This is a genomic window from Hyalangium gracile, from assembly GCF_020103725.1.
GTDB classification, from domain to species: Bacteria; Myxococcota; Myxococcia; order Myxococcales; family Myxococcaceae; genus Hyalangium; species Hyalangium gracile.
Genome location: NZ_JAHXBG010000042.1, coordinates 1 through 57,671, shown reverse-complemented (window position 1 = coordinate 57,671; position 57,671 = coordinate 1). Strand labels below are relative to the sequence as shown.

43 protein-coding genes (1 of these 43 running past the window's edge) are annotated in these 57,671 nt (G+C 69.7%); 24 read left to right on the top strand and 19 right to left on the bottom strand.

What is annotated here, in order from left to right:
• The 6 genes from KY572_RS44945 to KY572_RS44920 all read right to left on the bottom strand — a co-directional run.
• On the bottom strand, positions 1 to 176 hold the beginning of the coding sequence (locus tag KY572_RS44945) for a hypothetical protein (RefSeq protein ID WP_224249958.1). The gene continues 841 nt to the left of window position 1, outside the view; 176 of the gene's 1,017 nt are visible here — the first part of the coding sequence; the start codon lies at positions 174 to 176; its stop codon lies beyond the left edge, outside the window.
• A 13-nt stretch (positions 177 to 189) separates the two neighbouring features.
• Entirely contained in the window at positions 190 to 885 is a 696-nt protein-coding gene (locus tag KY572_RS44940) for a type 1 glutamine amidotransferase (RefSeq protein WP_224249957.1), read from the bottom strand.
• A 117-nt stretch (positions 886 to 1,002) separates the two neighbouring features.
• On the bottom strand, positions 1,003 to 1,560 hold the full coding sequence (locus KY572_RS44935) for a peroxiredoxin family protein (protein WP_224249956.1): 558 nt from the start codon (positions 1,558 to 1,560) through the stop codon (positions 1,003 to 1,005).
• Positions 1,560 to 2,030 carry a glutathione peroxidase gene (locus tag KY572_RS44930; protein WP_224249955.1) on the bottom strand — a complete coding sequence of 157 codons (471 nt, stop codon included), beginning with the start codon at positions 2,028 to 2,030 and terminating at the stop codon, positions 1,560 to 1,562. The genes KY572_RS44935 and KY572_RS44930 overlap by 1 nt, the downstream gene beginning before the upstream one ends.
• Before the next feature lie 114 nt (positions 2,031 to 2,144).
• Complete coding sequence (locus KY572_RS44925) at positions 2,145 to 3,146, bottom strand: isocitrate dehydrogenase (NAD(+)) (RefSeq protein ID WP_224249954.1); 1,002 nt, start codon at positions 3,144 to 3,146, stop codon at positions 2,145 to 2,147.
• A gap of 139 nt (positions 3,147 to 3,285) precedes the next feature.
• Positions 3,286 to 4,077, bottom strand: a complete 792-nt coding sequence (locus tag KY572_RS44920) for a DUF2270 domain-containing protein (RefSeq protein ID WP_224249953.1) — start codon at positions 4,075 to 4,077, stop codon at positions 3,286 to 3,288.
• Between the two features lie 123 nt (positions 4,078 to 4,200).
• Between KY572_RS44920 and KY572_RS44915 the strand changes: the two genes are divergently transcribed.
• The 3 genes from KY572_RS44915 to KY572_RS44905 all read left to right on the top strand — a co-directional run bounded on the left by KY572_RS44915 (position 4,201) and on the right by KY572_RS44905 (position 8,565).
• On the top strand, positions 4,201 to 6,252 hold the full coding sequence (locus tag KY572_RS44915; RefSeq protein ID WP_224249952.1) for a hybrid sensor histidine kinase/response regulator: 2,052 nt from the start codon (positions 4,201 to 4,203) through the stop codon (positions 6,250 to 6,252).
• A 9-nt stretch (positions 6,253 to 6,261) separates the two neighbouring features.
• A complete protein-coding gene (locus KY572_RS44910) occupies positions 6,262 to 7,509 on the top strand; it encodes a tetratricopeptide repeat protein (RefSeq protein ID WP_224249951.1) in 1,248 nt (415 codons plus the stop codon).
• A 132-nt stretch (positions 7,510 to 7,641) separates the two neighbouring features.
• Positions 7,642 to 8,565 (top strand): Rpn family recombination-promoting nuclease/putative transposase, encoded by a 924-nt coding sequence (locus KY572_RS44905; protein ID WP_224249950.1) that lies wholly within the window; start codon positions 7,642 to 7,644, stop codon positions 8,563 to 8,565.
• Positions 8,566 to 8,576: 11 nt separating this feature from the next.
• Here KY572_RS44905 and KY572_RS44900 read toward each other — a convergent pair whose 3' ends face one another.
• On the bottom strand, positions 8,577 to 9,191 hold the full coding sequence (locus KY572_RS44900) for a DUF4230 domain-containing protein (RefSeq protein ID WP_224249949.1): 615 nt from the start codon (positions 9,189 to 9,191) through the stop codon (positions 8,577 to 8,579).
• Between the two features lie 60 nt (positions 9,192 to 9,251).
• On the opposite strand from KY572_RS44900, the gene KY572_RS44895 reads away from it, so the two are divergent.
• Together KY572_RS44895 and KY572_RS44890 are read left to right on the top strand one after the other, a co-directional pair.
• Entirely contained in the window at positions 9,252 to 9,851 is a 600-nt protein-coding gene (locus KY572_RS44895; protein WP_224249948.1) for a 2OG-Fe(II) oxygenase, read from the top strand.
• Positions 9,852 to 9,888: 37 nt separating this feature from the next.
• Positions 9,889 to 10,743, top strand: a complete 855-nt coding sequence (locus tag KY572_RS44890) for an ATP adenylyltransferase family protein (protein ID WP_224249947.1) — start codon at positions 9,889 to 9,891, stop codon at positions 10,741 to 10,743.
• A gap of 1 nt (position 10,744) precedes the next feature.
• Here the strand turns inward: KY572_RS44890 and KY572_RS44885 are convergent, their stop codons facing one another.
• Positions 10,745 to 11,308 carry a helix-turn-helix domain-containing protein gene (locus KY572_RS44885; RefSeq protein WP_224249946.1) on the bottom strand — a complete coding sequence of 188 codons (564 nt, stop codon included), beginning with the start codon at positions 11,306 to 11,308 and terminating at the stop codon, positions 10,745 to 10,747.
• A gap of 117 nt (positions 11,309 to 11,425) precedes the next feature.
• On the opposite strand from KY572_RS44885, the gene KY572_RS44880 reads away from it, so the two are divergent.
• A complete protein-coding gene (locus KY572_RS44880) occupies positions 11,426 to 12,991 on the top strand; it encodes an AHH domain-containing protein (protein WP_224249945.1) in 1,566 nt (521 codons plus the stop codon).
• A gap of 1 nt (position 12,992) precedes the next feature.
• Here the strand turns inward: KY572_RS44880 and KY572_RS44875 are convergent, their stop codons facing one another.
• The gene (locus KY572_RS44875) at positions 12,993 to 14,552 is read right to left on the bottom strand and encodes a TlpA disulfide reductase family protein (protein WP_224249944.1); all 1,560 of its coding nucleotides are present in this window, start codon (positions 14,550 to 14,552) and stop codon (positions 12,993 to 12,995) included.
• Between the two features lie 178 nt (positions 14,553 to 14,730).
• Between KY572_RS44875 and KY572_RS44870 the strand changes: the two genes are divergently transcribed.
• The 3 genes from KY572_RS44870 (at position 14,731) to KY572_RS44860 (ending at position 20,091) form a co-directional block, all read left to right on the top strand.
• Entirely contained in the window at positions 14,731 to 15,456 is a 726-nt protein-coding gene (locus KY572_RS44870; protein WP_224249943.1) for an SDR family NAD(P)-dependent oxidoreductase, read from the top strand.
• On the top strand, positions 15,453 to 16,478 hold the full coding sequence (locus tag KY572_RS44865) for an S-adenosylmethionine:tRNA ribosyltransferase-isomerase (protein WP_224249942.1): 1,026 nt from the start codon (positions 15,453 to 15,455) through the stop codon (positions 16,476 to 16,478). The genes KY572_RS44870 and KY572_RS44865 overlap by 4 nt, the downstream gene beginning before the upstream one ends.
• A 241-nt stretch (positions 16,479 to 16,719) precedes the next feature.
• A complete protein-coding gene (locus tag KY572_RS44860) occupies positions 16,720 to 20,091 on the top strand; it encodes a DUF5011 domain-containing protein (RefSeq protein WP_224249941.1) in 3,372 nt (1,123 codons plus the stop codon).
• Positions 20,092 to 20,253: 162 nt separating this feature from the next.
• Here KY572_RS44860 and KY572_RS44855 read toward each other — a convergent pair whose 3' ends face one another.
• Positions 20,254 to 21,474: a zinc-dependent alcohol dehydrogenase gene (locus tag KY572_RS44855; RefSeq protein ID WP_224249940.1), complete on the bottom strand. Its 1,221-nt coding sequence runs from the start codon at positions 21,472 to 21,474 to the stop codon at positions 20,254 to 20,256.
• Positions 21,475 to 21,620: 146 nt separating this feature from the next.
• Positions 21,621 to 23,123, bottom strand: coding sequence for a Ppx/GppA phosphatase family protein (locus KY572_RS44850; protein WP_224249939.1), 1,503 nt, complete (start codon positions 23,121 to 23,123; stop codon positions 21,621 to 21,623).
• Between the two features lie 101 nt (positions 23,124 to 23,224).
• Between KY572_RS44850 and ppk1 the strand changes: the two genes are divergently transcribed.
• The gene (gene ppk1, locus KY572_RS44845; RefSeq protein WP_224249938.1) at positions 23,225 to 25,417 is read left to right on the top strand and encodes a polyphosphate kinase 1; all 2,193 of its coding nucleotides are present in this window, start codon (positions 23,225 to 23,227) and stop codon (positions 25,415 to 25,417) included.
• Positions 25,418 to 25,616: 199 nt separating this feature from the next.
• Positions 25,617 to 26,669, top strand: coding sequence for an NAD(P)-dependent alcohol dehydrogenase (locus KY572_RS44840; RefSeq protein ID WP_224249937.1), 1,053 nt, complete (start codon positions 25,617 to 25,619; stop codon positions 26,667 to 26,669).
• Positions 26,670 to 26,690: 21 nt separating this feature from the next.
• Here KY572_RS44840 and KY572_RS44835 read toward each other — a convergent pair whose 3' ends face one another.
• The gene (locus KY572_RS44835; protein ID WP_224249936.1) at positions 26,691 to 27,458 is read right to left on the bottom strand and encodes a TetR/AcrR family transcriptional regulator; all 768 of its coding nucleotides are present in this window, start codon (positions 27,456 to 27,458) and stop codon (positions 26,691 to 26,693) included.
• Between the two features lie 110 nt (positions 27,459 to 27,568).
• Between KY572_RS44835 and KY572_RS44830 the strand changes: the two genes are divergently transcribed.
• From KY572_RS44830 to KY572_RS44805, 6 genes are all read left to right on the top strand, one after another.
• A complete protein-coding gene (locus tag KY572_RS44830; protein WP_224249935.1) occupies positions 27,569 to 28,336 on the top strand; it encodes an SDR family NAD(P)-dependent oxidoreductase in 768 nt (255 codons plus the stop codon).
• Between the two features lie 10 nt (positions 28,337 to 28,346).
• Entirely contained in the window at positions 28,347 to 29,549 is a 1,203-nt protein-coding gene (locus KY572_RS44825; RefSeq protein ID WP_224249934.1) for an acyl-CoA dehydrogenase family protein, read from the top strand.
• Positions 29,549 to 30,568: a phosphotransferase family protein gene (locus tag KY572_RS44820; RefSeq protein WP_224249968.1), complete on the top strand. Its 1,020-nt coding sequence runs from the start codon at positions 29,549 to 29,551 to the stop codon at positions 30,566 to 30,568. The genes KY572_RS44825 and KY572_RS44820 overlap by 1 nt, the downstream gene beginning before the upstream one ends.
• Complete coding sequence (locus KY572_RS44815) at positions 30,561 to 30,935, top strand: DUF6285 domain-containing protein (RefSeq protein ID WP_224249933.1); 375 nt, start codon at positions 30,561 to 30,563, stop codon at positions 30,933 to 30,935. Before KY572_RS44820 ends, KY572_RS44815 begins: the two co-directional genes overlap by 8 nt.
• A 194-nt stretch (positions 30,936 to 31,129) precedes the next feature.
• Positions 31,130 to 32,764 carry an OmpA family protein gene (locus KY572_RS44810; RefSeq protein WP_224249932.1) on the top strand — a complete coding sequence of 545 codons (1,635 nt, stop codon included), beginning with the start codon at positions 31,130 to 31,132 and terminating at the stop codon, positions 32,762 to 32,764.
• 256 nt (positions 32,765 to 33,020) lie between these two features.
• The gene (locus KY572_RS44805; RefSeq protein WP_224249931.1) at positions 33,021 to 38,336 is read left to right on the top strand and encodes a trifunctional serine/threonine-protein kinase/ATP-binding protein/sensor histidine kinase; all 5,316 of its coding nucleotides are present in this window, start codon (positions 33,021 to 33,023) and stop codon (positions 38,334 to 38,336) included.
• A gap of 34 nt (positions 38,337 to 38,370) precedes the next feature.
• Here KY572_RS44805 and KY572_RS44800 read toward each other — a convergent pair whose 3' ends face one another.
• Together KY572_RS44800 and KY572_RS44795 are read right to left on the bottom strand one after the other, a co-directional pair.
• The gene (locus KY572_RS44800; RefSeq protein ID WP_224249930.1) at positions 38,371 to 43,179 is read right to left on the bottom strand and encodes an Ig-like domain-containing protein; all 4,809 of its coding nucleotides are present in this window, start codon (positions 43,177 to 43,179) and stop codon (positions 38,371 to 38,373) included.
• A 307-nt stretch (positions 43,180 to 43,486) separates the two neighbouring features.
• The gene (locus tag KY572_RS44795) at positions 43,487 to 44,119 is read right to left on the bottom strand and encodes an acetyltransferase (RefSeq protein WP_224249929.1); all 633 of its coding nucleotides are present in this window, start codon (positions 44,117 to 44,119) and stop codon (positions 43,487 to 43,489) included.
• Between the two features lie 869 nt (positions 44,120 to 44,988).
• Here KY572_RS44795 and KY572_RS44790 point away from each other — a divergent pair.
• The 4 genes from KY572_RS44790 (at position 44,989) to KY572_RS44775 (ending at position 49,597) form a co-directional block, all read left to right on the top strand.
• Positions 44,989 to 45,534 carry a hypothetical protein gene (locus tag KY572_RS44790; RefSeq protein WP_224249928.1) on the top strand — a complete coding sequence of 182 codons (546 nt, stop codon included), beginning with the start codon at positions 44,989 to 44,991 and terminating at the stop codon, positions 45,532 to 45,534.
• Between the two features lie 146 nt (positions 45,535 to 45,680).
• Positions 45,681 to 47,366: a hypothetical protein gene (locus KY572_RS44785; protein ID WP_224249927.1), complete on the top strand. Its 1,686-nt coding sequence runs from the start codon at positions 45,681 to 45,683 to the stop codon at positions 47,364 to 47,366.
• Between the two features lie 122 nt (positions 47,367 to 47,488).
• Entirely contained in the window at positions 47,489 to 48,976 is a 1,488-nt protein-coding gene (gene sitA5, locus KY572_RS44780; RefSeq protein WP_224249926.1) for a SitA5 family polymorphic toxin, read from the top strand.
• 21 nt (positions 48,977 to 48,997) lie between these two features.
• A complete protein-coding gene (locus KY572_RS44775; protein ID WP_224249925.1) occupies positions 48,998 to 49,597 on the top strand; it encodes a hypothetical protein in 600 nt (199 codons plus the stop codon).
• On the opposite strand, the gene KY572_RS47630 is transcribed toward KY572_RS44775, so the two are convergent.
• Together KY572_RS47630 and KY572_RS44755 are read right to left on the bottom strand one after the other, a co-directional pair.
• The gene (locus tag KY572_RS47630) at positions 49,598 to 50,722 is read right to left on the bottom strand and encodes a phospholipase D-like domain-containing protein (protein WP_317987984.1); all 1,125 of its coding nucleotides are present in this window, start codon (positions 50,720 to 50,722) and stop codon (positions 49,598 to 49,600) included.
• Between the two features lie 48 nt (positions 50,723 to 50,770).
• Positions 50,771 to 50,962 (bottom strand): hypothetical protein, encoded by a 192-nt coding sequence (locus tag KY572_RS44755; RefSeq protein ID WP_224249924.1) that lies wholly within the window; start codon positions 50,960 to 50,962, stop codon positions 50,771 to 50,773.
• 205 nt (positions 50,963 to 51,167) lie between these two features.
• On the opposite strand from KY572_RS44755, the gene KY572_RS44750 reads away from it, so the two are divergent.
• Positions 51,168 to 52,235 carry a serine/threonine-protein kinase gene (locus KY572_RS44750; protein ID WP_407660119.1) on the top strand — a complete coding sequence of 356 codons (1,068 nt, stop codon included), beginning with the start codon at positions 51,168 to 51,170 and terminating at the stop codon, positions 52,233 to 52,235.
• Positions 52,236 to 52,251: 16 nt separating this feature from the next.
• A complete protein-coding gene (gene truB, locus KY572_RS44745; RefSeq protein ID WP_224249966.1) occupies positions 52,252 to 53,145 on the top strand; it encodes a tRNA pseudouridine(55) synthase TruB in 894 nt (297 codons plus the stop codon).
• A gap of 102 nt (positions 53,146 to 53,247) precedes the next feature.
• On the opposite strand, the gene queF is transcribed toward truB, so the two are convergent.
• Complete coding sequence (gene queF, locus KY572_RS44740) at positions 53,248 to 53,610, bottom strand: preQ(1) synthase (protein WP_224249922.1); 363 nt, start codon at positions 53,608 to 53,610, stop codon at positions 53,248 to 53,250.
• Between the two features lie 206 nt (positions 53,611 to 53,816).
• On the opposite strand from queF, the gene KY572_RS44735 reads away from it, so the two are divergent.
• Positions 53,817 to 55,712 carry a hybrid sensor histidine kinase/response regulator gene (locus KY572_RS44735; protein WP_224249921.1) on the top strand — a complete coding sequence of 632 codons (1,896 nt, stop codon included), beginning with the start codon at positions 53,817 to 53,819 and terminating at the stop codon, positions 55,710 to 55,712.
• Here the strand turns inward: KY572_RS44735 and KY572_RS44730 are convergent.
• Together KY572_RS44730 and KY572_RS44725 are read right to left on the bottom strand one after the other, a co-directional pair.
• Positions 55,696 to 56,442 (bottom strand): carbohydrate deacetylase, encoded by a 747-nt coding sequence (locus tag KY572_RS44730; RefSeq protein WP_224249920.1) that lies wholly within the window; start codon positions 56,440 to 56,442, stop codon positions 55,696 to 55,698. The genes KY572_RS44735 and KY572_RS44730 overlap by 17 nt on opposite strands.
• A 9-nt stretch (positions 56,443 to 56,451) precedes the next feature.
• On the bottom strand, positions 56,452 to 57,471 hold the full coding sequence (locus KY572_RS44725) for an extracellular catalytic domain type 1 short-chain-length polyhydroxyalkanoate depolymerase (RefSeq protein WP_224249919.1): 1,020 nt from the start codon (positions 57,469 to 57,471) through the stop codon (positions 56,452 to 56,454).
• Positions 57,472 to 57,671: the final 200 nt, after the last annotated feature.

The following is a 57,671-nucleotide window of genomic DNA, read 5'->3' as shown; positions in this document are numbered from 1 at the left end:
AGCTTCTCCTCCATGTGGAGCAGGGAGACGCTGCCTTCCATCCGCTCCTCCTCCGGGAGGGTGATGCAGGCCCCGCGCAGGGTGCAGACCGCCTTCGGGAGCTGGATGCTCGGCGGAGTGGCCGCCGTCACCAACGTGAGCCCCATGCCGAGTGCTCCCAGCCAGCCTGTCACCATGTTGCAGCTCCTTTCAGCGCACCGCCTTGGCGAAGTGGTTCGCGAGGCGGTGCTGCAGCTCGATGATCTCCGCCTCGGCGGCCTTCAGCTTGGGAAGCTGCGTGCGCAGTTCCTGGACATTCTTGACGCGCTGGGTGAGCGAGTCGTTCCCCGTGGTGAGCCAGCGCTCCAGGTCCGCGGCGCCCAGCTCCATGTGGAACTGGAAGCCGTAGGACTTGCCGAGCCGGAAGGCCTGCTGCGTGTACCGGTCCGTGGAGGCCAGGAGCGTGGCGCCCGGTACGGGCTTGTAGGAGTCCTGGTGCCAGTGGGCCACCACCGTCTTGGGCTTGACGCCGGCAATCACGGGGTCCTTCAGTCCGTCCTGGGTCCACCGGACGGGCAGGGCGCCCACCTCGAAGCCGTTCTTGCCCAAAAACACCTCCGAGCCGGCCGCCGCCGCGAGCATCTGGGCGCCCAGGCAGATGCCCAGGCAGGGCCGCTCGTTGGCGAGCCGCTCGGAGAGCAGGGCGATCTCCTCGCGCAGGAAGGGGTGCTGGTCGGCCTCGTAGACGCCCATGTGGCCGCCCATCACCACCACCAGCTCGGCGTCCACGTCCTCGCGGCGCGTCGTCCGGAAGCGCTTCACGAGGGTGAAACCCGCCTGCTGCAACACCGGTCCGAGCAGGGCTACGCCCGCATCCTCATCGTGCTCGAAGACCACCGCGCGCATCGTCCATCACCTCTGGGGTTCGACTGCTCGTGGGAGGAAAGCACGATCGCGATCTCCAACGCACGAGACAAACGCCCGCGTGTTGGCCCGTCCGTCATGGGCTGGCGGGCCGGCTGCTCAGGAGGCGCGCCACAGCCGCCACAGCAGCCCCAGCCGCGTGGTGTAGCCCACGGTCGCCTGCTCGATGCGGCCGTCCGGAGAGAGGATGAAGGTGGTGGGGAAGCGGTCCACGCGGAACGAGCGCGACAGGCCGGACTCGCCGAGCAGCACCGGGTAGTCCGCGCCCTGCTCCTGGACGAAGCGCCGCACGTCGGCCTCGTCCTCGTAGGCCACGGCCACGGTGAGCACATGGGCCCGGTCCCCCACCGTGCGCCGCACCGCGGACAGCGTGGAGGACTCCACCTTGCACACCCCGCACCAGGGCGCCCAGAAGGCGAGCAGCACCGGCTTGCCGCGCAGGTCCGACAGGCGGACCTGCTCACCGGCCAGGGTGCGCAGCTGGAAGTCGGGCGCGAGCGTGCCGGCGCCGGGCAGGTTGCGCGTCTGCCAGGCCATCACCGCCATGAAGAGGAGGGCCGCCACGGCCAGGTCCACGCCCCAGCGAATCCACCACCGCTGGCGGGCCCGGTACCAGGCGTCCCTCGCCCTCGCGAGCCGCTCGCGCAGCCCTGCCATCACTCCGCCAGGGCGCTGTCGAGGGCCTTCTTCAGCTCGGGGCTCTCGGGCTCGACGGAGCTGGGGAAGGCGGCCTTCACCTGGCCATCCTTGCCCACCACGTACTTGTGGAAGTTCCACTTGGGCGCGCCGTGCTTGCGCGCGAGGAACTCGTACACGGGGGACTGGCCCTCGCCCTTGGTCTTCACCTTCTCGAACATGGGGAAGGAGACCTTGAAGCGCAGCTCGCAGAACCTGGCGATCTCCTGCGAGGAGCCCGGCTCCTGCCCGCCAAAGTCATTGGAGGGGAAGCCGAGCACCACCACGCCCTTGTCCTTGTAGGAGCCCCAGAGCTTCTCCAGCCCGGCGTACTGGGGCGTGTAGCCGCACTCGGAGGCGGTGTTCACCACCAGGAGCACCTTGCCCTTGTAGTCCGCGAGGTTCTCCGACTTGCCGTTGAGGCGGTTCGTCTTCAGCTCAAAGAAGGACATGACAGGCTCCGCGAGGGCGGCGGTTCCGAGGGTGACCGCCGCGAGGGTGAACAGCACAGTGAGCTTTTGCATGCCCCTGGAGACGTCCGAGCCGGCGCCGCGTTTCCGCGGGAATTAAAGCGCGGCGATGATGGCGTCGGTGAACTCGCGCGTGTTGGCGCTGCCGCCCAGGTCGCCGGTGCGCACCTTGCCCTCGGTGTAGACCTTCTGGATGGCGTTCTCCATGCGCTTGGACTCGTCGCGCAGGCCCAGCCAGTCCAGCATCATTACCGCAGACATCATCAGCGCCGTGGGGTTGGCGATGCCCTTGCCGGCGATGTCGGGGGCCGTGCCGTGCACCGCCTCGAACACCGCGGTGCGCTCGCCGATGTTGGCGCCCGGTACCACGCCCAGGCCGCCCACCAGGCCGGCGCACAAGTCACTGACGATGTCGCCGTAGAGGTTCTCCAGCACCAGCACGTCGAAGCGCGTCGGATCCTTCACCAGCTGCATGCAGAGGTTGTCGATGATGACCTCCTCGTACTGGATCTCCGGGAACTCGCGGCCCACCTTGCGGGTGCAGTCCAGGAAGAGGCCGTCCGACAGCTTCATGATGTTGGCCTTGTGGACGGAGGTCACCTTCTTGCGGCCGTTCTTCTTGGCGTACTCGAAGGCGAAGCGGGCGATGCGGGTGGAGGCCTTCTCGGTGATGATCTTCAGCGACTCGACGACGCCCGGGACGATGATGTGCTCCAGGCCGGCGTAGAGGCTCTCGGTGTTCTCGCGCACCACGATGAGGTCCACGTTCTCGTAGCGCGTCTTCACGCTGGGCACGCTCTTGACGGGGCGCAGCGAGGAGTACAGGTCCAGCCGCTTGCGCAGGCCCACGTTGGCCGACGGCATGCCGCCGCCCACCACGGTGCCGGTGGGGCCCTTGAGGGCCACGCCGCTGCGCAGCACCGCCTCCACCGTCTCGTGCGGGAGGTTGGTGCCGTACTTGGCGATGACTTCCGTTCCCGCGTCCTTGTACTCGTAGTCGAGCGGGAGCTTGAGGGCCTCGAGGACCCGGATGGTGGCCGCCATCACTTCGGGGCCGATGCCGTCGCCATTGATGATCGTGACAGTGCGGTTCGCCATGGGCGTGGATTCAAGCCACAAAAGTCCGGGCCCCGGAAGGAGGAAACGCCTGTCCTCGCGCTCGGACTGATGGGAGCCACAAGGTGCCCTCGTCCCGGCGAGCCCAGGGGCGGCTCCGCCGGCTGGGTACCCGTCGACCTCAGTGGGGCGGGGGGATGATCGGCGGCGTGCTGTCCGGCGGGCGGGAGGCCTGGGGCGTCCGGCTGCGGCGCGGCCGGCGCACCGCGTAGGGCCGGTAGAACGACTCCAGCAGCGCCGAGCGGCGGGAGCGGTGGCGGGGCCGCAACTCGCCCAGTGGCGCGCGGACGAAGTATGAGGAGATGAACAGATAGGCCGCCAGCAGGGACAGCACGGCCACGATGCCCATCACGACGCCACCGCTCACCGGGCCCACGTGGGCCCGCTCCACGAACTCGCCGAAGGAGTCCGGGGGCTGCGGGTGGCTGTACACCTTCACGAACCAGCTGAGCAGCAGGACGATGAGGATGGGCCCGTAGGCGCGGTTGAGGCGCGTGGAGATGGCCGAGAACAGGGAGAGGTGGATCTGCGGCCGGGACATCTCCGCGGCCAGCTCGCGCAGGGCGTCCGGGTCCACCGGCTCGTGGCGGAGGATGGGGGCCCAGTACCCGTCCTCGAGCAGGCGCACCCGCCGGTTCCACAAGTCGTAGTACCGGTAGCGGCGCGCCTCGATGAGCAGGAACGAGATGACCATCCAGATGCCCACCAGGAACGTCACGTGGGGGCTGCTCTGGTTGGCGAAGCCGAAGGAGATGACGGCGGCCGTGGTCGTCAGCGCCCAGTTGGTCGTCGTGTCCAGGCGGGTGCGCCACTTGTCCGAGCGGCCCAGCTCGCCACGGTAGAGCTGGGCCATGGCCGTGTCGGAGAGCGTGAGCGTCTCGAGCCCGTTCTTGTCCCGGTTGTTGACTCGCATCCCTGACGCTCAACGTTAAGGAGCCCCTGGAGCCTTGCGGAGGCCAGGGGTTCCAGGCAGCTCGCCTGCCTGCCTGCCCGGACTGGTCATGGCTGCCTGCCGTGTCCACCTTGCTGCCTTGACGTGAAGCCCGACGAGACCATCGAAGCCCTGGCCGGCCTGGTCCAGGAGGAGCGCGAGCGCATCGCGCGCCTGTGGGCCAAGCGCCTCCGGGAGGAATTGTACGAGCTGGACCTGCCTGGCAGGGACCTGCGCGCACCGCTGCGCCGGCTGCTGGATGAGCTGGCTCGCCTGCTCAGCGATCGGCCCGACGACGTGCTGCGGCTCTGGCCGGAGGTGGTCAGGCCCCATGGGGCCTTCCGGTACGATCAGCGCTTCGAGCCCGAGGATCTCGTGCGCGAGTTCAAGGCGCTCGAGGAGGTGCTGCTCCGCGTCTATACCCGTCGGCATGGGGGAGAGCTGGAGCCGGAGGTGGCGGAGTTCGTCACCGAGCTGGTGGGGGAGGCGAACGCGTCGGCCCAGGCCTCGTATGCGCGCGTGCTGAGGACGGAGGAGGTGCGCTTCCGCGAGGCCGCGGTGATGGAGTCCATCCTCTACCACATGGATGTGGGCATCCTGCTGGCGGAGGAGGACGGGAGCGTCTCCTTCGCCACGCCGCCGGTCAGCCGCCTCATGGGGGTGCCCATGCGCTCGGTGGTGGGGGCCCGCGCCCTGAACTCGCTGGCGCCGGTGCTGGCCCAGGTGCATGCGCGCCACCCGTCGGGAGAGGCCTTCCGCGTGACGGACATGCCGTTCATGCGCGCCATCAAGGAGCGCGGGCCGGTGCGCGGGGTGATGATGGTGGTGGAGCGCCCTGGCGGTGGCGAGGCCTCGCTGGAGATGAGCGCCACGCCCATCTGGGAGGAGGGCGGCGAGCTGGCCGGCGTCATCCAGACGCTGACGGATCGGACCGAGGCGGCCACGAAGACGAAGGAGCTGATGAACGCCCACGACGAGCTGCGGCGGCTGCAGGGGCGGCTGTTGCAGCGCACGCGGGCGCAGGCGCTGGGGCAGCTGGCCAGTGGGGCGGCGCACGCGCTCAACAACTTCCTCAACGTGCTGCGCCTGCGCATCACCCTGCTGCGGCGCGAGTTCAAGCCCGAGCACCTGGACGCGCTGGACAAGACGGTGGGGCAGATTGGCGACCTGGTGGGCCGGCTGCAGGAGTTCAACGTGCAGCGCACCGAGGAGGTGCTCACGGACGTGTCGCTGGACACGGTGGTGCGCGAGGCGATGGAGCTGGCGCGCGGCGAGCTGGAGCGGGGAGCGCGCCCGGTGGGGGTGGAGCTGCACCTGGGGAACCCGGGAGCGGTGCGGGCCGATGCCGGGTTCCTGCGCGAGCTGGTGGTGAGCCTGCTGCTGTCGGCGAGGGACCGCATGGAGCAGGGCGGGCGGCTGGAGCTGACCACCCAGGCCGAGGGGACGGACCGGCTGGCGCTGCGCATCCAGGATCAGGGCCCGACGTACGCTATGGAGGAGCTGTCGCGGATGTTCGATCCGCTCAACCGGGATGCTGGGGCGCCTCAGGCGGCGCTGCAGCTGGCGGTGGTGCGGGCCCAGGTGCAGCGCTGGGGCGGCGAGCTGACGGTGGAGAACGCGCAGGGCGGCAAGGGTGGCGCCTTCGTGGTGCGGCTGCCGCGTGCGCGAGAGGTCCATGAGGCGGAGGCGCGCGCCGAGGTGAGCCCGACCGGCCCGCGCCGCTTCCAGCAGACGCGCCGGGTGCTGGTGGTGGACGACGACATCGACAACGCGCGGATGCTGGCGGAGGTGCTGGGGGACGAGGGCTATGACGTGCAGATGGCCCAGAGCGCGGAGGTGGCGCTGCAGCTGTGGGAGCGTCGGCGCTACGACGCGGCCCTGCTGGACGCGCTGATGCCGGACATCTCCGGCTGGGAGCTGGCGCGCGAGCTGCGCAAGCGCACGCCCGAGGCGCTGCTGGCCATCGTCACGGGCATGGACGTGCGCGGGCAGAACCGCGCCAACCTGGCGCTGGTGGACGCCGTGTTCCGCAAGCCCATCGACGTGGGGGCGCTGGATGAGTTCCTCAGCCAGTCCGAGACGCCCACGGCCGAGCCCACGCCTGCCGAGTCTCCATCGGATGGGGAGAAGGTTGGGGCGGACGGGCTGACCCACTAGAGTCGCGGTGTGAGCGCCAACCTGGAGAGCCTCCGTCGCAAGGTGGAGGCGGGCGAGGTCCTGAGTGACTCGGAGCTGTCCGCGCTGCGTGAGGCCGCGGCGGGGAGCGCGGGGCCCACGCTGTGGCTGACGGTGGCGCATGCGCTCGTCAACGCGGGAGCGGAGCGCGAGGCGCTGCCGCTGATGGAGCGGCTGCGGAGGGACTTTCCGAAGGAGCTGCAGGTCCGACTGGGACTGGCGCGTGCGCTGCTGGGGCTGGAGCGGCACGGGGACGCGGAGGAGGTGCTGCGCGAGGCGCTGGTGCTCAGCCCGGGAGACCCCGAGGCGGTCAAGGTGCTGGCGGTGCTGGCGCTGCGCCGGGGCGAGAAGGGGCGGGCGCAGCAGTACGTGCGGGACGTGCTCGAGAGGGATCCGTTCGACGCGGAGGCGCGGCTCCTGAAGGAGGAGCTGGAGGCGGTGGAGCTCCCGGCGGAGGCGCTGGCGGAGGAGCAGGTGCTGCGCCCGGAGTTCAACGCGGCGCTGGCGGCGGCGCTGCGGCGAGCGGGGGTGAAGTTCCGCCTGCAGGGGCGAGACGTGCTGGTGAAGCTGGCTGGAGGCGAGGTGGCGAGGGTGAACGTGGGCTCGCTCTACGGCGCCTATCGCGGCGGCAAGCGGGGGCTGGCGGCCCATGTGGAGAAGCTGGCCGCGCAGCTCGGTGGGATGAGGGCGGGGCTGGGCGAGGACGTGACGGCGTTGGAGCGTGGGGTGCGCCCAGTGCTGCGGCCAGCGGGCTTCGAGGCGCAGGCGGTGGGGGCGGTGCACCGCTCGGGCCCGGCGGGGCTCGAGGTGTTCTACGTGCTGGAGGACGCGGAGTACGTGCGCTACCTGCCCGAGTCGGCGCTGGCGGCCACGGGGCTGACGGTGGACACGGTGGACAGGGCGGCCTGGCGCAACCTGGAGGCGAAGCCGGCGCCGGTGCGTCCGGTGGTGGTGGACCGAGGCGTGGTGCGGCTGGCGGAGACGTTCAGCGGGCTCTGGGCGGTGGCAGAGGGGGACGGACACGACGGGGCGCGGCTGCTCACGGCCGAGCAGCGGCGGCGGCTGGCGCTCCAGGCGGGAGAGGGGCCGCTGCGGGTGAGCCTGGGCTGGCGCGAGTTCGCGCTCGTGTGCCGTGAGTCGGACGCGGCGGAGTGCGAGACGCTGGCGAAGCTGGGACATGCACCGGATGGAATCCCGGGCCTGTTCCGCCTCACCGCCGAGGGACTGACCCTGCTCTGAGTCAGGGGCTGCGTCTCAGCGCCAGGGGAGGTGTCTCCCGGATGAGACGGTAGTCGCGCGCAGTGGACGCGGAGGCCGGGGTGTTCCCTGCGAGGAGTCGCTGGCCCGCTTTGTGCTCTGGCGCTGCGAGCCATGTCCGGTCCGCACGACCTCTTCATTCGCTTCACCTTCGAGCACCCCGAGCGGGCCGCTGCTGAGCTCCGCGCGGCCTTGCCTTTACATGTGGTGGCTCAGGTGGACTGGTCGAGCTTGCGGAGAGAGTCGGGCTCGGTCGTCGACCCGGAGCTGCGGGAGACCGAGACCGATCTGCTCTTTTCAGCCCGTTCGTCCGGGGGACGGCCGGTGTTGCTCTACTTGCTGCTGGAGCACCAGTCCTCGGTGGATCGATGGATGGCGCTGCGCCACGGGCCGGGTGGCGCCTGGAGCGCTCCCCGTCGGGTGGAAGAACTCTTCGATGTGCCGGTTGAGGGCGAGCAGGTGGAACTGTGGAGGACGCTCGCGCCGCGATTCGAGTATTTGTTGGATGACCTGACAACCGAGCGCGCGGAGGCGCTCATGGCGCGACCGGGTCCTCCGCAGGCCCGGTTGGCGCTGCTGGCGCTGCGCTATGGACGTTCCGAAGAACTCGCCGAGCAGCTCCCGGGCTGGAGGGAGCTGTTCATCCAGGTGCAGGCCACATCCAATGGCATCGAGGAATTGAGTGTGGTCTTCCACTATTTGTTGCTTGTGGGGCACGAGGGCGCACGAGACGCCACAGTGGGAATGCTAAAATCCATCGTGGGTACTCAGCGAATGGAGGAGCTGATGCTGGGCTGGGGTGAAGAGCACTTCGAGAGAGGACGGCAGAAGGGCCAGGCTGAAGGGAGAGCGGAGGGGAGAGCGGAGGGGAGAGCGGAGGACGTGCTCCGGATTCTCGCGGCGCGGGGCGTACAGGTCGACGTGGAGTCCCGGAAGCTCATCCTGTCCTGCACGGACCTCACTACCCTCGATCGGTGGTTCGATCTGGCCCTCAAGGCCACGCAACTCTCGGATGTCCTGGGGCCCACGGCTCAGTAGCTCGGCCCGCTTCAGCCCGCCGAGGCCTTCGGCAGCTGGTCCACGAAGCGCACCTCGTTGAAACCCAGCGACAGGAACAGGCCTCGCAACGAGCGCTCGGCGGACTGACGCGCGCGCTCCTTCAGCCGCTGGTCATTGCTCGCCTCGCGCTCGAAGGCGAGACGGGCCTTCTCCAGCAGATGCGCGGTCTGCTCGCTGTTCAGGTTCGAGTCGATGATCTCCGTCTCCCCCGGACGCAGCTCCACCTTCACCTCCAGCGGCGGAAGCACGACATCCACCCGCGAGCCCGTCACCCGGAGATTCGAGGTGTCGATGCGCTGGAAGTCATAGCCCAGGTGCACGTCCGCGAAGACGATGGCCCGGCCCCGGGGCGTGTGGATGGAGTACGCCGCCCAGTTGATGACGTCCTTCCAGAGCGCGTCCGAGGCCACCGGCTCCGGGCTGAACGTCACCTTCTTGTAGAGGGAGACATCGAGCGTCTCCAGCCGCGTCACCTCGCGCATCTGGAGCACGAGCGCCGGCGGGTCGGGCAAGGGCCGCGCCTGGGGCCGCAGGACGATGAACGCGCCGAGCGCACCGAGCGCCACGGCTCCAATGAAGACCAGGATGCGCAGGACGTTCCCCATGGACCCATTCTACCCTGGCTGACAGCGCCCTCGCTCTGAGGCACGGTGCGGGGTGAACACATGGAGCTTCGGGACGACGAGATCGCGGCGCTGGGCACGAAGGGCTTCTTCGTTCGGGACACCTTCCTGGGAAGGGAGCGGGCGAGCTCCGTCCACGCCGAGGCCCGGCAGCGCGCGCAGACAGGAGGCCTCAAGCCCGCGGGCATCCGCCGCGGCGCGGACCGGACCGAGGACACCACCGTGCGCGGAGACTTCATCACCTGGGTCGTGCCCGGGCCGGACACCGCCCTGGGCTCGCTCTGGCAGTCCTTCGCCGAGCTGGGCGAGGCCCTCTCCACCGGGGCCTACCTGGGGCTCGGCCGCTTCGACCTGCAGCTCGCCCACTATCCGGGCGGCGGAGCGCGCTACGTGCGCCACCGCGACGCCTTCCCCGGACAGTCGAACCGCCGCGTGACGGCCATCTACTACGCCAACCCGGACTGGCAGCCGGAGCACGGAGGGCTTCTCCGGCTCTACCTGGACGACGGGACGCTGGAGGTGGCCCCCATTCTGGATCGCGTGGTGGTGTTCCTCAGTGAGAGGCTGGAGCACGAGGTCCTCCCCGCGTACGCGCCACGGCTCGCGCTGACGGCCTGGTACTATGGCAGGGACGCCGCTTGACGCTCTCGGTGCTCCTCTGGAATGGAGCGGGACTACGATGAGACTCATGGTCGAGCGCTCTCCCAACTTCGAGAGAGGAACCCTCTGGCGCACCGTCGTCGAGCGTACGGCGCGGGCGCTCGCCAGTGGCGCGCTGGTGCCCATCCACACCGAGGTGGAGGTCATCCAGGACGAGGGCGTCCCCTTCCTCGTCCGGGTCGTGTCCAACCTGGAGCGCAAGGCCCGGGCCGTGCAGCCCCCCTCCGACGGGAAGCCGCCCAAGAACCCGTTCATCCCTCCCTATGAGGAGGACCTGTTCGTCTCCCTCGTGCCCCCCGCGCACGCGTGCCTGCTGAACAAGTTCAACGTCTTCGACCACCACGCCCTGCTCGTCACCCAGGCCTACGAAGAGCAGGACTCGCTCCTCACCCTCGCCGACTTCGAGGCCCTGCTCGCCTGCATGGCCGAGTTCGACTCGCTCGCCTTCTATAATGGTGGGCGCCTCGCGGGTGCGAGCCAGCCCCACAAGCACCTTCAGCTCGTCCCCGTCCCGCTGGCCGCCGCGGGCCTGCGCACGCCCATGGATGAGGCCATCGCCCGAGGCCGGCTGCCCTTCCGCCATGCGCTGGGGCCTGCGCCCCAGGACGCGGACCAGGCGCACGCCACCTATCTGCGCCTGCTGCGCGAGGTGGGCTGCGAGCAGGCCGGGACGCCGTACAACCTGCTGGCCACGCGCGAGTGGACCCTGGTGGTGCCTCGCACCCAGGAGACGTTCGACTCCATCTCGCTCAATGCGCTCGCCTTCGCCGGCTCGCTGCTGGTCAAGAACCGCGAGCAGCTCGAGCGCGTTCGCGCCGTGGGGCCCATGGCGCTGCTGCGCGCCGTGACGGGCACCTCGGGCGGCCAGCCCTGACTTACCGCAGCGGAGGCGCCAGCAGCACCACCGAGTAGCCCACCGCGGTCCTGTCTCCGGGGTTCTCGTACGAGTGCTTCTGGTCCCCACGGAACACGACCACGTCCCCGGCCTGGAGCTCGAAGCGCTCGCCGCTGGCCACCAGCGCGAGCTGCCCCACCTCGCACGCCAGGTACTCCCGCGTGCCTGGGGTGTGCGGCACGCCCGCGATGCGCACGCGCGGGGGCAGCTCCAGCCGATCGAACTCCATCCCCGGCAGCGGATCCGGCAGCAGCTTGCGCAGCATGCCCGCGCCCCGCTGCCGCACCGGCAGGCTCTCGCGGGGATAGTGCCGGGCGCTGGCCCGGGGGCGGGCCACCAGCTCCTCCATGGACACCTGGAGCGCATTGGCCACCCGGTGGAGCACGGCCAGGGTCGGATTGCTGGCTCCGGACTCCAGGTGCGCCCAGGTCGCCCGAGGAATCCCCGCCAGCTTCGCCAGCTGCGCCTGCGTGGCCCCGCGCGCCTCCCGCAGCCCCTTGATGTTGCGGGCCAGCCAGCCCGCCAGCTCTTCGTCCCCACTCATGGAGGACCACTCTGCCAATGGCTCGACACACCCGCCAATTCGCGTCCCTCCGCGCCACCCCCTCCCTGGGAAAGCGCGGCGGGATGGAGCATGCTCGGGACAGAGGCGTGAGGCTCCATGGTCAGCAACATCGTGGCAGGCGTGCTGGGAGTCTGGGTGCTCGGCGGCGCGGGTGTCGAGCCCGGCTACAACTTCCTGGTGCTGGGCGGCGGCGGCGAGCCGGCGCACAACGAGATCGCCCTGGAGAAGAACGCGCTCTACTTCCAGCGAACGCTGCGGCTGTTCGGGGGAGATCCGGCCACCGCCACCCTCTACTTCGCCAACGGCCACGACGGGCAGGAGACCGTCCGGTACCTGGGTGAGGACGGGAAGGTGCGGTTCAAGGCGCCCGAGATTCCCCACCTCCAGGGGCCCTCCACGCGCACCAGCTTCCAGGAGTGGTGGCGCCGGACCCTCCAGGAGAAGCCCCAGCGGCCCATCTTCCTCTACTTCACGGGGCACGGCGGCCTGAACCCCGAGAACTCGAACAACAACTACCTGGTGCTGTGGGGAGAGCGCTCCTTGAGCGTGCGCGCCCTGTCCCGGGCCCTGGATCAGCTCTCGCCCGACACGCCCGTGGTGGCGGTGATGTCCCAGTGCTACGCGGGCTCCTTCGCCAACTTCATCTATCAGGGCGGAGATTCGCGGGGACCCGTGGCCGCGCAGGCCCGCTGCGGCTTCTTCGCGACGGTGAAGGAGCGCACCTCCGTGGGCTGTACCCCCGAGGTGGATGAGGCGGACTACCGCGACTACAGCTCCAGCTTCTTCGCCGGCCTGAGCGGGGTCAGCCGCGTGGGGCAGCCCGTCGACTCGGCGGACTATGACCAGGATGGGCGCGTCAGCTTCGCGGAGGCCCATGCCTTCGCGAAGGTGGATGGGCAGACCTCGGACCTTCCCGTCTCCACCTCGGAGGTCTGGCTGCAGCGTCGGGCGAAGGACGAGGAGAGGGACGAGCTCTACACCCGCCCCATCCTCGAGATGCTGTCGGGAGCGCGCCCGGAGCAGCGCCATGTCATCGAGTCGCTCGCGCGACGCCTGAGGCTCGAGCCAGGCCTGTCCCTGGCCCAGAACGAGCCGAACCTGCGCAGGGTCGTGACGACGGAGGAGCAGTGGGCCTACGCCATGCGCCTCTGGATGGAGCTCATCAACCTGGGCATGGAGGCTCGCGTGCGGGAGAAGGGGGACCCGAGCGAGCTCGCGGTGCTCGACCGGCTCCTGGCCTGCGAGGAGGGCTCCTGGCACGAGCGCCCGGCGGTAGCCGCGTTCCCCGTGGAGGAAGACCCTCCGGAGGTGCCGGGCCTCTGTGTCTCGGGTGAAGAGGAGGGCGGCACCGCGCACCGCATCGCCACGAGGACGAGCTTCGAGGAGACCGAGGGCGGTGAGCCGTGGACGCCTCGCTTCGAGGAGCTGTTCGAGCAGGCTGGCATGAGCCTGCGAGACCCCGCGAACCTCATCTATCTCCGGGACCACGCCTCACCGCATCCGGAGTCCTACAACCGGGAGATCTTCGAGCGCCTCCAGGCCACGATGGAGGGCTGTGGCGATGAGGAGACCTGCGCGGGCGTGCTGAGGATGGCGCTCCGGCGGCTGGCCGTCGAGCTCTGCACTCCGGACACGCCCTTGAGCAGCCAGGTGTCCTGGTAGTTCAGGGCTCCGGCGCGCCAGCCAGCTCCCTGCTCTCCAGCGAGAGCTCGGCATGGCGTGCCCAGAGCTCCTCCTGGGCCCTGGCCGCCTGGCTCCAGCCTCCAGGGTGGTAGAGGGGCAGCTTGCCGGTGCTCGCGGCCTCGAGCGAGGCGCGGCTCGCGGCGAGCGCTTCTGGAAGGCGGCCCTGCTGCTCCAGGACTCGAGCCAGGCAGTCATGGGCGAGCGGGTTGTCGGGCTCGGCGGCCCTCCAGGTGGAGCAGATCCGCTCCGCGATGAGGGTGTCCGTCACCGAGGCGGAGCTCTGGCTCGCGGCGAGGCGGCTCCAGACATCATCCCGCTCGGCGAGCACCTGCCAGGCCCAGGGCAGGAGCGTGGGAGGCCACTGCCGCGAGACGTCCCCATAGGGCTGTGTCAGCAGTCGGGACAACGCCCGGCGGGTGAGGAAGGCGCCGGGCTCGAGTCGCACCATGTGGTCGAGCACCTGCGTCACGTTCTTGAAGTCCCGCGCCAGCAGCAGCGCATCCACGGTGATGGCGAGCAGCTCCAGCGCCGTGCCCTCGGCGGTCTTCAGCAGCTCGCGCAGCTCCCCGGGAGCCAGCTCCGAGGCATGGGCGGGTGGGCCCAGCCGCTCCTCGAGCCGGGCCAGGAGGGCAAAGGGGCTGTGAGGGTGGTGCTCGAGCTCACGCTCGATGGGAAGAGGGATGCCACAGGCGCCCACGTCGACGAAGGCGTTGCGCACGGGCCGGCCCTGCGCGTCGGAGATGGGCAGCGTGTGCTCGATGAACCGCCTGTCCCCACGCGAGAGCACGCGCAGGTGCACGAGCGTCGCATCCTCGGGGAGCTTCAGCTCGTAGGAGAGCAGCACGCCTCGCGGGCGCATGGGCGCCACGCCCTGGGTGAAGGAGCCATCTCCGTGCACGTCCCACGCGACCAGGGCCTCGGCGGGGTGCTGCAGGGACGCTGGCGCGTAGTAGAGCTTCACCGTCCCGCCCCGAACGGGTCGCTCGGGACTGACGAGGAGGGGAGACTCCCATACCGGACTGCCCTGGGCAGGCAGGACGATGGTGGGCGCACGGGCCTTCCTGGCCTGGGGCGGCTCGAGCTGCGAGTCGATGGCCTCGGTGAGGCGGAGGAACGCATCGGTGGCGCTCGTCCACCGCTCGACGATGTTCCCGTCACGCCCGATGACGACGTGCGTCGGGAAGCCCGAGACGCCGTATGTCTCCGCCAGCTCCTCGGCCTCGGGGATGACGGCATAGTGGAGCGGGTACCTGCTCAGGAACGGCCGCAGCTCGTCCGCCTTGTCGAGCGCGGGCGCCAGGAACACCACGCCCGGGTTGGACTGGTAGCGGGCGACGACGCGGTTGAGCGCCCTGCGCTCGTGACGGCAGGGCGGGCAGTCCTTGAACCAGAAGTTCAGGACGACGATCTTCCCCGACAGGGCGCCCAGCGTGTAGCGGCGGCCCTCCAGGTCCGTCACGTCGAAGGGCGGAGCACGCTCCGCGAAGGCCTGGGAGGCCAGGAGGGCAGCGGTCAGTGCGAGCAGGCGAGCGAGTGACAAGTCAGGGCGGAGCTTAACAGCCAGGAGGCACCTTCGAGGCAGGGGGCCCGACGAGAGCGGCCGTTCCCCTGCCCGCTCTGTCCTCGCGCTCACGGAAGAACATTCCGCCAATGCATTGGCATCCAGGCCAATGGGCTGGCCAGGGCCGTGTACTCCTTGAGGCACAGGAGGAGACACGATGAAGCTCGAAGGCAAGGCGGTACTGGTGACGGGCGCAAGCCGCGGACTGGGCGAGGCGCTCATGAAGGACCTGGCCCGCAAGGGCGCTCGGGTGGTGGGCGTTTCGCGCAACGCCCAGGAGATGGAGGCCGTGGCGGCGGCCCTGCGCGCCCAGGGGCATGTGGCGCATGCGCTCGCGTATGACGTGGGGGACAAGGAGGCCATCTACCCGCTGGCCGGCGCGGCGTCCGCGCTGGTGGGTCCCATCGACGTGCTGGTGCACAACGCCAGCATTCTGGGCCCCACGCCGCTGCCCCTGCTGCTCGACACCGCGTGCGAGGACCTCGCTCGCGTGCTGGAGGTGAACCTGGTGGGGCCCTTCCGGCTCACCAAGGCCGTGGCCGGCGCCATGGCGATGCGCGGCGGCGGCGTGGTGGTGCACCTCACCTCGGACGCGGCCGTGTCCGCCTACCCGCGCTGGGGCGCCTACAGCGTGTCCAAGGTGGCGCTGGAGCACCTGGGCCGCATCTGGGCCGCGGAGCTGGAGGGCACTGGCGTGCGCTTCTTCAACGTCGACCCCGGTGAGATGGACACGAAGATGCACAGCGACGCCATGCCGGACGCGGACCCCGCCACGCTCCTGCGCCCGGAGGCCGTGGCCGCTCGTATCGTCACCCTGCTGGAGCGCGCGGAGGGGGTGCCCTCGGGCAGCCGCCTCGAAGCCGCGCGACTGGAGGCCGCATGAACGCCGCACGCTGGCCCCGTGAGCACCCCGAGACAGGCAGGCTGCTGCACATCGCCCCGAGCACTGGCCGCATCTCGGACCGGCGGGTGGAGCACCTCCCGGAGCTGCTGCGCGAAGGGGATCTGCTCGTCGTGAACGACGCGGCCACGCTCCCGGGCTCCCTGCAAGGCCGCACGGAGGAGGGCGCGCCCATCGAGCTGCGGCTGCTCGCCCGGGAGGAGCAGGGCACCTGGACCGCGGTCCTCTTCGGCGCGGGGGACTGGCGGATGCGCACCGAGGATCGGCCCGCTCCGCCCTCGCCGAAGGAAGGCGCGCGGCTGCTGCTCGGCTCGCTCACGGCGCGGGTGGTGGAGGTGCTGCCGCCGTCTCCGCGACTGCTCCGCGTGGCCTTCGACGCCCAGGGCGCCGCGCTGTGGGCCGGACTGTACCGCTCCGGCCGACCCGTCCAGTACTCGTACCTCTCGGGCCCGCTCGAGCTCTGGCACATCCAGACCGTGTACTCGGCGAGACCCTGGGCCGCCGAGGCGCCCTCCGCGGGCCTGCCCCTGACGTGGGCGGTGCTCCTCGAGCTCCGACGCCGAGGTGTGCGCTTCGCCTCGCTCACCCACGCCGCCGGGCTGTCCTCCACCGGTGATGCCGCGCTCGACGCCGCGCTGCCTCGCCCGGAGCGCTTCGACATCCCCGCCTCCACGGTGGAGGCCCTCCACGCCACGCGCGCCGCGGGAGGCCGGGTGGTGGCCGTGGGCACCACGGTGGTGCGCGCGCTCGAGGGACGTGCGCTCCAGTCCGGCGGTACCCTCACCCCCGGCGAGGGCGTGACGGACCTGCTCATGGGCCCGGGCTTCGTGCCGCGTGTGGTGAACGGGTTGCTCACCGGCGTACATGACCCCACGACCAGCCACTACATGCTCCTCCAGGCCTTCGCTCCGCTCCCACTGCTCCGCGAGGCCTCGCAGATTGCGGAAAAACTCGGATACCTGGGGCACGAATTCGGGGATTCGTCGCTCATCCTCAGTCCCTGAGGCTGGAATTCCAGCTTCGGGGAGCCCCCTAGCCGGCCAGTTCGGAGAGCCAACCCCTTGAAATCACTCCGTGGGGAGGAGGCGAGCGGCCTGGAACCCCCGAGTTCTAGGGTTGCCCTACTGTAAAAGTTCAGCGGCGCTTGACGGGAATTCTCGTTTACTTCATAAATAGAGGAAATTTCCCGGGCAGCTGGAATTCTCCCCCCTCCTCCCGCTGCCTACATCAGCCCGGAGTGTCGCAATGAACCGCGCAAATCTGTGGAGAGCGTCGCTGCTGATGGTCGGCCTGACCGCCGCTGCATGTGGGCAGGAAGACACCCCCGCGTCCCAGCCGGAGAGCACCCTGGGCTCCCGTCAGGACGCCATCTCGCAGCACAAGGCGCTCATCCTGGCGCGCACCGTCACGGGCGGGGAGAACAGCGTCGAGGCGCAGGCGGCCCAGCAGTTCGGCATGCAGGTGAAGGTGGTGGACGATGCCGAGTGGGGGACGATGTCCGCCGCGGACTTCGCCACGTACCGGGTCATCATCCTGGGTGACGCCTCGTGCGCCAACCTGGATGCGGTGTCGGCCGCGGTGGCCAACCGCCACGTGTGGGGCCGGGCCGTCAACGGCAACGTCTTCATCGCGGGCACGGCTCCGGTGGCCAACGGCGCCCCGGAGCTGGTGACGCAGAGGGCGGTCCGGTTCGCCTCCAGCCTGTCCGGCATGACGGGCCTCTACATCTCCCTGAGCTGCTACTACCAGGACGCCGCTCCGAACACGCACGTGGAGCTGCTGGAGCCGTTCGGCGACTTCGCCGTGCAGAGCGGCGCCTGCCACGACACGGTGCACATCGTCTCGGATGATCCGGACCTCAGCGCGCTCCAGGACGAGACGATGTCCAACTGGCCGTGCTCGGTGAACGCGCAGTTCGACAGCTTCCCGGCGGCGGACTTCGCCCCGTGGTCCATCGCGACCTACCCGACCGGCGCGCGTGGGGCGAGCCCGGGCGTGAGGGAGTTCTACGACGGCGCCTTCGGGGCTCCCTACATCCTGGCCCGCGGCGCGGTGCTGCAGGGCTGCGGCAACTACGACCAGGACATCGGCGAGGCGTGCGACCACGGCAACGAGAGCAACGGCCTGGCGAACCAGTCGTGCTCGGCCACGTGCCAGTTCAACTGGTGCGGCAACGGCGTGCTGGACGAGGGCGAGGACTGCGACGAGGGCTGGCGCAACGGCACCAGCGTGAGCGCCTGCCCCCGGTCCTGCCGCGTCCTGCCCGCGCCGCCCCCGTCCAACCGCCCGCCCCTGGCCCTGTGCCGCAACGTGACGCTGAGCGCGGGCCCCACCTGCGGTGGCGTGGGCGCCTCCATCAACAACGGCTCGAGCGATCCGGATGGGAACCTGGTGGGCTGCGAGCAGAGCGTGACGACCTTCGAGGCGGGCCTGACGACGGTGTCGCTGACGTGCACGGACACCAAGGGGCTGTCGGCCTCGTGCTCGAGCTCCGTCACGGTGGTGGATGACATCGCCCCGACCATCTCCTGCCCGGAGGCGAGCACCTTCGAGTGCGGCGTCGGCAGCGCGCAGCTGACCCCGGCCGAGGCGCAGGACAACTGCACGGCGCCGACCCTGAAGCACGCCATGGCGGGCGAGGGCTTCGCGCTGGGCGCCGAGCGCCAGGTGACGTGGACGGCGAGCGACGGCGAGAACGAGGCGTCGTGCTCCACCACGGTGAAGATGGTGGACACGCTGGCTCCGAGCCTGGCGCTCGAGGGCGCGGGCTCGGTGGCGCTGGAGTGCGGCGTGGGCCAGTACAAGGAGGAGGGCGCCACGGCCACGGACACGTGCGCCGGGGACCTGAGCGCCAAGGTGGCCATCAGCGGCTCGGTGGATCCGGCGGCCCGCGGCTCCTACGCGGTGACCTACAGCGTGGCGGATGCCGCTGGCAACACGGCCTCGGCGGTGCGCGCGGTGAGCGTGAACGACACCCTGGCCCCCAGCATCTCGCTGCTGGGCGCGCAGACGATGAAGCTGGAGTGCGGCCGGGACAGCTTCACCAACCCCGGCGCCACGGCCTCCGACGCGTGCTCGGGTGACCTGAGCGCCAAGGTGGCCATCAGCGGCGCGGTGAACACGGCGGCGGTGGGCAGCTACCCGGTCCGCTACGAGGTGAAGGACGCGGCCAACCTGAGCGCCTCGGCGGTGCGCACGGTGCAGGTGGAGGACACCCTGGCCCCGAGCATCTCGCTGAAGGGCGCCAGCTCGCTGGCCCTGGAGTGCGGCGTGGGCCAGTACACGGAGGCCGGTGTGACGGCCACGGACGTGTGCGCCGGGGACCTGAGCGCCAAGGTGGCCATCAGCGGCACGGTGAACACGGCGGCCCGCGGCTCCTACCAGAAGACCTACAGCGTGGCGGACGCCGCTGGCAACGCGGCCTCGGCGGTGCGCACGGTGAGCGTGAACGACACGCTGGCCCCGACGCTGGCCCTGGTGGGCTCCGCGACGATGAAGCTGGAGTGCGGCGTGGACAGCTTCACCAACCCCGGCGCCACGGCGGTGGATGCGTGCGCCGGCAACCTGACGTCGGCCATCACCACCAGCGGCGCGGTGAACACGGCGGTGGTGGGCAGCTACGCGGTGAGCTACCGGGTGGCGGACGCGGCGGGCCTGAGCACCTCGGCGGTGCGCACGGTGCAGGTGGCGGACACCCTGGCCCCGAGCCTCGCCCTCAACGGCGCCTCCACGCTGACGCTGGAGTGCGGCGTGGGCCAGTACACGGAGGCCGGTGCGACGGCCACGGACGTGTGCGCCGGCAACCTGAGCGCCAAGGTGGCCATCAGCGGCACGGTGAACACGGCGGCTCGCGGCACCTACCGGAAGACCTACAGCGTGGCGGACGCCTCCGGCAACACGGCCACGCTGCTGCGCACGGTGAACGTGACGGACACCAAGGCCCCCGTCATCACCCTGGTGGGCTCGGCGAACATGACGATCGACCGCGGCACCCCCTTCACGGATCCGGGCGCCACGGCGGCGGACAGCTGCTCCGGCAACCTCACGAGCGCCATCGTGAAGACGGGCTCCGTGAACAGCTCGGTGGTGGGTACCTACACGCTGCGCTACACGGTGACGGACGGCGCGGGCCTGAGCTCCACGGTGACGCGCTTCGTGAAGGTGGAGGAGGCCTGCGACACGGAGATCAACGTGAAGCCGGTGCAGCAGATCTGGCCGCCGAACCACAGCTACCAGTCCTTCCGCCTCTCCCACTGCGCCTCGGTGACCAGCTCGTGCGGCTCGGGCGGCGGCTGCCACGGCGACGACGCGGACATCAACGAGATGGGCACCATCCTCTCCATCTACAGCGACGAGGTGGAGGATGCGACCGGCAACGGTGACGGCAACACGGACGACGACATCGTCATCACCGGCCCCAGCAGCTTCAAGCTCCGCGCGGAGCGCCAGGGCAAGGGCAACGGCCGCGTGTACGGCATCCGCTTCAAGGTGACGGACAGCTCCGGCGCGGTGCAGACGGCCACCTGCAAGTTCGCGGTGCCGCACGACCAGGGTGACCGCAACGTCGTCGATAACGGCGCGGCCGCCGGCTACACGGTGAACGCCCCGAACTGGTAGTCAGGTCGCTCGCCTGGCGCGAGCCCTGGACGAGCTGTTGCTCGGGCGGGCCCCACCCCCAGCCGCCCGAGCCACAACGAGGACCCGGCAATCCCCCCTGGGTTGCCGGGTTCCTCCATGTCCGGGGCCTGAAGTCCAGGCCTGGTGGCCCGGCGCCAGGGCTCAGGTGAGCATGGGCGGCTCGAGCTCCACCTTGAGCCAGCCCGGCTTGCGCAGGTCGAAGTTGCGGTAGGCGTCGATGGCGCTCGTCATCGACTCCACGCGCGAGAGGATGGCGGTGGGGTCCACCACGCCGGTGCGCACCAGCTCCAGCAGCTTGGGGATGTACTTGCGGTGGTCGCAGTTGCCCATCTTCAGCGTGAGGTTCTTGTTCATCGCCTCGCCGATGGGGAAGGTGCGCGCCGTCTGCGGGTAGACGCCGATGATGGACAGCGTGCCCGCCTTGGCCAGGGCTTGCACCGCCCACATGAGCGCCTGCGCCGGCGCATCCCCGGGCACCCAGTTGCCGCCGTCCGGGTTCGTCTTGGGCGCCACCTCCTTCAGCTCGCGCTTGAACTCGGCGGCCTCCTTCTTGGCCGCCTTCGCCGCCGGCCCGTGGTGCGCGTGCATGGAGTCCACGCCCACCGCGTCGATGGCCCGGTCCACGCCGATGCCGTTGGTGAGCCGGCGCAGCGTCTCCACCGGATCCTCCTGATCGAAGTTGATGATCTCGGCGCCCTGGGCGCGGGCCATGTCCAGCCGGTCCTCATGGCAGTCGATGGCGAACACCCGCCCGGCGCCCAGCAGCTTGGCGCTCACGATGGCGAACTGCCCCACGGGGCCCGCGCCGAATACCGCCACGGTGTCCCCGGGTTTGATCTCCGCCAGCTCCGCGCCGAAGTAGCCGGTGGGGAAGATGTCCGAGACGAGGATGGCCTGCTCGTCCGTGATGCCCTCCGGCACCCGCACCATGCCCACGTGCGCGAACGGCACGCGCACCTTCTCGGCCTGCATGCCGTGGAAGGGCCCGGTCATCTCCGGCCCGCCGAAGAAGGCCGTGCCCGCCAGTGGCCCGTTGGGGTTGGCCTCGTTGCATTGGGAGTAGTAGCCCGCGCGGCAGTACACGCAGCTGCCGCAGGCGATGGTGGAGCAGATGACGACGCGGTCGCCCACGTTGAAGTTGCGCACGTCCTCGCCCAGCTCCTCGATGAAGCCCACGCCCTCGTGGCCGAGGATGGTTCCGGGGCGCATCCCCGGCATCGTCCCGCGCACCATGTGCAGGTCCGTGCCACAGATGGCGCTGGCGTTCAGGCGCACGATGGCGTCCGTGGGCTTCTCGATCCTCGGCTCCTCGACGTCATCGAGCCGGATGTCTCCGATTCCATGAAAAACGACGGCTTTCATCGCGCGCGACTCCTTCCCCCAGGGGGCGCTGTGGCTGGCGCGGAGCCCGCCCGCACGGCGAGTCCGCGCCTTGGAGGTGGCCATCCCCCTTGGGAGGGGCAAAGCACGCGGCCTGCCTCTCCGGAGCGCAGGGGAGCGGGCGAGCGCTAGCGGGCGACGTGGAAGGACAGCCGCTTGCCGTAGACGCCCCGGAAGGAGGCCACCTCGCGCTCCACGGTCCACAGCTCCAGGTCCAGCGGCTGGCGCGTGCGCAGGTGCAGCGCCACGCCATCGCGGCTGACGGAGGCCTTGATGGACTTGATGAGCTGCTGGTGGCTGCAGTCCAGCGCGTTGGCCAGGCGCAGCAGGGTGGCGAGCTTGCGCACCGTGCGTGCCTCGGAAGGCAGCAGGCCCACCATCCCCGAGTGCTTCACATCCGGCGGGCTGCGGCGGTGGTAGCGGGCCACCCGCGCCACCAGCTCGCGCTCGCGGTCGGCCAGGCCGGGCAGGTCCGCGTGGTGGATGAGGTAATAGGTGTGCTTGTGGTGGCGCTCGTAGTTCACCGCCGTGCCGATGTCGTGCAGCAGCGCCGCCACCTCCAGGTAGGGCCGGGTGGACAGCGGCAGGTGGTGCAGCGCCGCGAGCTGATCGAACAGGGCCAGGGCCAGCCGCGCCACCTGCTGCGAGTGCTTCTCGTCGAAGAAGAAGCGCCGGCCGATGGCGATGGCCGCGTCCGCCAGGCTGGTGTCATCGCGCGAGGCGTCCTGCCGGTAGAGCAGATCCACCAGCAGCCCGTCGCGCAGGCCGCGGTTGACGGCCGTCACGGACTCCACGCCCAGGTGCTTCGCCACGCCCTCGAGGATGATGGCCCCGGAGACGATGATGTCCGCGCGCCGCGGATCGAAGCGCTTGCGCCGCCGCTCCGGAGGCATGTCCGCCAGGGTCTCCACCGCCTGGGTGAGCTGGCGCACGGAGGCGTTGCTGCCGCTGTCGCCGGAGGCGAAGGACACCACCGCGTTGATGGTGCCGGACGAGCCCAGCGCCACCCGGGGCAGCCGCGAGAGCTTCTCCGGCAGCGTCTTGCGCACCACCTCCGCCACGAAGCTGCGCATGAGCCGCAGCTGCTTGGGCGTCACGGCCTTGGAGGCGTTGAACACCTCCGTGAGCCGCACCGCGCCTAGTGCCAGGCTCCACAGGTTGTCCGGCTTCTCGCCCGTGGCGGTGGCCACCTCGGTGGAGCCTCCGCCGATGTCCACCAAGAGAGAGCGGGCGCCGGGCGGCTTGCGGTGCAGCACGCCCAGGCAGATGAGGCGCGCCTCCTCCTTGCCGCTCACCACCTCGAGATCCAGCCCCGCCTCGTCGCGCACGCGGCGGACGATCTCGGCGCGGTTGCGAGCCTCGCGCAGCGCGCTGGTGGCCACGGCGCGCACCCGGGCCTTGTGGCGACGGCACAGCGCGGCATAGCGGCGCAGCGTGGAGAGCAGCCGGTCCGCCGTCTCCCGGGGCATGGAGCCGGTGGCGAACACCCCCTCGCCCGGCCGGATGGGATCTCTCTCCTGGTGGAGGGTCTCGAGCGCCCCATCGGGATCCGGGCGGGCGAGCTCCAGCCGCACAGCGTTGGTTCCCACGTCAATGGCGGCAAGAACAGGCTGGGTCGTCGAAGTGGGCATATACAGAGGACCGGCAGTCTAACGGTTCAACGTTCGATGTAAGGAATCATGCCGGGGGTAGGTGTACTGTGACATCCCCGTGACGTGACGTGGGGGAGATCGTGCAAGAGTCTCGCATCGTGGATCTCAACGACCCCCAGCTGTTCATCAACCGCGAGCTGTCGTGGATTGCATTCAACGAGCGGGTGCTCGCGGACGTGCGAGAGGCGAGCCTGCCCATCTACGAGCGGCTGAAGTTCTTCGCCATCACGTCCTCGAACCTGGACGAGTTCTTCATGGTGCGGGTGGCGGGCCTGAAGCAGCAGCTGGCCAGCGGGGTGGCGGAGACGGCGGCTGACGGCATGCTGCCGGCGGACCAGCTGGCGGCCATCAGCGAGCACGTGCACGCGATGGTGGACGAGGTGTACCGGCTCTGGCGCGAGGAATTGCTGCCGAAGCTGGCCTCGCACGGGGTGGCGGTGCTGACGCGGGACAAGCTCACCGCGGAGCAGAAGGCGGCGGCGAAGTCGTACTTCACCTCGTCGGTGTTCCCGGCGCTCACGCCGCTGGCGGTGGACCCGGGCCACCCGTTCCCGCACCTGCGCAACAAGTCGCTGAACGTGGCGGTGCTGCTGCGGCGAGAGGGCCCCAAGCGCAAGCGCAACATGCGCGAGACGTCGCTGGCGGTGGTGCAGGTGCCCAGCGTGCTCAGCCGTCTGGTGTCGCTGCCGCCGCCGCAGGGCACCACGCTGGCGGTGCTGCCCCTGGAGGAACTCATCGCGCTGTCCGCCGGGGAGCTGTTCCCGGGCTACGCGGTGGAGCAGACGGCGGCCTTCCGCGTCACTCGCAACTGGGACCTCAACGTGGACGAGGAGGAGAGCGCGGACCTGCTCTCCACCATCCAGGAGGAGCTGCGCCGGCGGGACAGGGGCGCCGCGGTGCGGCTGGAGCTGGACGCGGCGGCCAGCGCAGAGCTGGAGACGTCGCTCACGGCGGCGCTGAAGCTGGGCACGCCGGACGTCTACCGCCTGCAGGGTCCGCTTCAGCCGTCGGACCTGATGATGCTGACGGACCTGGACGTGCGGCCCGAGCTGCGCGTGGAGCCGCTGGTGCCGGCGGTGCCGCCGGTGCTGAGGGATGAAGAGCCGGTGATGAGCATCATCGCCAAGCGGGACATCCTGCTGCACCACCCCTACGAGTCGTTCGATCCGGTGGTGCGCTTCCTGGAGGAGGCGGCGGAGGACCCGAACGTCCTGGCCATCAAACAGACGCTGTACCGCACCAGCGGCGACAGCCCGATCGCCCGGGCGCTGACGCGGGCGGTGGAGAACGGCAAGCAGGTGGCGGTGCTGGTGGAGATCAAGGCCCGGCTGGACGAGGCCAACAACATCGCCTGGGCGCGGCGGATGGAGGAGAACGGGGTGCACGTCGTCTACGGGCTGATCGGCCTGAAGACGCACTGCAAGGTGGCGCTGGTGGTGCGCCGCGAGGGCAACGGCATCCGTCGGTACGTGCACCTGGGCACGGGTAACTACAACCCGACGACGGCGCGGCAGTACACGGACCTGTCGCTGTTCACGGCGCGGCAGGAGATCGCCGAGGACGTGACGGCGCTCTTCAACATGCTGACGGGCTACTCCACGGCGCCGCAGTGGAAGCGGCTGGTGGTGGCGCCCATGGGCCTGCAGGAGAAGGTGCTGGCGCTCATCCACCGAGAGACGGAGAAGGCGAAGAAGGGGGACGCGGCGCGCATCATCGCGAAGATGAACTCGCTGGTGGACTCCAGCGTCATCAAGGCGCTGTACGCGGCGAGCCAGGCGGGGGTGAAGATCGACCTGCTGGTGCGCGGCATCTGCTGCCTGCGGCCGGGCGTGCCGGGGGTGAGCGAGAACATCCGCGTGACGAGCGTGGTGGACCGCTTCCTGGAGCACAGCCGGGTGTTCGCCTTCGGCGAGGGGCCCCAGGCGGAGGTGTGGATGTCGAGCGCGGACTGGATGCCGCGCAACTTCCTGCGCCGCATCGAGACGATGTTCCCGGTGGAGGAGCCGGCCCTGCGCCAGCGGCTGCTGGACGAGGTGCTGGGGGTGGCGCTCAAGGACAACGTGAAGGCGCGGCGGCTGCAGCGGGACGGGACGTATGCGCCGGTGGGGCAGGATGGCTCCCAGGTGCGCAGCCAGATGGTGCTGCTGGAGCTGGCCAGGCGCATGGCGGACCCGAAGCCGCTGGAGTCGCTCATCCGGCACGTCGCGGCGCCGGAGCTGCCCGCCGAGCCACTGCGCTCGCCCGCGGCCCCGGTGGTGCCTCCGGCCACCTAGCGAGAGGCTCTCGCCATCACCTCATGGGCCGTGTCCACGAAGGCGCGGCCTCCAGCGGCTCGGGCGCCCGGTTGACGGCGGGTCTTGCCTGCTCGAACAGGCGCCCGCCGACCCAGCTCGTCGGGATGTTCTGTTTCGCGAGATGGCTGCCGGGCGCAGATTTGGACTCACCTGACTCGATCCAGGAAGGAACGACTCGATGCTGAAGACTCTCTCGTATGCGGCGGCGACCGCCAGCTCCCCGCTGGCCCCCTTCACGCTGGAGCGCCGCGAGCCCGGCCCGCATGACGTGCTCATCGACATCCTCTACTGCGGCGTCTGCCACTCCGACATCCACCAGGCCCGCGACGAGTGGGGTGGCGCTCGCTTCCCCATGGTGCCGGGCCACGAGATCATCGGCAGGGTCAAGCAGGTCGGCCCGAAGGTGACGAAGCTCAAGGTCGGCGACATGGCGGGCGTGGGCTGCATGGTCGACTCGTGTCGGGACTGCGATCCGTGCCGCCGACAGCTCGAGCAGTTCTGCGAGAAGGGTGTCGCGTTCACGTACAACAGCACGGAGCTGGACCGGAAGACGCCGACGTACGGTGGCTACTCCTCGCAGGTCGTCGTGACCGAGCACTTCGCGCTGAAGGTGCCGGAAGGGCTGGAGCCCGCGGGCGCCGCGCCGCTGCTGTGCGCGGGCATCACCACGTACTCGCCGCTCAAGCAGTGGAACTGCAAGAAGGGCGACCGGGTGGGCGTGGTGGGGCTGGGCGGGCTGGGCCACATGGCGGTCAAGTTCGCCGTGGCCATGGGCGCCGAGGTGACGATGCTCAGCACCTCCAGCTCGAAGGAGGCGGATGCGCGCCGGCTGGGGGCTCAGGCGTTCGAGAACACCAAGGACGAGGGCACCTTCCGCAAGCTGGCCAACCGCTTCGATCTGCTCATCGACACCATCTCGGCGCCCCACGACTACAACAAGTACCTCCGCATGCTGCGCCCGCTGGGCACGATGGTGCTCGTGGGCGTTCCGCCGGAGCCTGCCCCCGTGGGCGCCTTCTCGCTCATCAACGGGAACAAGCGGCTGGTGGGCTCGAACATCGGGGGCATCGCCGAGACGCAGGAGATGCTCGACTACTGCGCGAAGCACAAGATCGTCTCGGACATCGAGCTCATCCCCATCCAGAAGATCAACGAGGCCTACGAGCGCATGATGCGCAACGACGTGCGCTACCGCTTCGTGATCGACATCGCGACGCTCAAGCAGGGGTGAGCAGGGCTGGACGTCCGTCGCCTACTTCGTGCTCGCTCGAGCACGCGCCTTCTTCGCTCGGGTGGCGCTGTCCGGGCGCTCATCGGCGAGCAGGCTGCCCTCCAGCAGGTTCATGACGGCGTCGGTATAGGCCTCGGGAGAGACGTCGCGCTGGCGGTACTTCCAGCGCTTCAGATACCACTCCTGAAGCAGCGGCTTGATCAGCGCCGCCGTCATATCGATGTCCATCCTCCGGAACACACCCTGCCGCACGCCCGACTCCAGGGCTTCGTGGATGAGGCGCTCGGTGGCCAATTCCTCCTGGCGGGCCCGCTTCCGTGCCGAGGGTCCGAAGCCCTTGGCTTCCAGATACGCGAACCGGAACCAGGCGGGCAGCGCCTCGGTCAGCTGGATGTGGCGGTGGATGATCCACCGCAGATGGGCGCGCGGATCGGCGCGTACTTCCTCCGGCACGGTGACCAGCACCCGCTCCACCGCGTCGGAGACCACATCGAGCATCAGCTCCAGCAGGGTGTCCTTGTCCCGGATGTAGCTGTAGAGCGCCCCCAGGCTCACGCCCGAGGCCCGGCTGAGGTCGCGCATGCTCATCTCGTGGAAGCCCTGCTGCTCGGACAGGCGGAGCGTCGCCGGCAGCACGCGGGCCAGGTTCACCACCGCCGTGCGGGGCTTCTTCACCTCCATCCGCTCCCGGTGCCGCTGGTACAGGCGCTCGCAGATCTCGTCCAGGGTGAGCCCGTGCTCCCTGGCGAAGGCGTCTTCTTGTGTGGGCGTGGGCGCGCGTGCCGCCATGGAAGCTCGGGGGAGGACGTTTCCTTCAGAAGAGACTTGCCAGCACTGGCCCGTCAACCCCGATAATAACGAACGTTCGTTCGGATTCCCCGGACAGGAAGGGGTGCGTCATGGGCCTGACATGCTCGCTGCACGGCAGGAACGTGCTCATCACGGGCGCCTCCAGCGGCCTGGGGCGGCACTTCGCCTCGACGCTGGGAGCCGCTGGCGCCACCGTGGTGCTGGCCGCCCGGCGTGAGTCGTTGTTGCAGGACACCGTGGCCGACCTGCGCGCACGGGGCATGAGCGCGCATGCGGTGGCCCTCGATGTGCGCGACCCCGCCTCGGTCTCCGCGGCGTTCGACGCCGCCGCGAGCGCCGCCGGAGTCATTGACGTGGTCATCAACAACGCCGGAGTCACCAGCACCGCCCCGGCCCTCGACATCTCGCACGACGAGTGGAGCCGCGTCCTCGACACCAACCTCACCGGCTGCTTCACCGTGGCCCAGCAGGCGGCGCGGCGCCTGAAGGCCGCCGGGCGCCCCGGCACCATCGTCAACGTCGCCTCCATCCTGGGCCTGCGCGTCGCCGGGATGCTGTCCCACTACGCCGCGGCCAAGGCGGGCCTCATCCAGCTCACCCAGGCGCTGGCCCTGGAGTGGGCTCGCTACCGCATCCAGGTCAACGCGCTGTGCCCCGGCTATATCGAGACCGACCTCAACCGTGACTTCTTCCAGACCGAGGCGGGCAAGGCGCTGATCCAGCGCATCCCGCAGCGCCGTCTGGGACAACTCGCCGACCTCGATGGGCCGCTGCTGCTGCTCTGCTCGGACGCCGCCGCCTACATGACCGGCGCGGTCCTGGCGGTGGATGGCGGCCATCTCGTCAGTTCCCTCTGAGGAGCCGCACATGGACTTTTCCCTGTCCCCCGAAGTCGACGCTCTGCGTGCCCGCGTGCGCGCCTTCGTCGAGACCCACATCATCCCGCTGGAGAGCGACCCCACCGCCCGGGACGACCACGAGAACATCCACGAGGACGCGCTACGGGCGGTCCGCGCCAGGGTCAAGGAGGCCGGGCTCTGGGCGCCGCAGATGCCCAGGGCGCGCGGTGGCCTGGGGCTCGGCGTCGTCGGGATGGCTGCCCTCTATGAGGAGATGAACCGCTCCATCTTCGGCCCCGTCTGCTTCAACGCCGCCGCGCCCGACGACGGCAACATGATGCTGCTGGAGAAGGTGGGCACCCCCGAGCAGAAGGAGCGCTGGCTGCAGCCCATCGTCGATGGCGCGGTGCGCAGCTCATTCGCCATGACAGAGCCCCGTCCCGGCTCCGGCTCCGACCCGGGAGGCATGATGCTCACCCGCGCCGAGAAGAAGGGCGACACCTGGTTCATCACCGGCCGCAAGTGGTTCATCACCGGGGCTGCGGCGGCGTCCCACTTCATCGTGGTCGCCCGCACCTCCGACGACCCCCGGACCGGGCTGACCTGCTTCCTCCACCACCGCGACGACCCCGGCTGGCGCATCGAGCGACGCATTCCGATCATGGGGCCAGAGGAGCACGGCGGACACTGCGAGCTGGTCTACGAGGGCCTCGAGGTCCCCGACGCGAACCGGCTGATGAACGTCGGAGACGGCCTGAAGGCAACGCAGATCCGCCTGGGCACCGCCCGGCTCACCCACTGCATGCGCTGGCTGGGGCTGGCGCGGCGAGCCCTGGAGATCGGTGGAGAGTATGTGCGTGACCGGCTCGCCTTCGGGCAGACGCTGGCCGAGCACGAGAGCGTGCAGACCCTGCTGGGCGACGCCGCGCTCCAGATCGAGATCGGCCGCCTGCTGACGATGAAGGCCGCATGGAAGCTCGATGCCGGGGACTTCGCCCGGAAGGAGGTCAGCATGGCCAAGATCGTCGTCGCCGACGCTCTGCACCAGGCCATCGACACCGCCATCCAGCTCAACGGCGCCCGTGGCTACTCCAAGGACACCCCGCTGGAGTGGATGTACCGCTATGCCCGTCAGGCCCGGCTGGTCGACGGTGCCTCGGAGGTGCACAAGATGGTCCTGTTCCGCAGCCTCCAGAAAGAGGGCAGGGACTTCTGGAGCTGGGGAGTGTGATGGAGGCCCGGCGCGCGGCACTGGCGGTCTGGCTCGCCTCCCAGGCCGAGGCGAGGGACGCGGAGATCCTCTCCCTCTCCCGGCTGTCCGGTGGAGCCATCCAGGAGAACTGGGCACTGGAGGTGGCCTTCACGGGCGGGCCGCTGGACGGCCGTCAGGCGCTGGTCGTGCGCACCGACGCGCCCTCGGGGGTGGCGGTCAGCATGGGGCGGCCCCAGGAGTTCGCCCTGTTCCAGGCCGCCTTCGCCGCCGGAGTGACGGTGCCCGAGCCGCTGTGGCAGGACGCGCAAGGCGTCGTGCTCGGCAAGCCGCTCCTCGTCATGCGTCGCGTCAGCGGCACCGCCGCGGGGCATCGGCTGGTGAAGGACGCGGCCGCTGGAGGAGGACGGGTGGCACTGACCGAGAGGCTGGGGCGGGAGCTGGCGCGCATCCACTCCATCCGTCCGCCGCGCGCGGAGCTGGCCTTCCTGGGAGCGCCGCCGGTCAGCCTGGCGCGTCGGTGGATCGCCGACTTTCGTGGCTGGCTCGACCGGCACGAGGCGGCGCACCCCGCGCTCGAGTGGGGCCTGCGCTGGCTGGAGCGCCACGCGTCCGACACGCCTCGGCCGACCCTCTGCCACAATGACTTTCGCACCGGCAACATCATGGTCGACGCGCGGGGCGTGACCGGAATCCTCGACTGGGAGTTCGCCGGCTGGGGCGACCCGCTGGCCGACATCGGATGGTTCTGCGCTCCGTGCTGGCGCTTCGGCGCCCTGGAGCGAGAGGCGGGAGGGCTCGGCGCGCGCGAGGACTTCTATCGCGGCTACGAGCGCGAGAGCGGAGCCACCATCGACCGTGCCCGGGTTCCCTACTGGGAGGCCATGGCGACCATGCGCTGGGCGATCATCGCCCTCCAACAAGCCGAGCGGCACGTCTCGGGTGGGGAGAGCAACCTGGAGCTGGCGCTGACGGCGCACATCCTGCCGGCGCTGGAGCTGGACCTCCTGGAGATGACACGGGAGCACGAGCATGCGTGACAGGCCCATCGCCCACGAGCTGCTGGAGGCCGCCCAGGCGGTGCTCTCCGACACGCTGCTGCCGGCCCTGCCCCAGGAGCTGACCTACCAGGCGCGCATGGTGCTGAATGCCATCGGCATCGCCGCACGGCAGGCCGCGGCTGGCCAGGCGCCGCTCGAGGCCGCGCGGCACCGACTCGCCGCCCTCTATGGCGATGACGGAAGCGAGCTGTCCGTCCTGGAGCGACGGCTGGCCTCGGACATCCGGGCCGGGCGCTTCGATCCAGGCTCGGCCGACCGGGCTGCGGTCTTCGCCCACCTGTGGGCGACCACCCGCGCCAAGGCCGCGGAGAGCAGTCCGAAGGCACTCAGAGAGCGCACGGAGTGAGCTGAAGTTATGATGGCGGGGTACTCCGAGGTGCGCGCATGTTCGATCGGAAAGGACGTCCTGAACCGATGGCAGGGGGCCAGAGGCCCGTAGCGCACGAGCGCTCCCGCTCGTCGTCACCCGGCGCGCTCCACGAGCAATGGATCTACGGGGCGAGTCGCGTGCAGGCCAAGAGGGCCAGCGCCTCGGAGTCCGTGTCACCAGCCCACGCTCCGGAAGCCCGGGACAGCGCGGCGGTTCATCAGGCGGCGAGGCTCGGCACGAGCGGAGCGGGCGGAGGGCTGCCCTACTTCGAGCAGATCCAGAAGTCGTTCGGAAGGCATGACGTGTCCGGCGTCGTGGCCCACACCGGCGCGGCGGCGGAGCAGGGCTCGCGGGCGATGGGCGCGAAGGCGTTCACGATGGGCCACCACGTCGCGTTCGCCGGAGCGCCGAGCCTCCACACCGCGGCGCACGAGGCGGCGCACGCGCTCCAGCAGCGGGCCGGCGTGGTTCCCGCTGGCGGAGTGGGGCAGTCGGGAGATCGCCACGAGCACCACGCGGACGCGGTCGCGGACAAGGTGGTGCGCGGAGAGTCGAGCGAGGCGGTGCTGGATGCCTCCCTGGGCCATGCCGGTTCGCCGCCCTCCCTGGCCATCCAGCGCGAGGACGAGAAGAAGGCGCCGGCGGCCGAGCCCGACGCGAAGATTCCCGCGGCCAAGGGCCAGTACACCCTGGACAGCTTCGCCTTCGGCGGCTCCTCGCTCACCCCCGAGCACGAGAAGCAGATCGATGCGCTGGTGGCGGAGCTGGCCGCGAACCCGCTCGGCTCCGGCGGTTCCATCCTCCTCGTGGGGCACACGGATGCCGTCGACAGCCCGGAGCGCAACCTGGCCCTCGGACAGGCGAGGGCGGAGAGCGTCCGGCAGAAGCTGCTGTCCAAGCTCCCCGCCCAGGCGCAGGGGCAGGTGAAGGCCGTGAGCCTGGGGAAGTCGGCGCTGGCGGTCGACACCCCGAGCGAGAACCGGTTCAACCGACGCGTCGAGGTCCACATCCAGAGGGCGAGCGCCACGGTCGCGCCTCCTCCTCCCATGCCATCGCCGAGCACGCCTCCTCCTCAGCAGGGGCCCGCGCTTCCTCCCAAGAAGGAAGCAGCGCCCGCCCCGGCGCTCGGCTCCGTGCCGCCCGCGATGACCCGGCGGCTCAACGAATTGGCCGAGCTCATCCCCGCCGCGGGAGATGCGGTGAAGCGGGATCCGCTCGTGCGAGAGCTGAGGGATCTCGTGGTGAAGATCCAGCCCTTCCTCCCCAACGACGAGGCGAAGAAGAAGCTCGACGACGCCATCGCCAGCGGAGTGGGGGAGGGCATCAAGGAGGGCATCAAGGCCCTGCTCGAGGCGCTCGCCGGCAGGGGGCCGACCGCCGTCTCGCCAGACTCCTCGCATACGGGACCGGCCATCGCTCCGAAGGACTTGAAGGAGCAGATCTACAAGGGGCCCGCCATCCCGTTCGGCGCTGCCCCGCCTGTCAGGCGCTACTCCTTCGAGTTCAGCGGCCTGGGGTCCACGTACAAGCCCGGGGATGGCATCTCGTTCACGGTGCGCACCCCGGACGACTTCGACCCGAACGGCAAGGCGGGCGCGGGACGCGTCATCATCATGGAGGCCGAGGACTTCCAGAAGAATGGCGGCGTGAAGGCGGAGCGCCTCGGCTCCAAGCACATCCAGTCCAAGGGCAAGGTGAGCCTCTTCCTCCAGGCCCCGGACAAGCCCGGCCGATATGTGCTCGGCATCATGGTGGGCTTGTCCTTCCAGTCCCACCCCGTCCACGAGTTCAAGGTCGGCCCCTAGCGCGAGCCCGCCAGGCACCTCCGGGCCCTGGGGCTGGGAGGACCCGGCGAGGATTCGGCCGAACCCCTCCCGGAGTCGGCCGCTCCTCTGGCCGTGCTTCCCCTGGCAACCCTGGGCCCGCCTCCCTCTCCAAGGCACCGAGGGCCTGTCCAAAAGTGTTGCCTGGCGGGCATCGTCCCCGATGAGCGTGTACGCTCCCGCGTGTTGAGCCGAGGCGGTCATGGAGGCCCCTCGCTCAGGGGGACTGCTCACTTCCATGCTGGACATCCCGGGCTTCAGAGTTCTGGGCACGCTGCGCGCCACCGGCTCGAACGTGCTCTTCCACGCGGTGCGAGAGGCCGATGGCCTGCCCGTCATCATCAAGACGCCGATGACGCCCTCGCCTGGGGCCAGTGAGAGCGAGCGCTACCGTCGGGAGTTCGGAATCCTGGAGCGGCTCCGGGACGTGCATGGCGTGGTCCGGCCCTACTCCTACGAGCGCATCCGCGAGCGGCCCGTGCTGCTGCTGGAGCGGGTGCAGGGCGAGCCCCTGTCCGAGTCGGTGAGCCGGCCCCTGGAGCTCCCTCGGTTCCTGAGCCTGGCCACCTCCCTGGCCTCCACGCTCGCGCAGATCCACTCCCGCAACGTCATCCACAAGGACATCAAGCCCTCCAACATCATCTTCGAGCCCTCGGGAGAGGCGCGCCTCATCGACTTCGGCGTCGCCACGCTCCAGAAGGTGGAGCACCTGGACGCGGCCCCCACGCACCTGGTGGAAGGCACGCTGGCGTACATGTCGCCCGAGCAGACGGGGCGGATGAACCGGGCGGTGGACTACCGCACCGACTTCTACTCGCTGGGCGTCACGCTGTACGAGCTGCTCACGGGAAGGCGGCCCTTCCAGGGGCGGGACGCGCTCGAGTGGTTCCACGCGCACATGGCGCAGACGCCCAGGCCACCGCACGAGCTCAACGCCGAGATGCCGCCGGCGCTGTCCGCCATCGTGATGAAGCTGCTGGCCAAGGTGGCCGAGGAGCGCTACCAGAGCGCCGAGGGGCTGAAGGCGGACCTGGAGCGCTGCCGTGAGGCCCCCGTCCAGGACGCGCGGGAAGTCTTCGCGCTGGGCACGCAGGACATGCCCCGCCGCTTCCAGCTGCCGCAGCGGCTCTATGGGCGCGACGCCCAGGTCTCCAGCCTGCTCCAGGGCTTCGAGCGCGTCGTCCGCACCGGGAGGCCGGAGCTGTTCCTGGTGAGCGGCTACTCGGGCATCGGCAAGTCCTCGGTGGTGCACGAGCTGCACAAGCCGGTGGTGAAGCGGCGCGGCTTCTTCCTCAGCGGCAAGTTCGACCAGTTCCAGCGGGACGTTCCCTACGCCACCCTCGCGCAGGCCATCGGCGGCCTGGTGCAGCAGCTGCTCGCGGGCAGGGACGAGGAGGTGGCCCGCTGGCGCGAGCGGGTGAACCAGGCCTGGGAGGGCCAGGGACAGGTGCTCGTGGACCTGGTGCCCCAGGTGGAGATGCTGGTGGGCAAGCAGCCCCCGCTCGCGGAGCTGCCCCCCCACGAGGCCCAGCACCGCTTCCATCAGGTGGTCCGCCGGTTCCTGCAGGTGTTCGCCACCACCGAGCACCCGCTGGTGGTGTTCCTGGATGACCTGCAGTGGGCGGACCTGGCCAGCCTGAAGTTCATCCAGCAGATGCTCTCCCAGCCGGAGACGCCGCCGGTGCTGTGGATTGGCGCCTACCGCGACAACGAGGTGAGCCCCTCTCACCCGCTGATGCCGGTGCTGGAGGAGGCGCGCAAGGCCGGCGCGCGGATGAGTGAAATTCGGCTGGAGCCCCTCAGCCCGGAGCAGGTCGCCCGGCTCGTGGCCGACACGCTCTCGGGCGCGCCCGAGGAGGTGGTCCTCCCCCTGGCGGCGCTGCTGCGCGAGAAGACGGGCGGCAACCCCTTCTTCCTCCTCCAGTTCATGGTGACGCTGAACCAGGACGGCCTGCTGGTGCACGTCCCCGGAATCGGCTGGCGGTGGGATGCCGAGGGCGTCCGGGCCAGGGGCTACTCGGACAACGTCGTCGACTTCATGGTGGACAAGCTGCGCCAGTTTCCCTCCGGGACGCAGCACCTGCTGCGGCTGGCGGCGTGCGTGGGCAACGTCTTCTCGCTCCCGCTGCTGGGCACCCTGGGCGAGCTGGCGGACGTGGGGGAGGTGGCGGAGGGGCTCGAGCCCGCGCTCCAGGAGGGCATGCTGGTGCGCTCCAGCCCGGAGCAGTACCGCTTCCTCCATGACCGCATCCAGCAGGCGGCCCACACCCTCCTCTCGGAGCAGGAGCGCAAGGAGGCCCACCTGCGCATCGGCCGGCTGCTGCTCCAGCGCCTGTCTGCCGAGCAGCTGCGCGAGCTGATCTTCGACGTGGTGAGCCAGCTCAACGCGGGGGCCGATCTGATCGATGGCCCCGCGGAGCGCCACCACCTCGCCCGGCTGAACGCCGAGGCGGGCGCGAAGGCCGAGGCCGCGGTGGCCACCCGCCCGGCCATCCACTACTTCTCCGCCGCCTTCGCCCACATTCCGGGAGACCCGTGGACCACGGACCGGGAGCTCGCCTTCAAGGTGCGGCTGGCACGCGCGCGCTGCGAGCTGGTGAGTGGCAATGCCGTCGAGGCGCGCCAGCAGGTGGACGAGCTCCTCACCCGGGTGAGCACTCCGACCCACGTGGTGACAGCCACCTGGCTGAAGAGCGACGTCCTCATCGCGCTGGGTGACGTGGATGCGTCCGTCGCGTGCATGCTGGAGTGCACGGCGATGCTGGGCGCGCGCATCCCCGCGCACCCCACCTGGGAGGAGGCGCGGGCCGCTCACGAGGAGGCGTGGGCCGCTCTGGGAGACCGCCCCATCGAGAGCCTCATCGACCTGCCGCTCATGACCGACCCGGACATGAAGCTGCTGGTGGGGGCGCTCGCCTCGCTCACCCCGAAGGCCTTCGTCACGGACAGACACCTGCTCATCGTCCTGCTGAGCCGGTTGGTCTCCCTCACCCTGCGTCACGGCATCACGGAGTCGGCGGTGCTGGGCTGGGGCTGGTTCGGCGTGCTCACCGGCGCCGCGTTCAATCGGTACCAGGAGGGGCTGGCCCTGGGGCTGCTCGCCCGCGCCTTCGCGGAGCGCCACAACGTCGCCGCCCATCGCTCGGGCGCGCTGCTGAGCCTGCACTTCATCAGCACCTTCACCCAGCCCCTGGAGAACTCCCTGGAGATCGCTCGCAGCGGCCTCCATCAGGGGCTCCAGATGGGCGACTTCTATGGCGCCACCTGGTGCTGCGTGTCGATCGTCTCCACCCGCCTCGCCATGGGGCACGACCTCGAGGACGTCCAGCGGGAGCTGGGGACGTACAGCGAGTTCCTGGAGAAGGCCGGCATCCTGGATCCGCGGGACGCGCTGCGCGTCTTCCGGGCCTACGCGCAGCAGCTGCGCGGGCGCGCGCACTCGTTCGACTCGCTGAGCACGGACGACTTCGACGAGCCTGCCTTCGAGGCCGGGATGACCGCCCCCCGCATGAGCAGCATGCGGTTCTGGTACTGGTCGCTCAAGATGGAGTCGCGCTTCATGTGCGGCGCGTACCGCGAGGCGCTCGAGGCGGCGGACAAGGCCACCGAGCTGCTCTGGGCCACCAATGGCAACCTCCGCGAGCGGGAGCTCCAGCTCTACCGCGCCCTGTCCCTGGCCGCGCTCTTCGACAAGGCCTCGCCGGAGGAGCAGCAGCGGTGGCTGGGGGACATCCAGCGCCACCAGCAGCAGCTGGCGGAGTGGGCCACCCACTCTCCGTCGACGTTCCGTGCCCCCGAGCTCATGGTGTCCGCGGAGCTGGCCCGCCTGATGGGACGCTCCGAGGAGGCGACGCGCGCTTACGAGGAGGCCATCCAGGAGGCTCGGGAGAGCGGCGCCACCCACTTCGTCGGGGTGGCCAGCGAGCTGGCGGCGAACTTCTGGCGCACGCGGCGGGCTCCGATCGTCGCGCACACCTTCGCGCGCGAGGCCCGAGTGGCCTACCGACACTGGGGCGCCCACGGCAAGCTCCAGCAACTGGACTCCCAGTGGCCGCACCTGTCGGCCGCCTTGTCCCAGGAGGACGCCTCGACCAGCAGCAGCAGCACGGACACGACCCGGATCGACGCGCTCACGGTGGTGAAGGCCCAGCAGGCCATCTCCAGCGAGATCGTCCTGGACCGGCTCGTGACGACGCTGATGCAGGCGGCCATCGAGAACGCTGGCGCCCAGCGCGGCGCCCTGCTGCTGCCGGAGGGAGAGACGCTCTCGGTGGTGGCCACCTCCAACGCGGATCGGAGCACTCCCCCCGTTTCCTCCGGCGACGATGGAGACCCCGAGCTGCCGTGGACGATCCTCTCCTATGTCCGGCGCACCCGGGAGCACGTGCTCATCGCGGATGCCTCCCAGCCCCACCCGTTCGCCTCGGACGCGTACCTGGCGCGCAGCCGGGCACGGTCGGTGCTGTGCCTGCCGCTGATGCGCGGGGATCAGTTCTCCGGAGCGCTGTACCTGGAGAACAACCTGGCCACCAACGCCTTCAACCCCGCGCGCCTGGCGCTGCTGGGGCACCTGGCCTCACAGGCGGCCATCTCCATCGAGAATGCCCGGCTGTACGCGGACGTGCAGCGCGCCAAGGCGGAGCTGCGCCGGGCCAATGACGAGCTGGAGCAGCGGGTGGAGGAGCGCACGCGCGAGCTGAAGGAGGCGCAGGCCCGGCTGGTGGACACCGCGCGCGAGGTGGGCATGGCCGAGGTGGCCTCCAACGTGCTGCACAACGTGGGCAACGTGCTCACCAGCGCCGTCGTGAACCTCGAGGTGATGCAGCAGACCGTGGAGGGCTCGCGCGTGAGCCGGCTCAAGCAGGCCACCGGCCTGCTGCTGGAGAACCGCGAGCGCCTGGCCGAGTTCGTGGCCAAGGGGGCGCGGGGCGGCAACCTGCCGGAGTACCTGGACGCGCTGGCCGACGAGCTGATGGACGAGCACGCCCGCCTGCGGGAGGACCTGGACATGATGGGGCGGCACGTGGAGCACATCCGCGCCATCGTCCAGGTGCAGCAGACCTACGCCCGGAACTCGCTGATGACGGAGGAGTGCGACCTGGCCCGGCTCATCCAGGACGCCCTGCGCATCCAGACGGGGGCGCTCCAGCGCCACGGCGTGTCCGTCCAGCACGAGCTGTCCCCGGTGCCCAAGGTGAGGGTGGACAAGCACAAGGTGCTGCAGATCCTCATCAACCTGATCAGCAACGCGAAGTACGCGCTGGACCCGCTGCCCCTGGGGCAGCGGCACCTGCGCGTGCGGCTGGTGGCCGACGGCCGGGTGGCGCGCATCCAGGTGGTGGATGTCGGGGTGGGCATCGCGCAGGAGGTGCGCGAGAAGCTCTTCACGCACGGCTTCACCACTCGCAAGGACGGCCACGGCTTCGGCCTGCACTCGAGCGTGCTGGCGGCGCAGATCCTGGGCGGCAACCTGACGCTGGAGAGCGAGGGCCCGGGCAAGGGAGCCACGGCGACGCTCGAGCTGCCGCTGTCCCCGGAGTCCATCCGGGACTGATGACGCGGCGGCAGCCCGAGCCCGGGGCCTCCGTCTAGCGCGTCACCGTGACGGTGATGTTGGGGCTGTAGGCCGAGTTGCCGGCGGCATCCCACGCCCGTGTCTTCAGGGTGTGGCTGCCGACGGTGACCTGGGCGGTGCTCCAGCTCCAGGTGTAGGGCGCGGAGGTGACGGTGCCCAGCAGCACGGAGCCCCGGTAGAACTCCACCTTGGTGATGGTGCCTCGGTCATCGCTGGCGATGGCGTCGATCTGCGCCACGCCCGAGACGGTGGCGCCATTGGAGGGGGTGGTGATGGACGTGGTGGGCGGCGTCAGGTCGTTGTCGCAGGTGACGTTGACGGCGGCCGAGGTGGCCACGTTGTTGAACGCGTCATAGGCCTTGGCGGTGAGGACCTTGGCGCCATTGGCCTGCAGGCGCGAGTTGTAGCTGAAGGAGTAGGGGGTGGAGGTGTCGCTGCCCACCTGGGTGGTGCCGATGAAGAAGGCCACCCGGGAGACACCCGAGACGTCGCTGGCGGCGGCGGTGAAGGTGATGGTGCCGGTGAGCGTCTCCCCTTCGCCGGGCGAGGTGAGCGTCACCGAGGGCGGGGTGAAGTCGTTGTCGAAGGTGACGTTGACGGCGGCCGAGGTGGTGACCTGGTTGACGGCGTCATAGGCCCTGGCGGTGAGGACCTTGGGGCCGTTGGCCTGCAGGCGGGTGTTGTAGCTGTAGGAGTAGGGAGCGGTGGTGTCGTTGTAGACCAGCGTGGAGCCGACGTAGAAGGCCACGCGCGTGACGGCCTTGTTGTCGCTGGCGACGGCCGAGAGGACGACGGTGCCGCTGAGGATGTCTCCCTCCGCGGGCGCGGTGAGCGCCACCGTGGGCGGAGTGAAGTCGTTGTCGAGCATCACCGTCACCTGAGCGGTGCCGACGTTGCCCTTGGCATCGAATGCCTTGGCCGTGAGCGTGTGCGCCCCATTGGAGCTGGAGACCGTGCTCCAGCTGTAGGAGTAGGGCGAGGAGGTATCGGTGCCCAGGCGGGTGTCGCCGTCGAAGAACTCGACGCGGGTGACGGCGACATTGTCCGTGGCCGTGGCGGAGAGGATGACGGTGCCCGCCAGGGTGGTCCCCGCCGAGGGGGCGGTGAAGGCCACGGTGGGCGCCACGTCGTCGTTGCTCACCGTTACGTTGACGCCCGCCGAGGTGGTGGACTGCCCCGCGGCGTCATAGGCCTTGGCGGTGAGGACGTGGGCGCCGTTGGCCGCGGTCTTCGTGTTCCAGGTGTAGTTGTAGGGCCAGGAGGTGACGGTCTCCAGCAGCGTGGCTCCATCGTAGAACTCGACATGGGTCACGGCGATGTTGTCGGAGGCCGTCGCGGAGAGGGTCGCGTTCCCCGCCAGGACTGCCCCCGAGGCCGGCGAGGTGAGCGTCACCGTGGGCGGCGTGAGGTCATTGTCGAAGCTCACGGACACGTAGGACGAGACCCCCTCGTTGCCCGCGGGGTCATAGGCCCGGGCCGAGAGCGTCCAGAAGCCATTGGCCAGGCTGCGGGTGTTGTAGCTGATGGCATAGGGCGCCGAGGTGGCGGTGCCCACCTGGGTGTTGTTCACGAAGAAGGCCACCCGGGAGATGCCCGAGGCGTCGCTGGCGGTGGCCGTAAAGGTGACGGTGCCGGTCAGCGTCTCCCCGTAGGCGGGCGAGGTGAGCTCCACCGTGGGACGGAGGATGTCGTTGTCGAAGGTGACGTTGAGCTGGGCGGAGGAGCCCACGTTGCCCAGGGTGTCATACGCCCTGACCATGACGGTCTGGGCCCCGTTGGGCCGGAGCTGGGTGTTGTAGCTGACGGCGTAGGGCGCCGAGGTGGCGGTGCCCACCAGGTAGCCGCCCACGAAGAAGGCCACCTGGGAGATGCCCGAGGCGTCGCTGGCGGTGGCCGTGAAGGTGACGGTGCCCGTCAGCGTCGCGCCCTCCTCCGGCGAGGTGAGCGCCGCCGTGGGGGGCGTGAAGTCGTTGTTCGTCGTCACCGTCACGGTGGCCACGCCCGTGTTGCCCGAGGTGTCGAAGGCCTTCGCGGTGAGCGTGTGCTCACCGTTGGAGACCGTCCGGGTGTTCCAGGTGCAGGAGTACGGCGCGGAGGTGTCGCTGCACAGCAGCGTGGCGCCTTCGTGGAACTCGACGCGGGCGATGGCCAGGTTGTCCGTGGCCGTCGCGGTGGCGGTGACGGTGCCCGTCAGGATGGCTCCCTGCTCGGGAGAGGTGAGGGCCACGGCGGGCGGGGTGAAGTCGTTGTCCACCGTCACGCTCACGCCATTCGAGGTGGCGGACAGCCCCACGGTGTCAAACGCCTTCACGGTGAGCAGGTGGGTTCCATTGGTCGTGGTCCTCGTGTCCCACGAGAGGCTGAAGGGCGGGGTGCTGTCCTGCCCCAGCAGCGTGTTCCCGTCGTAGAACTCGACCCGGTGGATGGACACGTTGTCGAGCGCCGTCGCCGAGATGCTCACGGTCCCCACCAGCGTGGAGCCCGAGTCTGGTGCGTTGAGCCCGACGGTGGGCGGCGTGGTGTCCGGCCCCGCGGCGATGGTGAGTCCCGTGGAGGAGGTCAGCCCGTTGACGGTGACGGACAGCAGGTACAGCCCGGGGAGCACCTGTGGCACGCTGGTGGTGACGTGCGTGCTCGAGAAGCCCTGCGAGGGCAGGACGAGCTGCCTGCCGCGCTCCAGGTCCCGCAGCGTCAGCACGGGGAAGTCCGTGGGAGAGGAGCGGCTGTTGCCACCGCTGGCTTCCGAGATACCCCGCAGCAGCGTGCCATTCACGGTGAAGACACTGCCCGGCGTCAGCGGTGTGGTCGCGGAGACGCTGATGCCGCCAGGCCTCCACGAGGGGCTGGCTCCCGTGTCGTCATACAGAGCGCCGTAGGTGAAGTCGTCGTCTCCGGTGATGAGCACCTTGCCCGAGGGAAGCAGCGACGCCGCGTGGTGGGAGCGGGAGCGCGTCGTGGAGACCGTGTCCGTCCAGGAGCCGCTGTATGGGTCATACAGATCGCTCGTTCCCTCGGAGCCGCCCTCCGCGCCGTTGGCCACGAGCACCTTGCCCGAAGGAAGCAGTGTCGCCGTGTGCATGGCGCGGGCACGGGTGAGCGAGCCGGTGGCCGTCCAGGCGCCGGTGCTGGGGTCGTACACCTCGGCGCTGGCCGTGTAGTAGTTCGTGCTGAAGCCGCCCGCGACGAGCACCTTGCCCGAGGGCAGCAGCGTCGCCGTGTGCTGGTAGCGGGCCTGCGCCAGTGCGCCGGTGGCCGTCCAGGTGCCGGTGGCCGGGTCATACAGCTCGGCGCTGGTGAGGTAGTTGTTGGCGTACCCGCCCGCGACGAGCACCTTGCCCGAGGGCAGCAGCACTGCCGTGTGGGAGTAGCGGGCCTGCGTGAGCGAGCCGGTGGCGGCCCAGGTGCCGGTGGCGGGGTCGTAGACCTCGGCGCTGGCCAGGGCGCCGCTGCCGAGCCCACCCACCACGAGTACCTTGCCCGAGGGCAGCAGTGTCGCCGTGTGAGCGCGACGTGCCTGGTTCAGGGGGCCGGTGAGCGTCCAGGAGCGCAAGGTGGGATCGTACAGCTCGACGCTGGTCAGGGAGCCGTTGTGGCCCATGCCGCCCGTCAGGAGCACCTTGCCCGAGAGCAGCAGCGTCGCCGTAGCGCCGTAGCGGGTCTGGCTGTGCGGGCTGGCGGCGGCCCAGGTGCCAGAGACCGGATCGTATTCGTGCGCCGAGGGGACGTACATGTGGCCGCTGGAGGTGCCCCCGCTGGTGACGAGCACCTTGCCGGAGGCCAGCAGCGTCGACGTGGGGGAGTGGCCCAGGGCGATCCAGGGGGTGATGCTCCAGGAGCCGGTGATCGGGTTGTACAGCTCGGTGCTGGACAGGGGCACGGTGGAGCCCAGTCCGCCCACCAGGAGCACCTTGCCCGAGGGCAGCAGCGTCGCCGTGTGCTGCCTGCGGACCTGGGAGAGCGAGAGCTGGGTGGACCAGGCGCCGGTGGCCGGGTCATACACCTCGGCGGTGGCCGTGGCGTCGTAGAGGCCGGAGCCGCCCGTCACGAGCACCTTGCCCGAAGTCAGCAGCGTCGCCGTGGTGTCGGAGCGGGCCTGCGCGAGCGAGCCGGTGGAGGACCAGGCGCCGGTGGCCGGGTCATACAGCTCGGCGCTGGCCAGCGGGCCGCTGGAGTCCAGGCCTCCAGCCACGAGCACCTTGCCCGAGGGCAGCAGCATCGCGACGTGGCCCTTGCGGGGCTGGGCGAGCGAGCCGGTGGAGGACCAGGCGCCGGTGGCCGGGTCATACAGCTCGGCGCTGCCGAGGACGCCGCTCGAGTCCGCGCCGCCCACCACGAGCACCTGGCCGGAGGGCAGCAGCGTCGCGGTGAAGGATGCGCGGGCCTGCGAGAGCGAGCCCTTGGAGTACCAGAGGTCGGTGACCGGGTCATACAGCTCGGTGCTGGCCAGCGGGCCGCTGGAGCCCTCGCCACCCGTGATGATCACCTGGCCCGAGTGCAACAGCGTCATGGTGTGGTGTTTGCGCGGGTTGAGGAGGATGTCGGAGATCATCCAGAAGCCTCTGACCGGGTCATATTCCTCGGCGAACGCCACCAGGCCGTTGGGCCCCTCTCCGCCCGTCACGAGCACCTTGCCCGAGGTCATCAGCGTCGCGGCATGATGCCTGCGGGCCTGTATGAGCGAGCCGTGCCAGGTCCAGGCGCGGGTGTCCGGGTCCAATTGCTCCGCGCTGGAGAGGATGCCGTCGGGGCCTTCTCCGCCCACCACGAGCAGCTTGCCCGAGGGCATCAGCGTCGCCGTGTGGCCGCCCCTGGCCGAGTTCATGGACGCCGACACGCTCCAGCTTGGAGCCGCGACGAGCCGTGAGGACTGACGGGAGACAGGAGCGTCGTCAGGCGCCCGCTCCGGGGAAGGAGTGCACGCGCCGAAGACGAGGACGAGCGCTGCAATCAGGAGCGTGGAGAGTGGTGATGCACCTGTCGCGTTGATTCGAAGCATGTTTCCCCCCTGTGGATGGCGGCTCGGCACAGAGCACGCACGGCAGGGGAGTGTCCATGGAATTGCGTTCGTTGCGCAGTGAGTCCACTTTCACCCGCCACTCATTGAGGGGGCAAAGGGTGGACTCCCTGCGTCAGCTCAGGCTGCGCCGGTTGAAGAAGGGCCGCCCTGGGTTGCCCAGGATGGTGGCGCCCTCCGCCACGTCCTTCGACGTCATGGAGCCCGCCGTCAGCAGACAGTTGCGCGCGATGGTGATTCCCGGCGTCACGATGGCGCCCATGCCGACGAACACGCACGCTTCCAGGGTGACGCCTCCGCCCAGTGCACTGTTGCCGCTCACATGGCAGAAGTCGCCGACGCGGCTCTCGTGGCCCACCACGGCGCCGGTGTTGATGATGCAGTGCTCACCGATGGTGGCCCCGTGCTCGATGACGGCGCCGGGCATGACGACGGTGCCGGCCCCGATGGTGACGTTGGCGCCGATGACGGCGCTCGGATGGATCAACGTGGGAAACCGCCAGCCCGTGAACTCCGAGCCGAGGCGCTGGCGCGTGTGGTTGTCGCCCACGCCTAGAAAGAGGGCGTCCGCCTGCTCGTGCGAGAGCGCATGGCGATCGCCCAGAACCCGATATCCGAAGCGTTCACGACCAGTCATGAGCGGGTTGTCATCAATCAACCCGATGATCTGGTACCGACGCTCGGCGCGTACCACGTCCGCGATCACGGACGCATGCCCGCCCGAGCCAAACAAGAATAGAGATTTCATGGCTACCGCTGCCCCCCGCCGCCCTCAAGCCCCCACCTGTGCACTCGGGACCTTGAACATGTGGTCGGCCGGGTGCAACCGGTCCTGGAGCGCAGGTCGGGCCCCGCCGGGGCCGGTGGCAGGGTGCGTCCCGGCAGATGCGGCGGAGTGGCTCCGATCTCTGGTAGAACACGGGCCCACCGTCTTGGGGACACAGGTCGCGGGCCCCTCGTCTCGGTGCGGGTCCCCCCGTCGCCGACGGGTCCTCCCGCACCGGCCGTCCCGCTCTTCCACGGCACACGGCTCCCTGGGCGTGAATCGATTCGAGAGGGACCCTCTCGGTGCGCTCTGGCGCAACTGGTCTGCTGGTATGACAGGTTGGTTCGAAAGGCCGTCAGCCAGGGCTGCCGACCTGGGCTCGTGTTGTCCCTGCATCGGGAATTCGTGCCTCACCCGCTTGAGCCGAGCATGATGAGTGCGCAATGAATGAGTCGACCCTGGTCGGATTGGCCGAGTATCTGGAGGAGCGAGGAGACCTTTGACTCTCGGATTGGGTCTGGGGCCTGGCCCGGTGGGGAAAGAGACCGCTGGTCCTCGCAGCTTTCGCGGCCGCGGAGCCGTGCCTGGCTATCAGGTCCGCTCGGCAGAACTCTCCGCAGATGAAGCGTCGGGCTCTGCTGCCCTCTGTGCGCGCCGAGAGAGGTGCGCTACCGCAGGCCGGGTGATTCGGGGCGCGTTGGATTCCGCACTGTGGACAGCGACTTCAGCCATCGCTGGGATCTCGGATGCGGCGAGACGCGGTGCTGAAGCAGTGAGCTCCGCACCAAATCTTTACGCCCTGATGACGAACCGGTCAGGTCCTATGGAAGGCGAGCACTGAGGAGAGACGCATGTTCTCGTTTGCGGTTGGCAGGTATGTCTTCCAGCAACAGCCCGTCGGAGTCGTGAAGCACCAGTCCAGGGGAGGAGCCCTGTTGCTCGACTCAGGAGGGGAGGAGCACGGCAGCGCTTCTCAACTCCACCTTCTGGTGGAGCGCGCCGATGATGGCCAACGTGTTCTCGAGGTGCGCCGCTCGTACAGTCCAGGGCCGGAGGCGGGATTCCGGCCTGGAGTGGCGTTCATTGAGGAGACCGGGGTCCTCTTCATCGGCGCGGGGGACTGGGCTGCGGCCTATTCCGTGGGCCCTCCCATGAAGCTGTGGGAGGAGAGCGTGGAAGCAGGCTTCTGGTCGTGGAGCAGGCACGGCGACGTCGTGCTCATGTCCGCTGAGCTTACCTTGGCGGCATGGGACACCGCTGGACGCAAGCTCTGGAGCACCTTCGTGGAGCCTCCCTGGTCGTTCCGGGTGCAGGAGGATGCTGTCCACCTCGATGTCATGGGTACTCCATCGAGGTTCTCTCTTCACTCGGGTCCCGAGAGTCTCCCAGCCGGGTGACCAGGTTCTACGAATCCGTTGTTCGAGAGGGTAGGAGCAGAGCCACGCCGGAGGGCGCCTATCTTTCGCCCGGAGGACACTCGCTCCTCAATGAGTGAGGCAGGCCACTCACGGACTGCGAGCATGGCGCTTACTACAAGCGCCCGATGACGACCTCCGCCCTCCAGCCAGTCTCCCACCCACGTGCGCGGTGGCGCCGTCGCCTCTTGTGGGGGCTCGGGGGGCTGCTGGTCCTGGAGCTGCTCTACAACCTTATCCTGCTGACCGGGTTCCTGGCCACGGTCATCAACCACTTCACCAAGGAGCACCCACGCATCGAGTGGAGCAGGGCCTGGAGCCTGATTCCCGGACACGTCCACGTCCGAGACCTGAAGCTGCGACACGAAGGAGCCAATGGCGCCTTCTGGCAGCTGGAGATGGGGACCGTGAAGGTGAACCTGTCCCTCTTCTCCCTGCTGAAGCGGGAGCTGAAGAGCGGCTTCGTGGAGGTCTGGGGACTGCAGGTCCGCATCCACCCCGGGAAGAAGGAAGCGGGCGCGGAGAAGCCGAAGGGCCCGCCTCCCCAGGACCCCTGGAAGGTGCTCCTGCATGGGGTGCGAGTCCACGACGTCCGTCAGGTGGACTGGAATGAGGTCCGGCTGATGGGAATCACGGAAGCCTCCGGGAGCCTGGAGCTCGTTCCCCGGCTGCGCGTCTCCGTCCGGGACGCACGGATTCAATTTGGCCAGGGGCAGATCTTCTACGGCGAGGAAGCCGTGGCGCGTGTCGAGAAGGGGTTGGGGGAGTTCTCTCTCGAAGCACAGCGGCAGGAGGGCGACGTAGGGCTCGATCTCATCGCCGGCATGACGGATGGACGGTTCCAGTTCTCTGGCCACCATCCCCCGCTTCATGAGCTGCCCCGGCTCACCTCCCGGCTCGGCGGCATCGGGCTGCGAGAGGGCGCAGGGCGGCTGGACGTGGATGTCCACGTGAAGGATGGCCGTCTCGCGCCGGGTACCCAGATCAAAGGCTCGGGAGAGCCCGTCATCGTGTCCTTGGGAGCGCTTCGCGTGAGAGCTCCCTGGAAGCTTCACTCGGACGTGTACACGCCCGCTCAGGGAGGAGACCGGTTGGGCCTGAAGCTCTCCCTGGGGCCGGCGCGGATGGAAGGCGGACAGTGGCCGTCGATGGAGACATCGGAGGTGACGTTCCTGTTGGGGGCCAAGGCGCCGAGACTGGACGAGTCTCCACCGGACACGCATCTCGAGCTCCACACGGAGCCACTCCAGGCCACCTGGGGCGGCGCGAAGATGACCGGGCACATCCACGTGGAGGTCGACGCGCGACAGATGTCGGTGGAGCGTGGCTCGGTGGAACTGCACGGAAGCCGGGTGCGGCTGCAGGATGTCTCCGTGCGGACGGGAAAGGACGAGGAGCGTAACTGGGAGGGCGTGCTGACCTTTCCAGAGGCCACCCTCGATCTGTCACCGCTCTCGGCGAAGGGCCGCTTCTCTGGGAACTTCTCCAATGCGGCCCCGGTCGTGGCTCTGCTCACCTACAAGGGCGCGCTGCCGGGTGTGCTGAAGCCCCTGCTCACCGCCAACAACCTGGGGCTCTCCGGAGCCGTGAGCCTGGGCGAGGGCGGCATCAAGCTGAGCGGGCTGCGCGCCAATGGCCAGGGGCTCGAGCTGCGTGGAAAGGCGGAGAGTGCCGAAGGGGGACCTCACGCCGTGCTGCTGGTGAAGATGGGGATCCTCTCCGTGGGCGTGGAGACAGGCGCTGGCGAGACGCACGTCCAGGTGCTCAACGCCTCGAACTGGTACGCGGAGAAGACAGGCGAGCGGACGGAGTGAGCCAGGGCCACGGCGCCTTCCCAGGCCGAGCGCGGCGAACGGTGGGATGAGACCTGGAGGGTCATCGTTTCCGCGCAGCGCTCTCCGTAGCCTGCGCCTCTCTGTCTCGAGGGAGGAGCTTCATGGAACGGCGCCAGGTGGGGGCCTTGCTGCTGGCGTGGCTCACGGCGTGCGCCAGTGTGCCGCGCGCTCCGTCCGCGGCTGTGGACCCGGAAGAGGCCGAGCTGGCAGCAACTCGGTATGAGCTGCGAGTGCTGACTTCTGGGGCCGGTCAGGCTGAGTCGGTGGAGGTGGCGCCAGCGGATCTCCAGCGAGCCCTGAGAGAGTTGGCGCGGGAACTCCCACCAGCCGGGCACCCCATGGAGACGGCGCGCTGGTTGATGGAGGGAGGGCTGCGAGCCGACCTGCTGGCGGAGGTGGAGCGAGGGCGTGTGGTGCGCTTGAGGCCGCTGGAGGACGACAGCCCGCTGGAGGCCGCTTCAGCAGCGGAGGCGAAGCGCAGATACCTGGGCATGTGCCAGCAGGAGTACGGCGGGGGAGATTGCCTGGGGCTGCTGACGGATGGTCCCGTGCTCACCCGGGAAGACTTGCGCACCTTGGGGCTGGCTCTGGCGTTGAAGGGAGTGCTGAAGCAGACGCGGTTGGCGGTGAAAGAGATGGTGTCGCCCCAGGCCCTGGTGGGGCTGCTGGTGTGGACGTGCTGCCTGTACCTGACGCTGTGGCTACTGCCCGAGCCCGTGTCCAAGGCGGTGGCGGCGAGCCTGACGGTGGCACTGCTGGCGTGGCTGCCGGTGCACACGCTGTGGAGCCTGATGGATGGGTGGGCGGCCCTGGTGCACGACGTGGATCGGGCTATGTCCTATGAGCAGGTAGAGGAGGCCGGCCAGAAGTTCAGCCAGGTGATGGGGGAGAACACCGCGCGAGTGGTGGTGATGCTGGTGACGGCGGTGCTGACGGGGGGCGCGGCACGGTTTGCGGCGAAGCTGCCGAAGCTGCCGGGCTTCGCGCGGGCGGCGGCTCGAGCCGAGGCACAGGGAGTGAGCCTGGCCGAGGCGGGCGAGGTGGAGGCGGTGGCCGCAGCCGATGAGAGCACCTTCACCCTCATGGTGCGCCGCCCCGGGGGCAGGGCAGCCGCCGCAGCGGAGGAAGCGGCGGAGTCGCGCGTGGGCGCCGCGATCATCATCCGCCACCAGGGAGGTAACAGGCAGGTCCTCATCAACGAGCAGCGCTGGCACGTGCCAGCAGGCAGGTCCCTGAAGGAGGTTCCAGCGAAGGACCCGATAGGGGACCAACTCCAAGCGGCGGCCCAGCGCGTAGCTGCGGGATGGAGCCGCAGCAGGCTGTCCAAGGAGCAAACTCGAGCCATCGAGCGAACCAGGGAGCAGCGGCAGTATTTTCGGGCACACCTCCTGGAGCGAATGTACCGGGGACAATGGGTGGAAACCCGGCTACGAGGAGAGTTTCCGGGGTTGCGTTGGAACAGGACCGGCGTTGACGCGATTGATCCGGCAACGGGGCTTGAATACGAGGTGCTGACAGGCACCGACTGGAACATGCAGGCGCACGGGCGGAGGATGGCGGAGGCGTTCTTCCGGTTGATCACATTCTGAGAGGGCGGAGACCCAGGTCCCATGATTCAGTTCCGCGACCAGGAAATCGTGAACGAGCGACTCGTTCTCGATAGCAAGACCGAGGTCTACTACCTGGGGCACAACCTCACGTTGAGGAACTGCACGCTCGTGGTGAGCGTCCCTGCAAAAGCGCTGGTCATCTCTCGGACGCGACTCATCGACTGCACTATTGAAATCAAACGCGTGCTGAAGAACTTCCGATGGGAGTCTGCCCACCTGAAAGGCTGCCGATTCCTGGGCCGCTTGAGCGGGAACGACTTCGGTAGCTCCCCGGACATGCCTTCCGAAGGAAGCATCGCGGATTGTGACTTCTCCCAGGCTCACCTGACGGGATGCCGCTTCCTGAGCTGCGATGTCCGCACGCTCCGCTTTCCGTCCTGGCCCTGCTTCACGATTCTGGAGCCGGTGCATCGTTCGCGTGAGCTGAGTGCTCTCCCCTGGCCCGGGAAATACGGATCGGTCATCGGAAGAGGGTTCGCGGACGACCCACCATCGACCGTTGCAGTGACTTACGCAGCCGAAGAACTCGCGAAGTTCTGTGGCACCACGCCCGAAGCCATCCGGGCCGTCGTGGAGAAGCTGGACGGCGTGGTCCGCTGACTACCGCAGCCGCTTCCGGCCGATGAAGCTGGCGAAGGCCTCGGCCATCCGCGCTCCGGCCAGCCCCAGGATGTCCAGCAGCCACGCCTGCAGCCCCGTGCGCTGGCAGTCTCCCAACGTGATGGGCCTCGCGCCGCGCACGTGCTTGTCCAGCCACGCCATCGCCTGCGCCGCCACCCCGTCGTCCTCCACGTCCACCAGCGTCTCCAGGTTCACCAGCGACAGCGGATCCAGGTTGAAGCTGCCCACCAGCAGCCGCCTGCCATCCACCACCGCCGCCTTCGCGTGCAGCGTGGACGCCGTCCACTCGTGGATATGCACCCCGCCTCGCAGGAAGTACCGGTACAGCCGCATCGTCGCCGCTCGCGCGAACACCACGTCGCTGCGCCCCGCCAGCAGCAGGTGCACCGACACGCCCCGCTTCGCCGCCCGGTTCAACGCCCTCATGAAGCCCCGGTCCGGCAGGAAGTACGCATGCGCCAGGAACACCTGCGTCTTCGCCTTCGCGATCGCCTCCAGGTAGCGCTGCCGCAGCCGCCGCCCCCCTCCAAACCCCGACAGCAGCACCCTCACCGGCCCCGAGGCCAGCTCCACCCGCCCCGCATGCAGCTTCGCGCCCAGCTGCGCGCAGATGTCTCCTTCCAGCTCCAGCACCAGGTCCGCCCAGCCCGGCTCCCCATCCCCGCCCCGGTAGTCGTCTCCGATGTTGATGCCGCCGATGAACGCCACCCGCTCATCCACCAGCAGAATCTTCCGGTGGTTGCGCCAGGCCCGCCCCGTGAAGATCGACGTCAGCGGGTTGTACACCCGCACCTTCGCCCCCGCCGCCCGCAGCGTCCGCTGGATGGCTCCGCTCTCGCCCATGCTCCCCCAGCCATCGATGATGACCTTCACCTCCACCCCTCGCTGCGCCGCCGCCGTCAGCGCCGCCAGGAAGCTCGAGCCCACTCCCTCCCGCTCGAAGGTGTAGACCTCCAGGTGCACCCGCCGCGTGGCCGACGCGATGGCCGCCAGCATCCGCGGATAGGCCTCGGCCCCGCCGTCCAGCAGCGTCACCGGCGCGCCTGCCCTCTCCTTCAACGAGAGCGCCGCCTGCGCGGACTTCAGGGCACTTTCGGTACTCACGGCGGGTGAACCTGGAACTTTCCTGTTGGGGTAGAAACGAGGAGCCCGTCAGTGGTCGTGCTTGCGCGCCCCGTGGCCCTTGCCCTTGTGCCGGCACTGCGAGCCATCCCAGTACTCGCTGGGATGGCAGTCCTTGCGCGTCTTGCTCTTAGCCGGCTTCACGACGGTGGTGTCTCGAACGATGATGCAGCCTCCCAGCGTGAAGGCCGCCAGGACGGGCAGGAGGAGTCGGAGTTTCATGCGCCCAGCCTACCCAGAGTCGGCCGTTTGCGCTGGCCTGCATGCTTCTCCAGCAGGTGGGCAACCAGGGCTGTCGACGGTCCGCGCACAACTCGCTACCCTGCGCGTCGTGGCTGCTCCTGAAAAAGAAAAGTCGGACAAGGTGCCCCTGCGTCACCGCAAGATCGGGGCGTATCGCGTGCTGGGCGAGCTGGGGCGTGGAGGCATGGCCCAGGTGTACAAGGGCCTCCACGAGCAGATTCAACGCGAGGTAGCGCTCAAGGAGCTGCTCCCGGACGCCCAGAAGGACAAGGAGTCCCTCTCGCGCTTCCACCGCGAGGCGCTCGCCCTGGCCGCCTTCCGCCACCAGAACATCGTCACCCTGTACGATCTGGTGGAGAAGAACGACAGCCTCTTCATGGTCCTCGAGTTCGTGGACGGGCCCACCCTCCATGATCTCATCAAGGATGGGCCGCTGCCCCCGGACGTGGCCGCCGTCATCGGCGCGCGCATCGCCAGCGCGCTGGACCATGCCCACTTCCGCCACATCATCCACCGCGACCTCAAGCCCGGCAACGTGATGCTCACCAAGTCCGGCGAGGTGAAGCTGATGGACTTCGGCATCGCCAAGGACGTGGACCTGGTGGCGCTCACCCAGCAGGGCATGGCGGTGGGCACCCCCGCGTACATGAGCCCGGAGCAGGTGACGGGCGCGCCGCTGGATCCGCGCACGGACCTCTTCTCGCTCGGCGTGCTGCTCTACGAGGCGCTCACCGGCGCGCGCCCCTTCCAGGGCAAGACGGCCGGCGAGGTGTTCGCCCGCATCCGCGACGGCAAGTACACCCCGCTCCACAAGGCGGCGCCCCACGTGCCCTCGCACCTGGCCAACGTCGTCCGGCAGGCGCTCGAGGTGAAGCCCGAGAAGCGCTTCCCCAACGCCGCGGCCATGCGGCGCGAGCTGGACGTGTTCCTCGCCCGCGAGGTGCAGGTGTCCCACCCGGCGCTGCTGGTGTCCTTCCTCCGCCAGCGGCAGAAGCTCACCGAGACGGAGGCGCTGGCGCACCTGACGCAGGCGGAGCTCGTCTCCATCGAGCACCACGCGGAGCAGCGGCAGGCCCGCGTGGCTCGCGCGAAGCTCAAGTGGGTCGTCGGCGTGGTGCTGCTGAGCCTGGCCACCGCCTCCGGCGTCTACTTCTCGCAGGACGCCTGGGTGCCCCTGGTGCAGAAGAAGGGCGCAGAGTCCTCCACGACGCCCGCGCCCACGCCTCCGGCTCGCAACACCGGCCGGAAGTAGGGAGCCGGCCTCGGTGCTGAAGCCCGGCATCTATCTGGCGCACAAGCCGGTGGGTGAAACGAGCTTCTCGCTGGTGCGCGCCGCCATGGAGGAGCTCCAGGCGCGCCCCGGCAAGCGCGTTCCCGTCTGCCATGGCGGCACGCTGGATCCGTTCGCCGAGGGGCTCCTGCTGCTGCTGGTGGGGCAGGCCACGCGGCTGATGGACCTCATCCACCCCGTCCCCAAGCGCTACGTGGCCGAGGTCATCTGGGGCACGGAGACGGACAACGGCGATCTGCTGGGCCGCGTCGTCCACCAGGGCGATGCCTCGCGCCTCACCCCGGCGGCGCTGGACGCGGCGCTCTCGGGCTTCCTGGGCTGGCACGACCAGGTGCCTCCGGCCACCAGCGCGAAGAAGGTGGGCGGAGAGCCCGCGTACCGCAAGGCCCACCGGGGCGAGGAGGTGGTGCTGCCTCCCTCGCGCGTCTACCTGCACGAGGCGCGCTGGCTCTCGCATGAGCTGCCTCGCTTGAGCCGCCTGGAGCTCACCTGCCGAGGCGGCTTCTACGTGCGCTCGCTCGCAAGGGATGTGGGGCGGGTGCTCGGCTGTGGCGCGCACCTGTCCCGGCTGCACCGCGCGGCCATCGGCCCGTGGGAGGATCCCGGCCTGGGGCAGCGCGTGGAACTGCACGGGCGAGCGCTGCTGCCGTGGTGCTCCACCCGCGAGCTCTCGGACGCGGAGGTGGGCGAGCTGCGCCGCGAGCGCCCCATCCCGCGAGGACGGCTGCTGGCGCCGGACTGGAAGCTGCCCGCGGGCTTCCCGGATCCCGACGCGCCCGTGCGCGGCTTCCATCAGGGACACCTGGTGATGCTGCTGCGCGAGCGAGACGGACAGCTCGAGGCGGTGTCCCAGCTGCGAGACAGGCTCTAGCGTTCGCCAGACGCGAGGATGCAGCGGCGGAACCCTGCGAACCCGCAAGCCGCCGGGTGGCGCTCAGCCGATGACGGGCAGGCGCCCCCCCCAAGGTGGGCGCTAGCCCTTCTTCTTGTCGTGCGTCACGGTGACGATGGTGCCGATGCCGCCGCGCACGAAGAAGTCTCCCTCCACCGTGAGCTTGCGCGGCTGGATGGCCTTGATGATGTCGTCCGCGATGGTGTTGGTGACCTTCTCGTGGAAGGCGCCCTCGTTGCGGTACGCCCACATGTAGAGCTTCAGGCTCTTGAGCTCCACGCACAGCTGATCCGGCACGTAGCGGATCTTGAAGCGCGCGAAGTCCGGCTGACCGGTGAGCGGGCAGAGGCAGGTGAACTCGGGCACGTCGAAGGCGATCTCGTAGTCGCGCTCGGGAGCCGGGTTGGGAAAGGTCTGCAGTTCCTTGGTGGGCTGAGAGGGCATGTCGGCTGTCGTCTAACACACAGACGGCCGGTTGCATGGGTTCCTTGAAGGACGCCTTCCTGCCTGCCAGGCGTGGGGTGTTGAGCCTTGAAGAGATCAGCCCCGGACACTGTCGGGCCCCCAACGGCCAGGGGCGGAACTCACGGGAAAAACCGTGAGGTGGGTTGTCGGTCAGGGCAGGGCACCCTTATCTCGGAGGTGTCCCCATGCTGCCTCCTGATTTCCAGAATGTGCTCGCGCACCTCCCACAGGCCACGCTCCGCGTTGGCCCGGACCTCAAGGTCCAGTGGCTGGAGCCGGACTTCGCTCGGAAGGTAGGAGTAGCGCCTACGTTGGGTCGCGGGCTGCTGGACATCCTGGAGTACGGCCGGAGCCGGGATGCGCTGTCCCGCGCCATCCGCGAGGGGCGCGAGCACGAGGGGCACGTCATCACCAGCGCGATGCGTCAGGTGCGCGTGCAGGTGCGGCTGGCGAAGGAGGGCGAGCCCCCCGGGGCGTGGCTGCTCTTCGAGCCCTCGGGGCTGGACGACGAGGGGGCCTTCTCGCAGGTGGTGCAGGAGATTGCCCGCGCGGTGGGCGAGACGCTGGAGGTGGACAACGTCTGCGCCGCCGCGGTGACGGCCCTGGTGCGCTGCGCCCGGGTGCGTCGCGCGGAGGTGTTCCTCTGCGAGGAGGGAGGCCAGGGGGGACTGCGCCGCGCCGCGCTGTCCGACCTGGCCGACTGTGAGTCCCCCGAGGATGCGTTCGATCCCTCGGCGGACCCCTTCCTGCAGGCGCTCTCCACGCGGCGGGCGCAGATTGGAGTGCAGCGCGGCTACGGGGATGCGATGGGCTCCATCTTCGCCGCCGTGCCGCTGTGCGCGCCGCGGCGCACGGTGGGGCTGCTGCTCCTTTATAAGGAGCAGGGCGCTTCCTTCTCGGTGCGCGAGCTGGACCTGTGGACGGCGGCGGCCGGGCAGCTGGCGGTGGCGGTGGAGAACGCGCGGCTGCTGCGCGAGGCGCAGGCGGCGCTGCGAGTGCGCGAGGAGTTCATGTCCATCGCCTCGCACGAGCTGAAGACGCCGCTCACCCCGCTCAAGCTCAGCCTCTTCACGATGGAGCGGCGCATCACCACCGGGCAGCCGGTGGAGCTCTCCAGCGTGCTCAAGTCCAAGCGGCAGGTGGATCGGCTCGCGGGGCTGGTGGATGACCTGCTGGATGCCTCGCGGCTGGAGCTGGGCAAGCTGGAGCTGAGCAAGGCGCCGCTCGAGGTGGGCCAGTTGGTGGCGGAGGTGGTGGACCAGTTCCGCCACGCGTTCGACCGGCCCTTCACCGTGGAGGTGCCGCGCCAGCGCGTGTGGGTGCAGGGAGACCGCGACAGGCTGGAGCAGGTGCTGGTGAACCTGCTGGAGAACGCGCACAAGTACAGCCCCGCCGGCGAGCTCATCCTCGTCGAGGTGCAGGAGGGGGATGACGAGGTCCGCATCCACGTGAAGGACAAGGGCATCGGCATTCCCGGCGCGGACCAGGCGCAGGTGTTCCAGCGCTTCTACCGGGCGCGCAACGTGTCCCACCGCAACTTCGGCGGGCTGGGGCTGGGGCTCTTCATCAGCCACTCCATCTGCAAGCTGCATGGGGGCAACCTCTCGCTGTCGAGCGCCGAGGGGCTGGGCTCCACCTTCACGGTGACGATGCCGCGCATGGCCTCGCGCGAGGTGCGGCTGCTGCCGCCGCGCGTGCTGCTGCTGGACGAGGACCGCAGCCAGGAGGCCGAGGCCGAGCGCGTGCTGCGCGGCGAGGGCTTCGAGGTGCTCACCGTGCGCAACGGCGACGATGCGCTGCGCAACGCGGCGGCCTCTCCGGTGGATCTGATTCTGCTCTCCGCGAGCGCCTCGCAGCAGGAGGTGGGCATCTTCCTGGAGACGTTCGCCACGCTGCCGCGCGCGCGGCCGGTGCCAATTCTCCTGGCGGGCTCGCGCAGGCCGGCGTGGGCCTGGGAGGGCACGGTGCTGTGCTCGCGGCCCTACCGCGCGGACGAGCTGATTGCCCGCGTGCGCAACACGCTGGCGCTGACGCCTGAGCCCGGCTGGCCCGTGGCGGAAGAGCTCAACGTCCGGATGTGAGGACGCCGAAGCCGGTGGGGCTGAGCCCCGCGCGTGCCAGCGTCTCTCGGGCCTTCGGGTGGAGGAAGGTGGCCAGCTCCACCTCTCGCTGCGCCGCGTAGCCGCTCTTCACCGCCTCGGGGGTGTAGCCGGGGTGGCACATGAGTTCGATGACGCCGGAGGCGGGCAGCGCGGTCACCTCGGCCTCGAAGCGCTCCAGCGTCCAGTAGGCCTCGGCTCCGGCGTCTCCCACGAAGTGCGCGTTGGTGGCCACGCCGTGGGCCTGGAGCTCGCGCCGCATGGCCTCGTCGATGGAGCGCACGGGCAGGCCGGCGGCACGGGCGGCGCGCGCCAGGCCGGTGAGCACGCTCGGGTGGCGGTGCAGGTGCTTGTGCACGTCCACGTGGGTGGCGGGGCGGCCGAGCAGCGTGGCGAGCCGCTCGAGCTGGGCGCGGGCCTCGGCCTCCACCGCCTCGGCGGGCAGGGTGGGCGCGCGGGCCTCGGAGAAGGCGCCGTTCTCCAGGAAGTCCCTCGGGAAGCCCTGCCACGCGGGGGTGCCCCGGGCGAGGTTGAGGTGCAGGCCGATGGACAGTCCCTGCGCCTCGCGAGCCGCCTGCTCGGAGTAGGGCGTGTTCACCATGAAGGTGGCCGAGGAGACGACGCCCTCGCGCATCGCGCGGAGGATGCCGCGGGTGACGGCCGGGTCGTACCCGAGATCGTCGGCGTTGATGATGAGGGCGCGGGGGCTCACGGGGCTCTCTCAGGGACGGGGGTGGTTCTCGAAGAAGCGCCACATCTCGCGAGTGGCGTCCAGGTCCTGGGTCGTGTGGCCGTAGCTGGGCGGAATGAGGCCGCCGGGCCAGGTGTGGCCACCGCCCTGGACGGTGCAGAGCGTGGCGGGGGCGGCGCAGCCGGTGTGGGTGACGCAGGTGCTGTCGCCCTGGCGGAACGTCTCCTGGAGCGTGCCGGTGCAGCCGTTGCGCTCGGCCCACTTCGCCACGGTGGCGGGTGCGGAGGGGTAGGGACGGCCGAAGGGGATGGTGCCTCCGTCATAGGTGATGGTGGTGTCGGCCGTGCCGTGGAAGTGCATCACGGGCACCGGGCGGCGCGGCGTGCAGTTGATGACGTTCTCCATGCCGGCCACGGGAGCGATGGCGGCGAAGCGCTCGGCGCGCTCGCAGGCCAGCCGGTAGGAGAAGAAGGCACCATTGGACATGCCGGTGGCGTAGGTGCGGCGGGTGTCCACGCACACGCGCGTGTCCAGGTCCTTGAAGACGGCCTCCACGAAGTCCACGTCGTTCACGTCGTAGATCTGCGCCGGGCCGCAGCATCCTCCGGCGTTCCAGCTCTGGGTGTCGGCGTTCTCCGGGTCCGTGCGGCGCAGGGCCTCCGGGTAGTTGAGGCCCTGGGGGTAGACGACGATGAAGCCCTCCTCGTCGGCCACCTGGGACATCTTGCTGAGGCCCTCCTGCTCCTGGGCGGTGGAGGAGAAGCCATGGAAGGCCACCACGGTGGGGGTGGGCTTCGTGGCGTCATAGCCTGGCGGGACGTGGACGTTGTAGGTCCGGGTCCGGCTCTGGTGGTCCACGGTCCACGTGTAGTTGCCGGGCCCCACGGTGAGGCCGGAGCACGAGGTGCGGTCCACGATGGGGGGATAGCCTCCGCCGGTCGGAGGTCCCGCGTCCGGGGCCGTGGGGGGAGTGGAGTCGTCGTCACAGCCGGTGGCACCGAGGAGCAGCAGCACGGCGCCGAGACGCAGGAGGCGAGAGGGCAGGGGCATGGGGCGGAGAGGCAAGGTAGCCCAGATGACTGCCGTGGTGCGTGTGCCGCGTGACGCCTTTCCAGCTGTGGACAGCCGCCAGCCTCCAGGGCTGCCGAGCCTGAGCGGCGTCAGCCCCGGTATCTCTCCGCGACGCGGTAGAGCTGGGTGAGTGAGAAGTCCAGCAGGGACTGGGAGGAGCGCATGTACTTGTGGGCGCG

Bases quoted from the DNA above. Each gene is read 5' to 3' on its own strand.
- KY572_RS44940 (WP_224249957.1), bottom strand. From the start codon at position 885: ATGCGCGCGGTGGTCTTCGAGCACGATGAGGATGCGGGCGTAGCCCTG.
- KY572_RS44935 (WP_224249956.1), bottom strand. From the start codon at position 1,560: ATGGCAGGGCTGCGCGAGCGGCTCGCGAGGGCGAGGGACGCCTGGTAC.
- KY572_RS44930 (WP_224249955.1), bottom strand. From the start codon at position 2,030: ATGTCCTTCTTTGAGCTGAAGACGAACCGCCTCAACGGCAAGTCGGAG.
- KY572_RS44925 (WP_224249954.1), bottom strand. From the start codon at position 3,146: ATGGCGAACCGCACTGTCACGATCATCAATGGCGACGGCATCGGCCCC.
- KY572_RS44920 (WP_224249953.1), bottom strand. From the start codon at position 4,077: ATGCGAGTCAACAACCGGGACAAGAACGGGCTCGAGACGCTCACGCTC.
- KY572_RS44905 (WP_224249950.1), top strand. From the start codon at position 7,642: ATGTCCGGTCCGCACGACCTCTTCATTCGCTTCACCTTCGAGCACCCC.
- KY572_RS44900 (WP_224249949.1), bottom strand. From the start codon at position 9,191: ATGGGGAACGTCCTGCGCATCCTGGTCTTCATTGGAGCCGTGGCGCTC.
- KY572_RS44895 (WP_224249948.1), top strand. From the start codon at position 9,252: ATGGAGCTTCGGGACGACGAGATCGCGGCGCTGGGCACGAAGGGCTTC.
- KY572_RS44890 (WP_224249947.1), top strand. From the start codon at position 9,889: ATGAGACTCATGGTCGAGCGCTCTCCCAACTTCGAGAGAGGAACCCTC.
- KY572_RS44885 (WP_224249946.1), bottom strand. From the start codon at position 11,308: ATGAGTGGGGACGAAGAGCTGGCGGGCTGGCTGGCCCGCAACATCAAG.
- KY572_RS44880 (WP_224249945.1), top strand. From the start codon at position 11,426: ATGGTCAGCAACATCGTGGCAGGCGTGCTGGGAGTCTGGGTGCTCGGC.
- KY572_RS44870 (WP_224249943.1), top strand. From the start codon at position 14,731: ATGAAGCTCGAAGGCAAGGCGGTACTGGTGACGGGCGCAAGCCGCGGA.
- KY572_RS44865 (WP_224249942.1), top strand. From the start codon at position 15,453: ATGAACGCCGCACGCTGGCCCCGTGAGCACCCCGAGACAGGCAGGCTG.
- KY572_RS44860 (WP_224249941.1), top strand. From the start codon at position 16,720: ATGAACCGCGCAAATCTGTGGAGAGCGTCGCTGCTGATGGTCGGCCTG.
- KY572_RS44855 (WP_224249940.1), bottom strand. From the start codon at position 21,474: ATGAAAGCCGTCGTTTTTCATGGAATCGGAGACATCCGGCTCGATGAC.
- KY572_RS44850 (WP_224249939.1), bottom strand. From the start codon at position 23,123: ATGCCCACTTCGACGACCCAGCCTGTTCTTGCCGCCATTGACGTGGGA.
- KY572_RS44840 (WP_224249937.1), top strand. From the start codon at position 25,617: ATGCTGAAGACTCTCTCGTATGCGGCGGCGACCGCCAGCTCCCCGCTG.
- KY572_RS44835 (WP_224249936.1), bottom strand. From the start codon at position 27,458: ATGGCGGCACGCGCGCCCACGCCCACACAAGAAGACGCCTTCGCCAGG.
- KY572_RS44830 (WP_224249935.1), top strand. From the start codon at position 27,569: ATGGGCCTGACATGCTCGCTGCACGGCAGGAACGTGCTCATCACGGGC.
- KY572_RS44825 (WP_224249934.1), top strand. From the start codon at position 28,347: ATGGACTTTTCCCTGTCCCCCGAAGTCGACGCTCTGCGTGCCCGCGTG.
- KY572_RS44820 (WP_224249968.1), top strand. From the start codon at position 29,549: ATGGAGGCCCGGCGCGCGGCACTGGCGGTCTGGCTCGCCTCCCAGGCC.
- KY572_RS44815 (WP_224249933.1), top strand. From the start codon at position 30,561: ATGCGTGACAGGCCCATCGCCCACGAGCTGCTGGAGGCCGCCCAGGCG.
- KY572_RS44805 (WP_224249931.1), top strand. From the start codon at position 33,021: ATGCTGGACATCCCGGGCTTCAGAGTTCTGGGCACGCTGCGCGCCACC.
- KY572_RS44800 (WP_224249930.1), bottom strand. From the start codon at position 43,179: ATGAACTCGGCCAGGGGCGGCCACACGGCGACGCTGATGCCCTCGGGC.
- KY572_RS44795 (WP_224249929.1), bottom strand. From the start codon at position 44,119: ATGAAATCTCTATTCTTGTTTGGCTCGGGCGGGCATGCGTCCGTGATC.
- KY572_RS44790 (WP_224249928.1), top strand. From the start codon at position 44,989: ATGTTCTCGTTTGCGGTTGGCAGGTATGTCTTCCAGCAACAGCCCGTC.
- KY572_RS44785 (WP_224249927.1), top strand. From the start codon at position 45,681: ATGACGACCTCCGCCCTCCAGCCAGTCTCCCACCCACGTGCGCGGTGG.
- sitA5 (WP_224249926.1), top strand. From the start codon at position 47,489: ATGGAACGGCGCCAGGTGGGGGCCTTGCTGCTGGCGTGGCTCACGGCG.
- KY572_RS44775 (WP_224249925.1), top strand. From the start codon at position 48,998: ATGATTCAGTTCCGCGACCAGGAAATCGTGAACGAGCGACTCGTTCTC.
- KY572_RS44755 (WP_224249924.1), bottom strand. From the start codon at position 50,962: ATGAAACTCCGACTCCTCCTGCCCGTCCTGGCGGCCTTCACGCTGGGA.
- KY572_RS44750 (WP_407660119.1), top strand. From the start codon at position 51,168: ATGGCCCAGGTGTACAAGGGCCTCCACGAGCAGATTCAACGCGAGGTA.
- queF (WP_224249922.1), bottom strand. From the start codon at position 53,610: ATGCCCTCTCAGCCCACCAAGGAACTGCAGACCTTTCCCAACCCGGCT.
- KY572_RS44735 (WP_224249921.1), top strand. From the start codon at position 53,817: ATGCTGCCTCCTGATTTCCAGAATGTGCTCGCGCACCTCCCACAGGCC.
- KY572_RS44725 (WP_224249919.1), bottom strand. From the start codon at position 57,471: ATGCCCCTGCCCTCTCGCCTCCTGCGTCTCGGCGCCGTGCTGCTGCTC.